We start from the raw sequence: 55,771 nt of genomic DNA, 5'->3' as shown, positions 1-55,771 counted from the left end.
CCAGACCGGAACGAGGCAAGGAAGCACCGGACCGCAACCTGGCCATGGAACTGGTGCGCGTCACCGAAGCGGCGGCGATGGCAGCCGGCCGCTGGGTCGGCAAGGGAGACAAGAACGGCGGTGACGGCGCCGCCGTCGACGCCATGCGCCAGCTCATCTCGACCGTTTCGATGCGTGGCGTGGTCGTCATCGGCGAGGGCGAGAAGGACGAAGCGCCGATGCTCTTCAACGGCGAGGAGGTCGGCAACGGCGACGGTCCCGACTGCGATGTCGCGGTGGACCCGATCGACGGCACCACGCTGATGGCGAAGGGCATGCCGAACGCGCTGGCGGTGCTCGCGGTCGCGGAGCGTGGCGCGATGTTCGACCCGTCCGCGGTGTTCTACATGGAAAAGCTCGCGGTCGGGCCGGAAGCGGCGGGCTCGGTCGACCTCTCGGCCCCGATCGCCGAGAACATCCGCCGTGTGGCCAAGGCTAAGAGCAGCGGTGTTTCCGACGTGACCGTCTGCATTCTCGACCGGCCGCGCCACGAGCAGATCGTCAAGGAGGTCCGCGAGGCGGGCGCCCGGATCCGGTTCATCTCCGACGGTGACGTCGCCGGCGCGATCGCCGCCGCGCGGCCCACCACCGGGGTGGACCTGTTGCTCGGCATCGGTGGCACGCCGGAGGGCATCATCGCGGCGTGCGCGATGAAGTGCCTGGGTGGCGAACTGCAGGGCCGGTTGTGGCCGAAGGACGACGAGGAGCGCGCGCGGGCCATCGAGGCCGGGCACGACCTCGACCGCGTGCTCACCACCGACGATCTCGTCCGTGGTGACAACGTGTTCTTCTGTGCCACCGGGGTCACCGACGGTGACCTGCTGCGCGGGGTGCACTACCGGGCCGGCGGCGCCACGACGCAGTCGATCGTGATGCGCTCCAAGTCCGGCACGGTACGGCTGATCGACGGCTACCACCGGCTGACCAAGCTGCGGGCGTATTCGTCGATCGACTTCGAAGGCCAGTTGGACGAAGACGCCCCGGCTCCGCCGTTGCCCTAGCCGCTGGAGTGGCCCGGGAAGAGATGGGCTTCGGGGTTCAGCGCGACGGCGATGTTGTTGATCGCCGTCGCGGCCTCGCCGAAGCCGGTGGCGATCAGCTTGACCTTTCCGGGATAGGCGGCGACGTCTCCCGCGGCGTAGACCCGTTCACGGGCGGTGGCCATGGTGGAGTCGACGGCGATGGACCGGTGGTCGATCTTCAGGCCCCAGTTCTCGATCGGGCCGAGGTCGGCGGTGAACCCGAGCGCCGCCACCACCGCCTGTGCCGGCAACGCGATCGCCTCACCGCCCTTGGGGGTCACGACGACCTCAGCCAGCGCCGGCTCGCCCCGCAGTTCGGTGACCTCGGCGTCGGTGATGATGCGCACACCCAGTTCGCGCGCTTCCCGCACGATGGACTCCGCGGCCCGGAACCTGGCCCGCCGGTGCACGAGCGTCACGCTCGCGGCCACCGGGTGCAGCGCGAGCACCCAGTCGAAGGCCGAGTCCCCGCCGCCGACGACCACCACGTCCTGCCCGGCGTGTACGTCCAGCGAGGGCACGAAGTGGACCATGCCGCGCCCCAGCCAGCCGTCGCCCGCGGGTAACGGGCGCGGGGTGAACTCGCCGATCCCGGCCGTGATCAGGACCGCTCCGGCGTGCACCACGTCCCCGCCGTCGAGCGTCACGTCCAGCCCGGACTCCCGTGTTTCCAGCGCTTCGGCCTTACGCCCCAGCAGGTAGACGGGGTTCCACGGGGCGACCTGCTCGGTCAGGCCCTTGATCAGGTCACGGCCCCGGACGGCGGCGAACCCGCCCACGTCGTAGATCATCTTTTCCGGGTACATCGCGGTGACCTGGCCACCGACTTCGGGCAGCGAGTCCACGATCGCCATCTTCAGGCCACGGAAACCCGCGTAGTAGCCGGCGAACAGGCCCGTCGGACCGGCGCCGACGATCAGCACATCGACCGACAGTTCTCCAGGTTCGCCCATGTCGCGATCTAACCACCTCCAGTGGCCGAACACACGAAACTGTGTCTTCGTGGCGCGCGATCGGATTTGCGTAGACGGGCCGTGGCTCTCTTGCTGCCGTCACCTTCACGGGCAGGCGGCCCGCGTCCGAAAATCCGAAGCATTCGACCCCCGCGCGCGGCCTCCCGTCGAGCGGAAACATGGGCTTTGACACGTGTCCCAGCGAGAGACGGTGTGCTGCGGGAAACTGGCGTCATGGCGGAACAGGAATACCGGATCGAACACGACACGATGGGTGAGGTGAAGGTTCCCGCCGACGCCCTTTACCGGGCCCAGACGCAGCGTGCGGTGGAGAACTTCCCGATTTCCGGCCGCGGCCTGGAGCGGGCCCAGATCCGCGCGCTCGGTCTGCTCAAAGCCGCCTCGGCCAGGGTCAACGCGCGGCTGGGGGTGCTCGACGCCGACATCGCGCAAGCGATCGCCGAAGCGGCGGACGAAGTGGCCGAGGGCCGCTACGACGAGCACTTCCCGATCGACGTGTTCCAGACCGGTTCGGGCACGTCGTCGAACATGAACGCCAACGAGGTGATCGCCACCCTGGCCACCCGCGCGCTCGGGATCGAAGTGCACCCGAACGACCACGTCAACGCCTCGCAGTCGTCGAACGACACCTTTCCCACCACGATTCACGTCGCCGCCACCGAAGCGGTGCTCACCGAGGTCATCCCGGCGCTGGAGCACCTCGCCGAGGTGATCTCCTCCCGTGCGGACGAGTGGCGCGACGTGGTGAAATCCGGGCGTACCCACCTGATGGACGCCGTACCGGTCACGCTCGGCCAAGAGGCGGGCGCGTGGGCCGCACAGCTGAAGTTCGGCGTCGAGCGGCTCCGCTCCGGGCTGTCCCGGCTGGGTGAGCTGCCGATCGGCGGCACCGCGGTGGGCACCGGGCTGAACGCGCCCGCGGGCTTCGGTGCGGCCGTGGCCGAGGAGCTCGCCAACGTGACCGGCCTGCCGCTCACCGAGGCGCGCAACCACTTCGAGGCCCAGGCGACGCAGGACAGCGTGGTGGAGACCTCGGCCCATCTGCGCACGGTGGCCGTGTCCCTCAACAAGATCGCCAACGACCTGCGCTGGCTGGGTTCGGGGCCGCGCGCGGGGCTCGCCGAACTGACGCTGCCCGATCTCCAGCCGGGGTCCTCGATCATGCCGGGCAAGGTCAACCCGGTGATCCCGGAGGCGACCCTGCAGGTGGTGGCCCAGGTGATCGGCAACGACGCCGCCGTCGCCTTCGCCGGGGCGCAGGGCGCGTTCCAGCTCAACGTCAACCTCCCGGTGATCGCCCGCAACGTGCTCGAATCCGCACGGCTGCTCGCGGCGGTCTCGCGGTTGCTGGCCGACAAGGTGTTCGCGGGCGTGACGGCGAACGTCGAACGGATGAAGGCCTACGCGGAGGGCTCCCCCTCGATCGTGACGCCGCTCAACGCCTACATCGGGTACGAGGAGGCGGCGGCCGTCGCCAAGCAGGCTCTCAAGGAACTCAAACCGATCCGCGATGTCGTCATCGAGCGCGGGCATGTGGCCAACGGCAAGCTCACCGAGGCCCAACTCGACGAGGCGCTCGACGTGCTCCGCATGGCTCGCGGCGGAAAGTAGGCGCGAGAGGCGTTCAGGCGGCGTCGCGGCGGGCAGCGGGAGGACGGTGTTCCCTGGACGCCGTTTCGGAGGCGACCGCTTCGGCCGAGGCCCCCGCGAGACGCGCATGCCGCAGCCGATCGAGGGAGGCACGGTTTCCCGGCCACGGCCGACGGCTGCCACGTCCGCCGATCAGCGCCGTGCAGAGCACGCCGATCAACAGCGGCACGTGGCTTGCCAGCCGGTACCAGCCGACCTGCCCGCCAGCGAGGTCCACAAAGGACAGTGCGACGAGTGGCACGGTGAAGCTCAGCAGCATGGGCAACTGGGTACGGGCGTGCCCCGGCCGCGCGGCGCCCCACAGCAACGCGACGCCGACGGCGAAGTTGAACGCGACCGTCTCGTGCTCCAGGTGCGAGGTGGGGGCGACGGTCATCCCGGCGGTCATCGGCTGGGGCAGGAACAACTGGGAGACCACGATGGAGAACTGGGAGATCGCCGAGAACACCAGCGCCCAGCGTGGCCAGTCCACCGGCCGCCGCCGGGCCGCCGCCGGAAGGCCGGCGAAGACATCGGCCCTGACGTCCGGCGCCTCGGACGCGGAACCGAGCCGCGCAAGCCTGGTGACCGCCGCGGCTTCGTCCCGCCACGCCGTGCACCCTGGGCACTCCTGGAGGTGCGAGTCCAGCGCGGCCACCTCGACCCCGGGCTCCTCGTCGTCCAGGGTGGCCGAGATCGCCTCACGCGCGGTCGCGCAATCCATGACCATGACCCCATTGTCGTCCGCCGAAGACAAATAGTTCCCTTCACGGCTTCGGTCACGCCTGCCCGGCCCGATTTCACCGGCGTGTCATGTCCCGGTGATCCCGCCACGCCTCCCGTCCGTACAGTCTGGTGAACGGTCATCAGACGGTCACGGAGGGCAGCGCCGTGGAGGACGACGAAATAACCCGCTCGGCCTTCGATGCCGCCTGTGGAGACCTCAGGGCGGCCGAGCGGTTCGTCGAGGCCACCCGGCGGCAGGTGCACCGGTTGCTGACCTACCTGTCGAGTCCCGGTGTCGCCGAGGACCTGACGCAGGAAACGTATCTGCGCGCCTTCTCCGCGCTGCCCTCCTACGAGGGCCGTGCCCCGGCGCGGATGTGGCTGTTGTCGATCGCCAAGCGGGTCGCCGCCGACCATCTGCGGTCGCTCCGGCGCACGCCTCCGGCCGGACAGGCCGGTGACTGGTCCACCATCGCGGAACGGGACGGTGAGCACACCCCCGATCACGGCAGGGTGGTGGTGCTCCGGCAACTGATCGCCGAACTGGAACCGGAGCGCCGCGACGCGTTCGTGCTCACGCAGGTGATCGGCTTGTCCTACGCCGACGCGGCCGCGGTGTGCGACTGCGCGGTGGGCACCATCCGCTCGCGGGTGTTCCGCGCCCGTGAAGACCTCGCGCTCGCCATGCGCGCCGACGGCGGCCAGGCGTCCTACGGCTGAGGCGGACTCGCTCCCCCGGAAATTGTCGGTGGGCGGAGGCATGATGTGGGCATGCTTCTCGCCGACGTCGTCTCCGCCTCCGCGGCGCTCGCCGCCACGCGCTCGCGCAAGGCGAAGATCGCGACGCTGGCCGGGGTGCTGAAGCGAGCGGACGCCGGGGAACTGCCCGCCCTCGTCGCGTTCCTCACCGGAGGGCCCGCCCAGGGCCGGATCGGCGCCGGGTGGCGGACCCTCGCCGAACTCGGCGCCGCCTCCTGGACAGGGCCACCCACGCTCACCGTCACCGAGGTCGATGCCGCGCTGGGTGAGGTCGCGGCCGCGTCCGGTGACGGATCGGCCGGGCGCCGCGCCGGCACCCTGCGCGCCCTGTTCTCCCGCGCCACCGAGGAGGAACAGCGGTTCTTGTTCCGGCTGCTCACCGGCGAGTTACGGCAGGGAGCGCTGGAGGGGCTGATGGTCGACGCGATCGCCTCGGCCTCCGGAGTTCCGGTCGAGGCGGTCCGCAGGGCGTTCATGCTCTCCGGCCGGCTGCCGGTCACCGCGGTCGCCGCGGTGACGGGAGGAGAACGCTCGCTCGGCGAGTTCCGGCTCGAGCTCGGCAGGCCGCTTCGCCCGATGCTGGCTTCGCCGGCGGAGTCGCTGGAAGACGCACTGAGCCAGCACGAAGCCGCGATCGTCGAGTACAAAATGGACGGTGCCAGGATCCAGGTGCATCGCCAGGGCGACGACGTCCACGTCTACACGCGCACCCTGCGCGAGATCACCGCCCACGTGGGCGAACTGGTCGAACTGGTGCGCGGGTTGCCGTGCCGGTCCGTCGTCCTCGACGGCGAGACGCTCGCGCTCGACGACGCCGGGCGGCCGAAGCCGTTCCAGGAGACCATGAGCCGGTTCAGCAGGCAGCTGGGCCTCCGGGCCGCCCCGAGCACGCACGAAGAGCAGGTACGCGAGTTGCTGTTGCGGCCCTACTTCTTCGACTGTCTGCACCTCGACGGGGTCGACCTGCTCGACGCGCCGCTCCGCGAACGCAACGCGGCACTGCGCACGGTCGCCGGTGACCACCTGATCCCCGGCGAGATCGAGCCCGCTGACGCGGCGGCCGTGCTCGAAGCGGCGCTGGAGGCCGGCCACGAGGGCGTGATGGTGAAGGCGCTGGATTCCCCCTACGCCGCGGGCCGCCGAGGCCGCGCGTGGCTCAAGGTCAAACCGGTCCAGACACTCGACCTCGTGGTACTCGCCGCCGAATGGGGTCACGGCCGGCGCACCGGCTACCTGTCCAACCTGCACCTCGGCGCCCGTGACCCGGACGGCGGGCCACCGATCATGGTCGGCAAGACGTTCAAGGGCCTCACGGACGAGTTGCTGGCGTGGCAGACGAGGACCTTCCAAGAGATCGAGACCAGCAGAGACCAATGGACGGTGCACGTCCGTCCGGAACTGGTGGTCGAGATCGAACTGGACGGCGCCCAGGTCAGCCCGCGCTATCCGGGTGGCGTGGCGCTGCGGTTCGCGCGGGTGGTCCGGTACCGCCCGGACAAACAGGCCGCGGACGCCGACACGATCGACGCCGTGCGAGCGACCCTTCGCGGAGGTTGACCGGGCTCGAGAAAGCGCTGTCAGACCACCTTGACCAGGAAGAACAGGGCGTGTTGCCGGGGCGGCACGGTATGCCCCTGACCGTCGACCATCGTCCAGCGCACGCGGCACCAGCCCGGAATCGAAGGCGCCCGGACGGCCACGCTGATCCGTACGTGCTGTCCGGGATCCGTCGGGGGAATCGGCACGCGGTCGACCGAGGAACAGGAACCGGTGGTCTCCGAGTTCGGCGAGCCCATCGTAGTCGACGGGGCCGCCGACATGGCCGCACCGGCCATCCTGTCGGTCCCGTCCTGCCTGTCCACGCTGTCGGTGCCGGCCGAAGGATCGTCGCGCCGCAGGTAGCGATCGGTCCACCGGACGCTTCCCCCGTTGCGGATCTCCCAGGTCTTGACGAACACTTCGCCGCGCCGGACCGGAGTGCCGTCCGGAACGGTCACGTCGTCGACGAAAGCCGAGTCGTCGCCGGGAACCGCCGGTGTCACGTCCCGCGACTGCGCCTGAAGGCTCGGCGCCGATCCTGGCCGCGACGACAACTGCGGCCAGATCACCACCAGCCCCAGGACCAGCAGCACCGTGGCCGCGGCCGAGCCGATGACCGCCAACCGGCGCCGCGGGCGCGGGCGAGGCAGTTCGGCGATCTCTTCCGGCGCCTTGATCGTGGCCGGTTCGGGAGCGTCGATCGGCTCGGTGCGGTCGTCGGACATCGCCGCGGCGTTTTCCCACTGCTGACGCCATCGGCGTCGCACACCGTCGACGTCCGCGCCGAGGACCCCCACCTCGAGCGACCGCACGAACTCCCAGGTGGTTTCCCACGACGGCAACCGGTGCCCGCGAGCCGCCGCGGACAGCGCCGATTTCGACGCCAGCGCACCGAATTCGGTGCGCATCCGGTCGTAGGACGGATCACCGGCCGTCTTCTTCAACTCCCAGAGCCGGTACGCGAACTCGCCGACCGGACCGGTTCGGACCTCTGGACCTGTGCTGACCCTGCCACGCCGTCTGGGGCTCCCCGCGTCCTGCACGCTGGGCACCGCTCACTCTCCCTCATGCTCGCGGACCCCATCCCGTCCTCGCGGAGTCCACCAACCCCCAGTACTGACTCACCCTGAGTCGACACGCATGGGAAATCAACCTCGCCGGCGCCGCCGTGCGGGCAGCGGGCCCTATGACGCCACGAGAGGTTGATTCAGCGCGACGACCGGAAACACAACCGAGGGCCCCGCCGGGAAAGGGGGACGCCACCGCGGTTCGGCCGGAGGTTCGGGGAGCGGTACACCAGAATTCGCACCCCACCGATTATCTCAGATGTGCGCGCGGATCGCCGGTAATCGGGCGAAAGCCCCGCCCTCCCTAGGGGTGGCCAAAGAAAATCGGGTTGGTGAGCGCGGCCATCGCGCCGAAATTGAAGCCAGGCGACAACGCCGGGGCACCGGCGGATCCATCGGCTGACGGATGCCGCACCTCGGCGCGGGCATAGGCCGACACGTCCGGAGTGGTCAGCCAGGTCACCGTGCCCGTACCACTCGCGGGCAGACTCGTCTGGAGGATCTGGCCTTCGTCGGTGATCAACCGGACCGTTCCGCCGGGCACCCCGGCGACCTCCAGCCGGACGGCCACCTTGTCGCCGTTGTCGACCGCGAGGCGCTCCCCGATGCCCGCGGACTGACCCCGCGGTCCGGTCGCCACGAAGGACAGAACCACCTCCGAGGACTCGGCGATCCAGCTCCGGCCGGCCTTGAGGCCGCGGAGAATCGCGTCCCGGCTCAGGTTGTCGGCGAACACGACGTTCTGCGGCAGGCCGATGACGTTGCCCGGGTTGTGCGCGTCGCTGTTGCCCATCGCCGGCAACCAGCGGCTCTCACCGCGGGCCGCCGCGGCCAGCATCCCGTCCCACTCCGCCACCGTGGCCTCGTCGTCCCAGGTCCATGGCCCGTTCCACACCTCGACCGCGTCGAAGTCCCGGTAGCCGAACTTGAAGTTGCAGGCCACCCACGGGCAGTACGGGTGCGCCGCGACGCACAGGCCGCCCGCGCCGTGCACCTCACGCTGGTAGCGGGGCAGTGCGTCGTCCCGCGAGCGGTACCGCCAGTCGACGAACTGTCCCGGCCGCACCCCGAGGGCGAGCCAGTGCCCGTTGCGCGTGGTGACCTCCTCGCCGAGCATGATCAACAGGTCGTCGCCGGCGAAGTCGCCCCACACCCCGTGGGAAGACGACGTGTTGTGGTCGGTGGAGGTGATGAAGTCCAGCTTCGCCTCTCGCGCACCGGCCGCCACCTCGGCGGGCAAACGCTTTCCGTCGGAATAAACCGTGTGCAGGTGGCAGTCGCCGCGATACCAGTCGCGCCCACGGCCCCGGGCCTTCTCCGGCGGATAGTGCGGCCGGTATCCGGCACCCGGCGGGCCGTAGGTCAGCGTCACTTCGACGCGGTAATCCATGCCTTCGGGGGCGATCGTGTAGGGGCCGAGCACGATGTGCCAGGTGCCCGGCATGACCTCGCCCGGCAGATAACCGGGGGTGGCCTCGGTCCGGCTGATCTCGAACCGGTCCCGGAACCCTCCCGACCAGCCGCGGAAGCCGGCGCCCCCGAGGCCGGTGCCCCGAGCGTCGAAAACGCCGATGTCACAGGAGTTCCCGGGGGTTCCGGGCGGCACGTCGGGTTTCGCGTAGCCGTACACGGCGGAAAACCGCGCGACGCCCGGTGGAACCTCGACCGGCAGGTAGACGAAATCCGGTGTGCCGGGCTCGAAGTGCCCGGTGATGACCTGGGTGCGGCTCTGCCCCTCGTCCGCGCTCGCGAACCGCACCGGGCCGAGAAGGCTCGCACCCACGGCCGTGGCCGCGGTGAGGAAACCACGCCGGGAGAAATCCGGCCTTCCGCATTCGGACCCGACACACATAAAAGAAACTTTGTCAGAAATTCATGACCATCAAGTGTCTTTCGCCTGAACGGGCGGCCGGGTCGCGGACGCGAAAGCGCCGGCGCCCTACGTTCCGCGCGCACGCGCGATGACGCATAGGCTCTGCACCATGGCGACTGTGCGGAACGTGGTGACCTCCGGGGTCTTCGAACTCGACGGCGGCAAATGGGACGTGGACAACAACGTGTGGCTGGTCGGCGACGAGTCCGAGGTGATCGTCATCGACGCGGCGCACGACGCCTCCGCCATCGCGCGCGCGGTGGGCGACGCGGAGGTCCGGGCGATCGTGTGCACCCACGCGCACAACGATCACGTCAACGCCGCACCGGAACTGGCCGAGCGGACCGGCGCGCCGATCCTGCTGCACCCTGACGACCGTGTGCTCTGGGACCTCACGCATCCGGAACGCGCGCCCGACGCCGGCCTCTCCGACGGCCAGGTCCTGACCGTCGCCGGCACCGAGCTGACGGTGCTGCACACTCCCGGCCACGCACCCGGCGCGGTCTGCCTCCACGCGGCGGACCTCGGCGTTGTGTTCACCGGGGACACCCTCTTCCACGGCGGCCCCGGCGCCACCGGACGGTCCTATTCGGACTATCCGACGATCGTCCGCTCGATCCGGGAACGACTGTTCGCCCTGCCGGACGCCACGGTCGTCCACACCGGCCACGGTGAGTCCACCACTATCGGTGAGGAGAAGGCCGGCTCCGCAGATTGGGAGGCGTGAGCGCGCCAGAGCCGCGCTGTGCACGGGCCCAGCGAACCAGACCGCTGACGTCGAGCCCATAGGGCGCGGTGTCCGCGTAGGGCTCGATGGCTTCGGCCGCACGGTCGAGCAGCGTCAGCGCGCCCTTCTCGTTGCCCCTGGCCGCGTGCGTGACGCCGACGGCCAGTTGCGCCAAGCCTTTCCACAACGCCCGCTCGGGACCGGCCGACGACTTCCAGGCGTCCTCGAAGACCTCGTGCGCGTGGAACGGTCTGCCCTCGTCAAGCAGCCGCTGCGCCTCGGTGAGGGTCTCTTCCGGAGTACGCGCTATGCCCTCGGGCTGACGCTCCACCCCTGACGAGCCGTACGGCAACGGCCGCCCCAGCCCGTCTCGCGGCCGGGCGTTGCGCGGGCGGCCCCGTTCATCTCGATCCCGATCGGCCACGGTGAGAATTGTGCCAGGTAGCCTGGGTACTCGTGCGTTTTCTCGAGGGCCACGGGCCCGCCCACGACCTGACCTACGACGACGTGTTCCTCGTCCCGAACCGTTCGGACGTGGAATCCCGCTTCGACGTGGATCTCGCCACCGAGGACGGTACCGGCGCGACGATCCCGATCGTGGTGGCGAACATGACCGCGGTCGCCGGCCGCCGCATGGCCGAAACGGTGGCGCGGCGCGGTGGGCTGGTCGTGCTCCCCCAGGACGTCGACGCGGCGGCGGTGGCGGGCATCGTTTCCTGGGTCAAGAGCAGGCACACCGTGTGGGACACGCCGCTGGTTCTTACCGCTGGTGACGCCGTGGCCGACGCGCTCAACCTGGTGGGCAAGCGCGCGCACGGCGCCGTCGTGGTGGTCGACCGGGACGGGCGCCCGGAAGGCATCGTGGACGAGGCCGCCTGCGCCGGTGTGGACCAGTTCACGCGGCTCTCCGAGGTCGTCGTGCCCGCGTCCGTGACGTGCACGCTGGATACCTCGGCTCGTGAGGTCTACGAACGCCTGCACGCGGCGAGCGCTCCCCTCGCGGTCGGCGTGGACGACGAAGGCAGGCTCGTCGGCGTGCTGACGGCCACCGCGGCCCTGCGGACCGACATCTACGCCCCCGCCGTGGACGCCGAAGGCAGGCTCCGGGTCGCCGCGGCCATCGGCGTCAATGGTGACGTGGCGACGAAGGCGGAAGCCGTGCTCGCCGCCGGTGTCGACGTGCTCGTCGTGGACACCGCGCACGGGCATCAGGAAAAGATGATCACGGCGCTGAAGTCGGTCCGTTCGCTCGCGCCGGGAGTGCCGGTGGTGGCGGGCAACGTGGTCACCGCGCAGGGGACCCGTGATCTCATCGAGGCCGGCGCCGACGTGGTCAAGGTCGGTGTCGGGCCCGGCGCGATGTGCACGACGCGGATGATGACCGGGGTGGGACGCCCGCAGTTCTCGGCCGTGGCCGAGTGCGCCGCGGCCGCCCGCGCGCTGGGCAGGCACGTGTGGGCCGACGGAGGCGTGCGGCACCCCCGCGACATCGCGCTCGCCCTGGCCGCCGGCGCGTCCGCGTCGATGATCGGCTCGTGGTTCGCCGGCACACACGAATCACCCGGAGACCTGCGGTACGACGAGAAGGGCCGTGCCTACAAGGAATCCTTCGGCATGGCGTCCAAACGCGCGGTGGCCGGGCGCACCCGCACCGACAGCGCGTTCGACCGCGCGCGGAAGGGCCTGTTCGAGGAGGGCATCTCGTCGTCGAAGATGCTGCTCGATCCGCTCCGGCCCGGCGTGGAGGACCTGCTCGACTCGATCTGCTCGGGCGTGCGATCGGCGTTCACCTACGCCGGCGCGCGCACCACCCGGGAATTCGCCGAGCGTGCCGTGGTGGGCGTGCAGTCCGCCGCCGGTTTCGCCGAAGGCCGCCCTCTCCCCGCCGGCTGGTAGGGCCCCGGGGGGTTCGAGAGGAAGGAGCGTTTACTACGGATGATTCGTAGTAAACGCTCCTTGCTCCCCTAAGCGGCTAGAAAACGGCGCTGGTGTCAGCCGTGGTCCTCCAGCATTTCGGTGACGAGAGCCGCGATCGGGGACCGTTCCGACCGGGTCAGCGTCACGTGGGCGAACAGCGGGTGCCCCTTCAGCTTCTCGATGACCGCGGACACGCCGTCATGACGGCCGACGCGGAGGTTGTCGCGCTGCGCGACGTCGTGCGTCAGCACCACTCGCGACGCCGTGCCCAACCGCGACAGCACCGTCAACAGCACGTTGCGCTCCAGCGACTGCGCCTCGTCGACGATGACGAACGAGTCGTGCAGCGAGCGCCCGCGGATGTGCGTGAGCGGGAGCACCTCGAGCATGCCCCGGTCGAAGACCTCCTCCAGGACCTCTTCGCTGACCAGCGCGCCGAGGGTGTCGAACACCGCCTGCGCCCACGGCTGCATCTTCTCGCTCTCCGAGCCCGGCAGGTAACCGAGATCCTGCCCGCCGACCGCGTAGACCGGCCGGAACACCACGACCTTGCGGTGTTCGCGCCGCTCCATCACCGACTCCAGCCCCGCGCACAGCGCCAGTGCCGACTTACCGGTGCCCGCGCGGCCACCCAGCGAGACGATGCCGATCGACGGGTCGAGCAACAGATCCAGCGCGACCCGCTGTTCGGCGGACCGGCCGTGCAGGCCGAACGCCTCGCGGTCGCCACGCACCAGCCGGACCCGCTTGTCCGCGGTGATCCGCCCCAGGGCGGCCGAAGTGCCCGACAGCAGACGAAGGCCGGTGTTGCAGGGCAGCTCGCCGACCTCCGGCAGCCCGAAGTCGCTCATGTCCACTGGGCTGTCGGCGAACAACGCGTCGATCGCCTCTCCCGGCACGTCGATGTCGGCCATCCCGGTCCAGCCGGACGGCGTGACCTCCTGCGCGCGGTACTCGTCGGCTTCCAGGCCCACGGAACCGGCCTTGACCCGCAGCGGAATATCTTTCGTGATCAATGTCACACCGGGCTGCTCGGCGGCGAGATTCAGCGCGCACGCCAGGATGCGGTGGTCGTTGGAATCCGTGCGGAACCCCACCGGCAGCACCGTGGGGTCGGTGTGGTTGAGCTCGACGTGCAGGGTTCCGCCGTGCTCCCCGATCGGGACCGGGGCATCCAGCCGTCCGTGCGTCCGCCGCAGGTCGTCGAGCAGACGCAGCGCTTCACGCGCGAACCAGCCGAGTTCAGGGTGATGCCGTTTCGCCTCCAGTTCGCTGATGACGACCAGCGGCAGCACCACGGCGTGCTCGGCGAACCTGGACACGGCCCAGGGGTCGGAGAGCAGAACCGAGGTGTCGAGCACATAAGTGTGCCGCTGGGATTCGGAAGATCGCGGGCCCGGGTCTTCGGCGCTTGACGCACTGCCGGCAACCGGTCGGGGCGAACGCTGCGCACTCACGGCATCTCCCTCGTGGGCGTGGCACCACGCCCGCACTAGCTGGGCCGGGCACTGCCCTGGCTGACCGTGTTCTCTGACGCCGGAGCGTCAGCGGCCACGACCTCGAGGGCCGGGTGCCGGCCCCCTCGTGCGTTGCGTGAACGGCTGCGCGGCTGTCGCCACCGCCGTTCCGTCAACTACCGCCACGACCAGGGCCTCCCGTGATGTTCCGCAAGGTCACGGACCATCACTTCGCAAGTTACCTGCGTTCTGTCGCAGTTGCAGGCAGCCAGCCAGGTGATTCACGAGGTTGTCATCTCACGATCAGTACAGGGTTGTGTGCCCTACCGTGTCGTCAAGTACCGAATCGGCGGTGCCGCCAGGCGTAATCACGCAGCGCACGCAGGAAGTCGACCCTCCGGAAGGCCGGCCAGTAAGCCTCGGTGAACCAGAATTCGGAATGTGCGGACTGCCATAACAGGAACCCGGACAGTCGCTGCTCGCCGGAGGTCCTGATGATGAGGTCGGGGTCGGGCTGGCCAGACGTGTAGAGATGCTCGGAGATGTGATCGACGTCAAGGATCTTCGCCAGTTCGCGGATCGACGTGCCCTCGTCGGCGTGCTGGAGGAGAAGCTTCTTGACGGCGTCGGCGATCTCCTGACGGCCGCCGTAACCGACCGCGATGTTGACCTCCATGCCCTTGCGGTCCTCCGTGCGCGCCGCCGCGGACTTGAGGCTGCGGGCCATGTCGGCAGGCAGCAACTCCAGCGCCCCCACCATCCGCAGCCGCCACGGCGTGCCGGGCGCGGCCAGTTCGTCGACGACGTCCACGATGATCTTGAGGAGCGCCTCGACCTCCTCCTGGGCACGCTCGAGATTGTCCGTGGACAGCAGCCACAACGTCACCACTTCGACGTCGGCTTCGCGGCACCAGGACAGGAAATCCGCGATCTTGCGCGCGCCGACCCGGTGCCCGTCCGAGACGTCGGTGAACCCGGCTTCCCGGGCCCAGCGCCGGTTTCCGTCGAGCATGATCGCGACATGCCGCGGGTGACGCCCGGCGGCCTGCTGCACCAGCCGCTTGCCGTATGCGCCGTAGAGGACCCTGGAGACGAACGACCGAAGACTCACGTCGGACCAGCGTACGCACGCTCCCTGAGAGGGTGGTTCCGGCCACTGTTTGGCCGGGGAGAAACGGTCACTCCCTTAGCCTGGGGAAGTGACAGTCGCTCCGCTGCCCAGCCCAGTGGTCCGTCCCCGACTGCGGGGGCACATCCATTTCTGGTCCTTCTTCGGCGCGGCGGTCGGCGCTGTGACGCTGGTCGTTTTCGCGGCGCTGACGGTCTCTGCGACGGCCACGCTGGCCACCACCGTCTACGGCCTGACCGTGCTCGGCGTCTTCGGGGTGAGCGCGCTGTACCACCGTCGCATCTGGACGCCACGCGGCTACCAGTGGATGAAGCGCGCCGACCATTCCATGATCTTCCTGTTCATCGCGGGCACCTACACACCGTTCACGCTCCTGTCGATGTCGAAGCCGACGGGCTACGTGATTCTCGGCGTGGTGTGGGGCGGCGCGATCGCCGGTGTCGCCCTCAAGATGCTCTGGCCGACCGCCCCCCGCTGGCTCGGCGTCCCGATCTACATCGCGCTCGGGTGGGTCGCGATCTTCGTGCTTCCGGAACTCGCCCACCACGCCGGGGTCGCCGCGCTGGTGTTGCTGCTGGCCGGCGGTGTCTTCTACACCCTCGGAGCCGTCTTCTACGCCATCCGCTGGCCGAACCACTGGCCCGACATTTTCGGCTATCACGAGTACTTCCACGCGTGCACGGTCCTCGCGGCGATTTCCCACTACATCGCGATCTGGCTCGCCATGTACGCCTAGGGATACCGCGGCAGGGTGCGATGTCGGTTGGCCCGGATCTCCTTGTCGGCGGCCATGTCCTCGACGGCGCCACTACGCGGCTTCATCCGGGGCCGGTGCCCCCGTCGCGCGTCGCGGTCAATCGCCGGATAAAGGTCTTCAGCAACAACCCGTCCCGGGAGCGGATAGCCGAACTGACCGCGACGGCCGAGGCCGGAAGCATTCGCCCCGTGATCGACACCGTCTTCGGGCTGACCGACATCGCCGAGGTCCACCGACGCCTCGAAGCAGGCGGCGTCCGGGGGAAGTACGTGATCGACATGCAGCGTGGCAGAGCTTGAAGACCGGCCGGAGCCGCAACTTCGGCCAAAAGGCCGGGCAGCGTCGCGGAATGATCCCGTCACCGCCCAGCGGACAGCAGTGCCCGAACGCCATCGCGACGCAGGTCTATCCCAGCTCCTTCGGGCCGTAGTGGGCCGCCGCGGCTCCCGTCGCGAGCGCCCAGTAGCGGTCTCCGTAGGACCAGTGCCACCACTCCGTCGGATAGTTCACCAGCCCGGCCGACGTCAGAGCGTCGATCAACGTCCGGCGATTCGCACGCGCCGCTGATCCGATGTGGTCAGCCGCGGTGTAGCAGGCACCGTCGCTTTCCTCCGGCGTGGCGTTGACCCTGGTGCCCATGTCGATCTCGCGCCCATCGACCGAGACGAGGGTCAGATCGACCGCAGCGCCCGCGCTGTGCGGCGCGATCTCCGGCGGCGACACGAAACGGCTCGCGGCGTCGCGCAACTCCTTCGAATTCCACCCCGGATGCTCGGTCCTGAGGCGGTCCGCATAGTGGTCGAAGTACAGGCGTTGTAACGCAGGAGGGCGGTACCCCTCGACGTACAGCAGCCGCAGCCCCTGCGGCAACGCCTCTTGCGCTCGACGAAGCCGGTCGAAGACTCCTTGACGCAGGTAGACGAACGCGCCCACGGAATCCTCTCGTTTCCGCTCGTCGATCACGAAGCAATCGTGGCCGCTCACGTCCACCAAGGACTCACCGCACTCCTCGACAGGCACAGCGGCGACCTTCGGATCGGACATCAACACGACATCGCTCATGGCTACCGATAGTCGGTTAGGTCCCAACACCGGCGGAACTCGACCTCGCCCATGCGAGTGTTCCCGATCCTCCGACTCGTTCGTGCGACTCAGATGCCGGTGGCCTCGCTGATGGCCGCGTAGAGCAACGAGTCTCGCCAGGTGCCCCGAAGGAACTGCGCAGCGTGCCTTTGTACCGCATACCGATCTTCACCAGTACGCGCGCGGACGCGACGTTTTCCGGACGGCAGGTCGCCGAGATACGCCGAAGTCTCAGCGACTCGAAGCCGAACCGTAGTAGCAGCCGGCCGGCCTCGGTCGCGTATCCGCGAGACCAGACCTCGCGGTGGAAGACGTACCCCAACTCGCCGCGAGCGTGCTCACGACTCGTCACCTGCAGCGCGGCGGACCCGACCAGCCGCCCCGAATCCCGCTCGACCGCGGCGAGATTGAACTCGGCCCGCTCCGCATTCCGCGATTGCGCCAACACGGCGTGCATGAACGCTCGGGTGTCCGACGGCAGCTACGAGGCGGCTTCCAGCGGTAGGTCGTTGCCGCGCCATGCGGCTGCCAGCTCCTGAACCGGCAGGTCGAGCGCCTCGCCGAGGCGGACGACGGTGCCGAATCCGGGCGAGGGCAGTCGTCCGGTCTCGATCTTGCGCAGGGTCTCCGGCGAGATGCCGGCCGCGTAGGCGACTTCCACAAGGTCGCGTCCCGCTCGCGCCTCGCGCAGCAGTGCGCCGAGACGCCTGCCGGCTTCGATCTGCTCAGGGGTGAGCGGTTGGCGAACCATGCCCCCAGGATATGGCTGGTATTACTATACCGGCAAGTGTTAAGGTGCCGGTATAGTAATACCAATTCCGGTGGTAAGAGGTACCCGTGATTGAACTGAAGTCGCCTGCGGAGATCCACCGCATGCACGTGACCGGGCGTTTTGTCGCCGAGGTGCTCTCCGAGGTCGGCCGGCTCGCCGACGTGGGCGTCAACCTCCTGGACCTGGAGCACCACGCGCGGGGCATGATCAAACGGCGCGGGGCCGAGTCCTGCTACTGGGACTACGCTCCCTCCTTCGGCAAGGGCCCGTTCCGCAACGTCATCTGCCTGGCGGTCAATGACGCCGTCCTGCACGGATTGCCCCACGACTACACACTCCGCGACGGAGACGTGCTCACCGCGGACCTGGCGGTCAGCATCGACGGCTGGGCAGCCGACTCGGCGCACACGGTCATCGTCGGTACCGCCGCGGAGGAGGACCTGCGGCTCATCCGTGCCACCGAGGAAGCGTTGGAGGCGGCGATCGAGGTGGCACGGCCGGGCAACCGCCTGGGTGACATCTCGGCGGCGATCCATGCGGTGGCCTCCGGCTACGGCTATCCGGTCAACACCGAATTCGGTGGTCACGGCATCGGCCGCACCATGCACGAGGGGCCCCACGTGCCCAACAAAGGCCGGGCCGGCCGAGGCCTGAAACTCAGGCCGGGACTGACCCTCGCGCTCGAACCCTGGCTCGCCCGCACGACCGACCAGATCATCTATGACCCCGACGGCTGGACCATCCGGTCGGCCGATGGTTCGCGGACTGCCCACTCCGAGCACACGGTCGCCATCACCGAGGACGCTCCCTTGGTCCTCACCCGGCGCGAATCGGAGAACCCCGTGACGAGGGGCGCTTCCGCCGGTCGCCCCGCCACGAAAAACGCCTAGTGCTTTTCTTGCTGGAGGAGCGAAAGGGCTCGCTTTGCGCGACGGTGAACAGACCGGTGGTGATGCCCGGCTCGCCGACACGGGGGACTGCCCAGCAAACAGTGTTGATCACATGTTGATCTTTCGTTCGGGGACGGCACGCAAAGCGCGACCAGAGCCGCACCCCCAGTGCGGCTCTGGTCGCCGGCCCGGTCCGGGCGTCAGACGAACAACTTGGCCAAACGGACGAGCGTGTCCTTGGGCACGGGCGGTTCGTTTTTCGTGTTGTTGAGGTAGCCGCCGGTGTCACCATCCATGCTCCAGTTGCCGCACAGGACGTCCACCGCGGTGCCGTTCGGACGCACCAACTCCACAATCCACTGGACGGCCGTGCCATCGGGCGCGTATCGGAACGCGGTGATCCGGCTGCCGTCGGGAAGAACCTCGGTACTGCACACCCGCGGATCCGGCTTGCCGACACAGTTGGTGCCGGTCTGCTGGTTCAGCAGGTGGACACTCAGGTGACCTTGACCATGCGAGTCAGTGAGCGTCGCATAGGCGTAGTAGCTGTTCGCGTTCTGGCCGATGGGCAGCTTGTAGAAGACGAGCGGATCGCCGCCGTAATACTTGCCCGTGCTCGCGGTCACGCCTGGCGGAAGGGCGTGCGCGTCGGCGAGCTTCGCGGTCAGGTCTTTGGAGCGTGCGTCGATGACGAGCGGGCCCTCGACGCCGTAGACGGTGGTTTCGGTCGGCGGGCTGGGTGCCGTGCTCGTGGCCGTCGGACCGCCGTTCGCGGGCGTCCGTGGTTCGGGTGAGCTGCCGTGGCCGAGCAGCACCGCGGTCGCCACCAGTGCCGCGACGGTCAACGTGCCGGTCAGCGCGGCCCGTCGCCAGGCGAGATCACGGCGTGCCTTGGCCAGTACGTCCTCGGCCCGGAAGCCCAGTTCGGGTTCGGGCCCGACGGCCCGGGACAGCAGAGTGTTGGCCCAACCGTGCTCGGCGTCGTCGTCGATGTTCACTGATACCCCTCCAGGAGCCGATCCGAGCCGAGCATGGTGCGCAACGCGGTGAGCGCCTTGGCGGACTGGCTCTTGACCGTCCCCTCGGTACACCGCAGCAATTTGGCGACTTCGTGGACCGGAAGGTCCTCCCAATGCCGCAGGACCAACGTGGCCCGCTGCCGCACCGGCAACGCGGCCAAGGCGCGTCTCAGATCGATGGACGCCTCGGTCTCGACGACCGGGCTCGCGCGCTCCGGTATTTCACCGGACGATCGTTCCCGGTGCCAGAACCGGCGGGACTCGTCAATGGCCGTGCGCATCAGGACCTGCCGCGCATAGGCCTCCCGCTGTTCCATCCCGCGCACCCTCGACCACGCCCGGAACAGCTTCGTCAGCGTGGTCTGCACCAGGTCTTCGGCGCGATGCCAGTCCCCGCACATCAGGAAAGCCGTCCGGCGCAACGGCACCGAGGACCGCCGCACGAACTCGACGAACTCGTCGTCCCGAACTCCCACATCCGCTCCTTTGCCCTCACCGGAAGAAACGAGGCGGGAAACGAATGCGGTTGCCCGCACACGGAATCCGGAATCGCCGCATCAGGCGGCGAGGTGATCAGCCGAGTCGGCGAGTCATGATGTAGCCGGCATGAGCGCCTTGGCAAGCTCGTTCACGCGCTCGGTGATCACGGCGCTCGACTCGTCGAGCGTGACGGACAACTGTGGGACCCCGCCGAAGGAGGAATGCCGGTGGGGCAGGTTCTTCAACGGCCCGCCGAGCAACGCCTCTGCCTCGGCCTTGTGGTGGGAAGCGTCGTGAACCCATTGCAGACTCAACAGGAGCCGGTAGCCGTGGCGAAGGTAGAACCCGACGGCTTCGTCGGCTCCGAGGGAAACGTGAGCCGCCCCCAGCGCGCCCGCCGCACGTTCGAAGGCACGCAAAAGCGCTCCGCCGAGACCACGGCCGCGTCGATCCGGTACCAGCGCGATCGCCCGCAGCGTCGCGTTCGACGGGTCCGTGAGGAACCCGAACGCGCCGCCGATCGGTGTTCCTTCCTCCTCGGCGACAAGGATCAGGAGAGTGTGCCCGCCGAGCGGCAGAGAGCGCGTTCCTTTTTTTCCTGCGCATCACGGCGCCCCGCGAGGCCGGACTGCCTCGCGGGGAAGCCTGGTGTCGACGAGGGTGCGAGTGTGGGGGCGGAGACACTCGCACGGCCCGTTCACCGCGACCGCCACCGTTTCAGCACGGGGTGAGGTGAGGCGGCCGTGCCCGAGGACCGAGCCAGATCCTCGTCGACATGACAAACACGTGGAGACCACGAACCAGGTTCAGGCGATTTTCCGGGAATTGTCGCGGCGACCGCGGCCCACGTCCGAATGGACCAGGGAGCACGACCGATCCGCGTAGGCCGGACCTTCAGCCTCAGTCCAGGTCCGGCCCTTTCGCCCGTAGATCGTCCACTGTGGACATAGCGGTGCGCAGCTCGCTCAGCCAGCTTTCCGCGTGCTTGCCCACCAGCCGCACCGCCCAGGCCAGTGCCTCCGACCGGGAGCGTGCGACGCCGGCGTCGACCAGCGTGTCCAGCACCAGCCGTTCCGGCTGCCGGAGCCGGGTCATCACCGGCACGGACAGCGTGGTGAAGAGTTCGCGCGTGCCCCCGACGCGCGCACCCCAGGCGACCTTCCGTCCATACCGGTGCTCGGCTTGGCGCGCGATCTCGATGCGCTGGTCCCGGGTGTCCTCCCGGAACCGGCTGATCCGGCCCGACTCGGCCGCCGCCCGCGCCGCGTCGTCGTCGAACTCCTCGGCCAGTGGCGGCAACTCGCCGACCACCAGGATCTCTTCACGGTCGATGGTGATTTCGGGTGCCGAGGTGAACCACTCGTCCGGCAGCCGTCCGGCGAACCAGGCGGGCGCGTCCTCCGCGGACGGCACGTCCGCCTGCTGCCAGCCGCCGCGTCCCTTCCAGCCCCGATGTCCGTGTGTGCGCATGACCGCCTCCGCGATTACTTGATTACATCACTACAGACGTTACGCCTCTTGGCTTTGACCTGGGCGGATGTTCACCGCCAGCGAAAGGGCCTCGATGCTGGTGACCGGCCGATCGCACACGTAACCGCGACAGACGTAAGCCGCTGCGGCGCCGTCGACGAGCGGGCGGTCCTCCAGCAACGGCGCACTGCCGGGCCGCCCCGCGAGCACCACCGAACCGCCGGGCACCGCCCGCACGGCGGCCGCGCGGAGCCCGGCCCACGCCGTGTCGTCCTCGCCGACGACCGCGACCTGGATCGGTCCCGTCAGCAGCGCCTCCGCCACGGCCAGCCAGTGTCCGGCGAACCGGGGCATCTTGACGGCGAGTTGCCCGGTCCGATTGACGGCCCGCTCGGCCGCGTCGCGGTAACCGGCCGCCCGGTCGGGGCCGGCCAGGACCGAAGCCGTGACCAGCGCACCCGCGAGCGCGGAGGCGCCGGACGGGCTCGCGTTGTCCCCTGGGTCGGACGGGCGGTGCACGAGAGTTTCGGCGTCGTCGGCGGTGTCGTGATACGCGCCCGGCGTACCGTCGACGGCGAACCGGTCCAGCGCGATGTCCAGCAAGTCCGTGGCTTCGTCGAGCCAGCGACGCTCGGCCGTGGCCTGGTAGAGCGCGAGCAACCCGTCGGCGAGGCACCCGTAGTCCTCCAGCACCCCGGCGGCGTCTCCGGCGCGCCCGCCCCGCGAGCCGCGCAACAACCTCCCACCGGCACGATGAATGTCCACAATGGATCGTGCGGCGCGCTCGGCGGCGGTGATCCACCGAGGCTTCTCCAGCGCCATGCCCGCCTCACACAACGCGCCGATCGCGAGTCCGTTCCACGCGGCGATCACCTTGTCGTCACGGGCCGGTTGCGGCCGCTCGTCCCGCGCGGCCAGCAAGGTGCGGCGAACGCGTTCATAGCGTTCGGCATCGTCGGGATCCCGCCGCAACTGCAGGACCGACCTGCCGCGCTCGAACGTCCCCGCGGCGGTCACACCGAACAGTTCTGCTGCCCAAGCACCGTCCTTGGGGCCGAGCGTCTGCTCGAGTTCGGCCGGAGTCCAGACATAGGTCAGCCCCTCCTCGCCGAGGGTGTCGGCATCGAGCGACGCCGCGAAGCCACCTTCCGGCGTGCCCAGCCGGTCCAGTAGGAAATCACCGGTCAGCACGGCGACTTCCCGCGCCCGGGAAGACCCGGTGAGCCGGGCGAGATGGGCGTAGACCCGGAGCAGCAAAGCGTTGTCGTACAACATCTTCTCGAAGTGCGGCACGACCCACGCCGCGTCGACGGAGTACCGGGCGAAGCCACCGGCGAGGTGGTCGTGCATCCCGCCGCGCGACATCGCGTCAGCACACGACTCCACCAGCGCCAGAGCTTCGGCGGAGCCCGTTCGCTCGTAATGCCGGAGCAGGAACTCCAGCACCATGGACGGGGGGAATTTCGGCGCGCGGCCGAACCCGCCGTGCACGCGATCCTCGTCGCCGGTGAGCCGCTCCACCGCACCGGCCAGCACCTCTTCGTCCACTGTGGACACGGGGAGGGGGCTGGTCTGCTCGGCCAGATGCCGCACGATCTGACTGGCGCCCTCGCGCAGCTCGTCGCGGCGCTCGCGCCACGCCTCGGCCACCGCGATCAGCAGATGCTGGAAGGAAGGCATGCCGGGCCGTGGCTCGGGCGGGTAGTAGGTGCCACAGTGAAACGGCTCACCGGCCGGCGTGAGGAAACAGGTCATCGGCCAGCCGCCCTGGCCGGTCATCGCCTGTGTCGCCGTCATGTAGACCGAGTCGATGTCGGGGCGTTCCTCGCGGTCGACCTTGATGCTGACGAAGTTCTCGTTCATCAGCCGCGCGGTTTCCTCGTCCTCGAAGGACTCGTGGGCCATCACGTGACACCAGTGGCAGGCCGCGTACCCGACCGACAAGAGGATCGGCACGTCGCGCCGCTCGGCTTCCGCCAGTGCCTCGGTGCCCCACGGCCACCAGTCGACCGGGTTCCCGGCGTGCTGGAGCAGGTAGGGGCTGGTCGCGGAGGCGAGTCGATTGGCCATAGGTCCAGGGTGTCATGGCGAAATCGGCCCTGCCGTACGGCCGGGGCTGCCGACTCACCCGGCACCGCACTCGACGAGCGCGCTTCGAGCGACAGCCACTAGCTGGAGCGTTCGCTCTTTTCCGCTTCGCTGGGCTCGGCTTCCGGCTTGGCGGTGGACTCCGGTGTCTCCGGCGCCTCGGCGGAGTCGTCACGAGCGGACTTGCCGGAGCCGGACCCTTCCTCCGTGTCGAAGCTGGCCGGGATGCGCTTGAGGTGCTTGGTCATCGAGCGCACCAGGAACGCGACGGCGATCAGGAAGATCAACAGCAGCAGGAAACCCACCGGCGAGGACTTGCCGAAGTCCTCGCCCTGACCGCCGTTGTCGCTGCCCGGTTGCTGGGAGAGCACCAACGCGGCGTTGGTGAGGGGCACCGTGAGCACCGTGCTCATCGTCGGCTCCCCTGTGGTCCGTATCGCAACAGCCTCTCCAATCGGCGGGTGGCCTCCTTCCGAGTCTAGGCCCCCGCTGTCGGGGAACGCGCGACCGGCACCGCGCCTGACGTCACCAGAGGCAATAAGCGCGGTTCAAGCCCGCCGGCGTGTGAGGCAAAGGCAGAGTGGTCAGGTGGTCGGCCGGATGCCTGCGAACAGGTCCGCTTCGGGCAAAGTGCTGTCGACCAGCGAGCGGACCAGCTCGTACTCCTCCGTGGGCCACAGCTCACGCTGCATGTCCAGCGGGACCGCGAACCACCGGCTGTTCGGATCGATCTGGGTGGCGTGCGCCTTCAGCGCCTCGTCGCGGACCTCGAAGTACTCACCGCAGTCGACACGCGTGGTCACTCGCTCCATCACGTCGGCCCGGTCGGGATCCCAGCGGCTGAGCCATTCGGCGTACGGCGAATCGAGGCCGGCCGCGGTCAGCGCTTCGTGGAACGCCTGCATCCGCGCCCGCGAAAAGCCGTGCATGTAGTACAGCTTCGACGGCTGCCACGGATCGCCGAGCTCCGGGAATCGCTCGGCGTCGGCCACCGTGTCGAAGGCCGCCATCGACACCTCGTGGGTGCGGATGTGATCGGGGTGCGGGTAGCCGCCGTTTTCGTCATAAGTGAGGACGACGTGCGGACGGAACTCGCGCATCACCTCGACCAGCGCACGGATCGGCTCCTCGATCGGAACCACCCCGAAGGACCCCTCGGGCAGCGGCGGCAGCGGCTCCCCCTCCGGCAGCCCCGAGTCGACGAATCCGAGCCAGTGGTGACGCACGCCCAGGATCTTGGCCGCGCGGGCCATCTCCTCGCGGCGGATCTCGTGGATGTTCTCCCGTACCTCGGGCCGGTCCATCGCCGGGTTGAGGACGCTGCCGGCCTCTCCGCCGGTGCACGTCACGACCATGACGTCCACGCCCTCGGCCACGTACTTGGCCATCGTCGCGGCGCCCTTGCTCGACTCGTCGTCCGGGTGCGCGTGCACCGCCATCATGCGCAGCGGGCCTTCGCCCGCACTCGATCCCACCGCCGGTGTTCCCCCGGCCACCTGCTCGTCAGCTCGCACCATCCGTGCAACGCCCCCTTCTGAGACCGGTATTCCCCTGCTGACGGATAATCGAAGGCCTATTGTTCCCGACGGGTACGACAATCGCGGAGAGGAGGCCCGTGTGACCGACGATGGCGGGGCTCCGGCCACACGGACCGACCCGGTGCCGGTGCCCCGGGGAACCCAGGAGGCCCGCGTGAGTCCTCGCGCCCTGCCCGAAGGCCGTTACGGCCCGGCACGCCGTCGCACTTCGCCGCTCCGGTGGCGCTGGATCTTCACGGCGATGGGCCTGGTGGCCGGTGGCGTGGTGGCCTGGGTCGCCTACGTCAACCTCGGGCCGGTACCGATCTCGGCCGACCGGGTCTCCTTCGCGGAGCTGCCCGCGAACGCCATGTCGGTCACGATCAACGTGAGCCGGGACGATCCGTCGCGGGCGGGCGTGTGCATCGTCCGGGTCCGGGACGTCTCGGGCGCGGAGAGTGGCCGCAAGGAGGTCTTCGTGCCACCCGGAGACGGGCACGGACTGCAGACGACGGTGATCCACAGCACCGACCGTCCGGTCACGGCCGAAGTCTTCGGGTGCTCTTACGAGGTACCAACGTATTTGTCAAGAAGCTAGCGGCCAACGGGGTGAATTCCTCGGCCAATGCCCGGCGAGTGGGATAACGGGCGGCGCTGACCTTCTCTTTCATGCTATTCTGTCCTACCGGCACGGCCCGAGGGGCCGTGTTTTTCCTTTATCTCAGCCGCACCGGACAGCCCGTCCGGCGGGGCTGGCCGGCTTGTATACCCATGCCCGGCAGGCACGACGAGGAGATGGTGACCGTGAGCGACACCAAGGTGACCTGGCTAACTCAGGAAGCCTACGACAGGCTCAAGCACGAGCTCGACGAACTGATCGAGAATCGTCCGGTCATCGCCGCGAAGATCAACGACAGCCGGGAAGAGGGCGACCTCAAGGAGAACGGGGGCTACCACGCCGCCCGTGAGGAGCAGGGCCAGGCCGAAGCACGAATCCGCCAGCTCCAGGAGCTGTTACGGGCGGCGAAGGTCGGCGAAGCACCCCCGAACGACGGCATCGCGGAGCCGGGCAAGGTCCTGACCGTGCGGTACGACGGCGACGACGAGGACGAGCGGTTCCTGCTGGCCACCCGCGAAGAGGGCGCCGAGGGCGAACTCGACGTGTACTCCCCGGAGTCTCCCCTGGGCAAGGCCCTGCTGGGCGCCAAGGAAGGCGAGACGCGCGAGTACGACCTGCCCAACGGCAGGAGCCAGAAGGTCAAACTGGTCAAGGCGGTGCCCTACACGGGCTGAGTTCACCGACGCCGTGCGACGGCCCGTTCACCATCCCGGTCGAACGGGCCGTTTTCACGACCGCCCGTATCCGCTGCCGGAAATCAGCGCTCATGTCGATCAATATCCGGCCAATAGTCGGCGCCGCGAGGGAACCCGTCCTACTGTGATCCGGTGAGTTCGAAACCGATTTGCCTCACCTGCGGAATGCAGTACGCCGTTTCGCGACCCGATTGCCCGATTTGCGAGGACGAGCGCCAATGGGTGCCCGCCGCGGGCCAGCAGTGGACCGACCTGGACACGCTGCGTGCGGGCCCGTACGCGGCGAGGCTCGACGAAGAAGGGCCAGGTGTGCTCGGGATCGGCAGCGCCCCGAGCGTCGGCATAGGTCAGCGTGCGCTGCTGATCACGACCGGCACGGGGAACTTCCTCTGGGACTGCACGGCCTACTTCGACGACGAGATCGCCACGCGCATCACCGAACTCGGCGGGCTCACCGGAATCGCGATCAGTCACCCGCACTACTACACGACGATGGTCGAGTGGGCCCATGCCTTCGACGTGCCGGTCTACCTCCACGAGAAGGACAGGCAGTGGATCGGCCGTCCGGACACCTCGCTCGAGTTGTGGAGCGGCGAAACCCTGCGGCCGGGCGGCGACCTGACCTTGATCAACCTCGGGGTGCACTTCCCGGGCGGTACGGTGCTGCACTGGCCCGGCGGCGAACGAGGCCGCGGCGCGCTGCTCGCCGGTGACATCGTGGCGGTCAACCCCGACCTCAAGTCGGTGAGCTTCATGTACAGCTACCCCAACCACATCCCGGAGCGCCCCGCCCTGGTCAAGCGGGCGGTGGCGATCCTGCGGGACTACTCGTTCGACGCGATCTACGGCGCGTTCTGGGAGCGTGTGATCCAGCGCGACGCCGCCCGCGTCGTGCACCGGTCGGCCGAGCGATACCTGGCGTTCGTTTCCTGAAAGACCGTCTTCAAAACGGAGGGCAGGGCTCCGTGCAGCGAAACAGGCGCAAAGCACTGCAGGAGAGCCCTGGCCACGAGATCGGCGATAACGAGCAGGGCGAAGCGCTTCCGTTGAGGGTGGTGGTGGGGTGACGGGTGGGCGGGTTCTGACTAGCCGTGAGCGATCCGCTCCAGCAAGGGGCGCACTCGTGGCGGGATCGGAGTGGACAGCGCCAGAGAAGTCGAGGTACGCAGCACGTCGGGCACGCTGACCACGTCGTCGATCACTCTTTGGAGGTCGTCGTGGTCGCGGGCGACCATGCGCACGAACAGGTCACCCTGGCCGGTCGTGGCGTGTACCTCGCAGACCTGTTCGATGCCCGCCAGCGCCTCGATCACCGGGCCTCGGCGCCCCTGCGCGATCTCCAGTACGGCGAACGCGGTGAGCCCGTATCCCATCGCGCCCAGGTCGAGCCGCGGCGGGAAACCGTCGAGGACACCCCGCGCGGTCAGGCGGTCGAGTCGGGCCTGCACGGTGCCACGCGCGACGCCCAACCGGCGCGCGCATTCCAGGACGCCGAGCCTGGGCACGTCGGTGAGCAGGAGGAGTAACCGGGCGTCGAGAGCATCCACGTTGTCCACCTTCGGGCATCGATCGCGGTGACGCACTGGGCAGACTGCCCAGTGAATTTCTTCTCGATTGCTCATCTTGTCCGCCATGCCGATCCTTTGTCCATGACGAACAGCCTGGATGATGTGAGCTACGACCAGTTGCGCCAACTCGTCGGCCTGGTGGACCACGACGCCACGGCCGATCCGTTCCCGGTCCGGGCCATGGACGCCGTCGTGTTCGCCGTCGGCAACGCCACCCAGACTGCGTGGTTCTACCGGTACGCCTTCGGCATGCGGCTGGTCGCCTATGCCGGCCCGGAGACCGGTCAGGCCGGCCACAAGTCCTACGTGCTGAAGTCCGGGTCGGCCCGGTTCGTGATCAACGGTGGGGTGCGGCCGGACTCCCCGTTGCTCGACCATCACCGGCGACACGGTGACGGGGTCACCGACCTCGCCCTCGAAGTGTCCGATGTGGACAAATGCGTGGCGCACGCGGCGGCACAGGGAGCGACGATTCTCGAAGCGCCGCACGACGTTTCCGACGAGTACGGCACGGTCCGGATGGCCGCGATCGCCACCTACGGCGAGACACGGCACTCGCTGGTGGACCGCTCCCGGTACTCCGGCCCCTATCTGCCGGGTTACCAGGCGATGCAGGACAGCCCGCGCAAACGGCTCTTCCAGGCGGTCGACCACTGTGTCGGCAACGTCGAACTGGGCAAGATGGACCACTGGGTCGACTGGTACCACCGGGTGATGGGCTTCGTGAACATGGCGGAGTTCATCGGTGACGACATCGCCACCGAGTACTCGGCCCTGATGAGCAAGGTCGTCTCCAACGGCAACCACCGGGTGAAGTTCCCGCTCAACGAACCGGCGATCGGGAAGAAGAAGTCGCAGATCGACGAGTACCTGGAGTTCTACGACGGGGCGGGATGCCAGCACATCGCGCTGGCCACCAACGACATCGTGGGGACGGTGGCGGCGATGCGTGAGGCGGGCGTGGAGTTCCTCGACACGCCGGACTCCTACTACGACGACCCGGAACTGCGTGGCCGTATCGGCCAGGTGCGGGTGCCGCTGGAGACGTTGAAGAAGCACCGCATCCTGGTCGACCGCGACGAGGACGGCTACCTGCTGCAGATCTTCACCAAGCCGGTCGGCGACCGTCCCACGGTGTTCTACGAACTCATCGAGCGCCACGGCTCGCTGGGCTTCGGCAAGGGCAATTTCAAGGCGCTGTTCGAGGCCATCGAGCGGGAGCAGGCCCTCCGCGGCAACCTCTGAGACCTCAGGTCAGGACGGTGAAACCGGCGCGCTGGAGTTCGGCCGTGACCTCCTCGCAGTGGTGCGGGCCGCGGGTCTCCAGGCTCAGCGAGACCTCGACCTCGCCGAGCTCCAGCGCACCGGAAATGCGCCGGTGTTCCACGTCGAGCACGTTCGCGCCGAGTTCGCTGACGCGCGTCAGAATGGCCGCGAGCAGACCGGGCCGGTCCGGCACGCGCAGTCGCAACGCGAGGTAGCGGCCACCGGCGGTCATGCCGTGGCGAATGATCTGCAACAGCAGCAAGGGGTCCACGTTGCCACCGGAGAGGACCCCCACCACTGGGGTCCGGAACGCGTCCGGGTGCTCCAGCAGCGCGGCGACCGCGGCCGCGCCGGCCGGCTCGACCACGAGTTTGCGCCGTTCCAGGCACAGCAGCAGCGCCCGGGAGAGGGACTCTTCGCTGACCGTCACCACGTCGTCGACCAGCGCGGACACGTGCGCGAGCGTGAGTTCCCCGGGCTGGCCGACCGCGATCCCGTCCGCCATCGTGTGCGGGTGTGGCACGCGCACGGGCCTGCCCGCCGCCAGCGACGGCGGGAACCCGGCCGCGCCCTCGGCCTGCACGGCCACCACGCGCGCGTCCGGGCGAAGCGCCTTCACCGCGACCGCTATTCCGGAAACCAGTCCACCGCCGCCGGTGGGCACCAGTACCGTCGCCGCCTCCGGCACCTGCTCGAGGATCTCCAACCCCGCCGTGCCCTGTCCGACGATGACGTCCTCGTGGTCGAACGGGTGGATGAACACCGCTCCGGTGCTCTCGGCGAAGGCGATCGCCTGGGCGAGGGTGTCGTCGAAAACATCGCCGTGCAGCGTGACGTCCGCGCCATAACCCTGGGTAGCGGCCAGCTTGGGGAGCGGAGCGTGGACGGGCATGAACACGGTCGCCTTCGCGCCGAGCAGGGACGCCGCGAGCGCCACCCCCTGCGCGTGGTTGCCCGCGCTCGCCGCGACCACCCCGCGGCCCCGCTCGTCTTCGGTCAGACCGTGGATACGCGTGTACGCGCCGCGGATTTTGAACGAACCGGTGCGTTGAAGATTTTCACACTTGAGGTAAACCGGGCCACCATGAACCCGCTCGAGGTCCCGTGCGTGTTCCATCGGGGTGATACGGACGACCCCTTCGAGAAGACGACGCGCCTCGGTGATCCGGTCCAGGCTCACCAGTCGCATAACACGGGATCATGCCATCCGTGAGTAACCAGGGTCCGGGTACTCTGGACGCGGTCGGCATCGGGAATCAGGAGTAACCATGCGAAGGCGGGACGAAACGGGCGGCGGCGAACGCCGGCGCGCCAGTCGTTCGGCCGGGGTGCTGCCTCTGGTGGCAGCCGTCACCTCGGCGCTGGCCCTTACCGGAGCCGCGTTCTACACGGTCCAGTCGGCGAACACCTGCGGCCAGCCCGGCCAGTACGTCCGCCACGACAACCAGGTCGAACTGGTGGGTGGCTGCGTCGACAACACCGACCTGGCCGGACTCCCCTCCGCCCCGGCGCACTCCGCCGGCGACACGGACGGCTACCACAACTACCGCCCCTGAGCTTTAAGCCAGGGCCTCGTGCAGGTCGGCGATCAGATCGCGCGGGTCTTCGATGCCCACCGAGAGCCGGAGCAGATCGTCCGGCACCTGCAGCAGCGAACCGCTCACGCTGGCGTGCGTCATCCGGCCCGGGTGTTCGATCAGCGACTCGATCCCGCCCAGCGACTCGGCCAGCACGAACAGCGAAGTCCGGGCGGAGACCGCCAGCGCGGCCGCTTCACCGTCCGCGTGCCGGAACGAGATCATGCCGCCGAACCGGCGCATCTGCTTGGCCGCGACCTCATGACCCGGATGTTCGGGCAAGCCCGGGTAGTACACCTTGGAGACCTTCGGGTGCGCCAGCAACGCTCGCGCGATCTCCTCGGCGTTGTCGCAGTGACGTTCCATGCGGACCGCCAGCGTCTTGATGCCCCGCAGGGTCAGCCAGGCGTCGAAGGCTCCCGGTACGGCGCCCGCCGAGTTGCGCAGGAAGAACAGCTGTTCGCGGAGTTCGTCCTCGTTGGTCAGCACGGCTCCACCGACGACGTCGGAGTGGCCGCCGAGGTACTTGGTGGTCGAGTGGACGACCACGTCGGCGCCCAGCGCGAGCGGGGTCTGCAGGTACGGGGTGGCGAACGTGTTGTCCACCACCAGCCGCGCACCCGCTTCGTGCGCGACTCCGGCCAGCGCCGGGATGTCGGCGATGCCCAGCAACGGGTTCGACGGCGTCTCGCACCAGATAACCTTGGTCGCGGGCCGGACCGCCGCCCGCACGGAGTCCACAGTGGACAGATCGGCGACGTCGTAGGTCACGCCCCAGGTCGTGAGGACCTTGTCGATCAGGCGGAACGTGCCGCCGTAGGCGTCGTTGCCGAGCACGAGATGATCGCCCGGCCGCAACACGGTCCGCAGCACCGCGTCGGAAGCGGCCATGCCCGAGGCGAAGGCCAGTCCGTGCCGCGCGCCCTCCAGCGAGGCCAGTTGCTCCTCCAGCGCGGTCCGGGTGGGGTTGGCCGTGCGCGAGTACTCGTAGTCACCGTCACGGGTGCCGCCGACACCGTCCTGCGCGTACGTCGACGTCTGGTAGATCGGCACGATGACCGCGCCCGTACGAGGATCGGGCTCCTGACCTGCGTGGATGGCACGGGTCTCGAAACCGAGATTTTCCATACCTGTCAATCTAGGTGGTGGCACCCACCGCGACCGCCGAGGGGGTCGAATAGGGATGGTCCGTCAGGACCAGCCGTTCGTCACCCACCGTGCGGTGGGGGGAGCACTGGCCAACACCAATGTCGTAACGGCCGGCACGCACAGGACTGCGGTGTAGCCCAGCGGCAGCGTGCTGCCGGTCAGGCCGAGGAAGTACACCCCGAGCGCGCCGAGCAGAAGAACAGCGACGTACAACAACAGTGCCGCCGCGGCCCCGACGATCGTGACCGTCTGGCCGAACGGCTTCGCGAGCACCAGGCCGACCCCGCCGATGATCAGCAGTCCGGCCACGCTCAGGTGCAGCACGAAGGTCAGCAACCCCCGGCCGAGATCGCTGTCACCGGCGACCATCACCGCGCCCCCGGCCACGCCGATGAGATGGAAAAGACCGCCGAGGAGGGCGAGCACCGCCGCGGGAATGCCGGTGGCACCACCCCGCGGCACTTCCTTGGTCACGGCCATGTGCTTACCAGCCCCGGGGCGGATAGCCGGGCGGGGGTCCGTAACCGATCTCGGGCGGCCTGTCCCGCAGATAGCGGAAAGTCGACGGCAGCACGGCGAGCAGGAACACCAACGGCCCTCCGACGGTGGCGGCGACGCGCACGAAGGCGTCGTCGGGAATGAACTGGAACATCGCCCGGAAAAACTCGGTGAACCGGCCGGGCTGGAGCAACGTCGACTCGGCCACGACGGCGGCCATCGCCACCAGTGCCCCGATCAACAGCAGGATTCCGCCTGCCAGCACCCGGAAGAAGGTCACCACCGCGCCGAGCAGCAGCAACAGCGCGGCACCGAGGTACAGTCCGAGCACGATCAGCGTCCGGTCCGGCTGGTCACTGATGCCGTAATAGATGAACTGCGTGACCGGCAGATAACCCAGTATCCCGGCGAGCGCGAGGCCGACGAGTCCGGCGAGAATCGCCGTGGCACCGTTGGGTGTTCGCTCGATGCCGGCCGGTTTTCGGCCGCGCTCCACGGGATAGCCGAACGGGTTCGTCACCTACGCCCCCCAACGCCGGGTGCGGCCCACGGGCCACATCGCGAAATCCGGCCGGGCGTGCGTGGTGCCGGAGCCACCGGCCGGGAAGGAAAGATGCCGGGGCTTGGCCGCACATCCGCCCGGAGAACACAGCCTCGCTCACCTTAGCGGCCGGATCCCGTTTCCGGGCCGTGTTCGCCGGAGAGCCTGTCTTCAAATCGCGAGGTGCCTGGTCAAGGTGAGTGGTCGAACCCGCCCCCGAAGGTACCCGATCTCGGGGGCAGGGCTCCCATCGGCGAAACGAGCCGTACCCACCAAAGGCGAGCCCTGGCCACGGGATCGGGTGGGCGGGTTTCAAGGCAAGCACTGAGACCCGCCGCCGGATTCGCCCGCGGATTTCCGGGCGTGGGCCGCGAAAGCGAAAGCCGGCCCCGGCGGACGCCGGGACCGGCTTCGATGTCCTCACCTCACCACTGGTGAGGTGGCTGACCGGGCTGCTGACCCGGCGACCCGTACGGACTGGGCTGCTGCGGCGGCTGCCCGAAACCGCCTGGCTGTCCGAAGGGACCGGGCTGCTGCGGCTGACCCGGCTGCGGGAAGCCACCGCTGGACGGGTTCGGCCCGCCCGGCTGCCCGAACCCACCCGGCTGACCGGGGAAACCACCTTGCTGGCCCGGGAAACCGCCCTGCTGACCGGGGAATCCGCCCGGCGGCGGCCCGTAGGGACCGGGCTGCTGCGGCGGCTGCCCGAAACCGCCGGGGTGACCGGGGAATCCCCCGGTCGGCGGGCCGAAGCCGGGAGGACCACCAGGAGTGGGGCCGCCACCCATACCGATGAACTGCGCGGTCTGCGGGAAGAAGCCCAGCAAGCCGATGGCCAGCACGACGATGCCGAAGATCAGGTCGGTCACGATGCGACCGACCGAGAAGGTGTACTGCGCGCCGAAGATGATCGCGAACAGCAGCAGCAGGAAACCGCCGCCCACCGCGAGGAAATGCGCGAACTTCTGCTTGAGGATGATCACGACCCCGGCGCCCGCGGTGACCACGCCGCCGACGATCAACATGATGAAGTAGAAGATCGCCGCGCCCGGAATGGACGACTTCGACGACGCGTCGGCCATCTCCCGCCGGCACGCGTCGGCGATCGGGCCCGAGTACTGGTCACAGAGGGACGAAGCGTTCGACGACGAAGACCCCGCGTCGGCCCAGAGGGTGATGGTGAGGATCGCGGAGAGCAGGCCGAGCACGATCAGCACACCGGCGGCGATCCAGCCGAACATCTGGGTGTTCATGCCGGCTCCGCCGCCGGGAGCGCCGTAGCCGCCGGGAGGACCGTAGCCCGGAGGCGGGCCGTAACCGCCGGGCTGTCCCGGCATGCCGAAGCCCTGGGGCGGCTGGCCGTAGGGTCCCGGCTGTTGCGACGGGAATCCGCCCGGTTGCTGACCGAAACCCTGCTGTCCCTGCTGGGGTTGACCGAAGGCCTGCTGCGCCACGACGGTCGGGTTGTCCGCTGCGCTCGGCGGAGGCGCGTACGGGATCGCGGGCGGCTGCGCGCCCGGCGGCACCAACTGCGTCGACTCGCCCTGCGCCGAATCGCCACCGCCTTCCCCCTCGGACGACTGGCCGGGCTGCACCACTTGCGTCGGCTCGGCGGTTTCGCCGAAACCGCCGCTCGGCGACGGTGTCTGACCGGGCTGAACCACCTGGGTCGGCTCCGACGAAGCGAACGGGTTGTCCTGTTGTGGCTGGGGACCACTCGGCGGGCCCTGCTGTGGCTGGCCGCCACCCCAGGGCTGGTTCGGTGGCTGCGGAGCACTCATGTGGGTCTTGAACCCCCTTGACGAAACTGCGGAGACAGGTCTTCTCTGGCGGAACACGCTATCGGATACCGTACGCCCTTGCTGGTAACGGCCTGGGCATATCGGGCGATGTAGTGGCCCCTTTTCAGCTCTTGCGCCCGGCCAGGAAACTCAGAAGATCGTGCCGCGTTACCACGCCTGCCGGTTTCCCGTCAACCAGTACCAGCGCCCCATCGGCGCCGGAAAGGGCTTTGAGTGCCGCGCCCACCGGCTCGCTCGCGCCGATGGTGGGCAGCGGATCGGACATGTGCCGCTCCAGCCGGTCGGCGAGCGCGGCCTTGCCGGTGAACAGGGCGTCCATCAGATCACGCTCGTTGACCGCGCCCACCACCTCGGCCGCCATCACCGGCGGCTCCGCGCTGACCACCGGCATCTGGCTCACCCCGAACTCCGACAGGATCGAGATGGCTTCGGCCACCGTCTCATTGGGATGCGTGTGCACCAGGTCGGGCAGCGAGCCGGTCTTGACCCTGAGTACCTCGCCCACCGTCGCTCCCGACGAATCGGGCGACAGGAAGCCGTAGGCGGACATCCACTGGTCGTTGAACACCTTGCCGAGGTAGCCCCGGCCACCGTCCGGCAGCAGCACGACGACCACGTCGTCCGGGCCGAGCCGCTTCGCCAGCCGCAGGGCCGCCGCGGCCGCCATCCCACAGGACCCACCGACCAGCAGTGCCTCTTCGAGCGCGAGCTTCCGGGTGACCGCGAACGACTCGGCGTCGGAGACCGCGATGATTTCGTCGGCGATCGCGGTGTCGTAGGTTCCCGGCCAGAAGTCCTCGCCGACGCCTTCGACCAGATAGGGACGCCCGGAGCCGCCCGAATACACCGAGCCTTCGGGGTCGGCCCCGATGACCTTGACGCGCCCCTGGGAGACCTCCTTGAGGTACTTCCCGGTTCCCGAGATCGTGCCGCCAGTACCCACGCCGGCGACGAAGTGAGTGATCCGCCCGCCGGTCTGCTGCCAGATCTCGGGCCCGGTCGAGTGGTAGTGGCTGGCCGGGTTCTCCGGGTTGGCGTACTGGTTGGGCTTCCAGGCGTTTTCGATCTCCCCGACCAGCCGGTCGGAGACCGAGTAATAGGAGTCAGGATGGTCCGGCGGCACCGCGGTCGGACAGACCACGACGCGGGCGCCGTAGGCCTTGAGGACGTTCTGTTTGTCCTCACTGACCTTGTCCGGGCAGACGAAGACGCAGTGGTAGCCCTTGCGCTGGGCGACCATGGCCAGGCCGACACCGGTGTTACCCGAGGTCGGCTCGACGATGGTGCCGCCGGGGCGCAGTTCTCCGGATGCTTCGGCGGCCTCCACCATGCGCAGCGCGATCCGGTCCTTCACGCTGCCACCGGGGTTGAGGTACTCGACCTTCGCCAGCACCAGGGGCTGTAGCCCCTCGGTCAGCGAATTGAGCTTGACCAGCGGGGTGTTGCCCACGAGGTCGACGACATGCTCGGCATATTCCACGCCGTTGAGACTACTGTCGCGCGACGCGCGTCCGTTGAGGGTGGTGGTGGGAGACGGGTGGGGTTTCTTTACGCGGTGTGCCGCAGCACACTCCGGATGAGGCAAGGGAGAACTAGACTCCCACTAAGCACGCGCTTACCGACTCGAAGGAGCGTCCGCCATGCCCGAAGCCGTCATTGTCGCCGCCACCCGCTCCCCGATCGGCCGGGCCAACAAGGGGTCACTGGTCAGCATGCGCCCCGACGACCTGGCGGTCCAGATGGTGAGGGCCGCGCTGGACAAGGTCCCCCAGCTCGACCCCACCGACATCGACGACCTGATGCTCGGCTGTGGGCTTCCCGGTGGTGAGGCCGGATTCAACATGGGCCGGGTGGTCGCGGTCGGGCTCGGCTACGACCACCTGCCGGGCTGCACGATCACCCGCTACTGCTCGTCCAGCCTCCAGACCACGCGGATGGCACTGCACGCCATCAAGGCCGGCGAGGGCGATGTGTTCATCTCCGCCGGTGTCGAGACGGTCTCGCGGTTCGGCAACGGCAGCTCCGACACCTGGCCCGACACGCACAACCCGTTGTTCGCCGATGCCGAGGCGCGTACCGCACGGGTCGCCGCCGAGGGCGCGGACAGCTGGACCGACCCGCGCACCGAGGGCGAGGTACCCGACGTCTACATCGCGATGGGCCAGACCGCGGAAAACCTGGCCCGGCTGAAGAACGTCTCCCGTGAGGAGATGGACGAGTTCGGCGTACGTTCGCAGAACCTGGCGGAAAAGGCGATCGCGGACGGGTTCTGGGCGAAGGAGATCACCCCGGTCACGCTGCCCGACGGCACCGTGGTGACCAAGGACGACGGCCCCCGTCCCGGGGTCACGGTGGAGAAGGTGTCCCAGCTCAAGCCGGTCTTCCGGCCGGACGGCCGGATCACCGCGGGCAACTGCTGCCCGCTCAACGACGGGGCCGCGGCACTGGTCGTCATGTCCGACACCAAGGCGGCCGAACTGGGGGTGACCCCGCTGGCCAGGATCGTGTCCACGGCGGTGTCCGGCCTGTCCCCGGAGATCATGGGCTACGGGCCGGTCGAAGCCTCGCAACGGGCGCTCGCCCGCGCCGGTATGTCCATTTCGGACATCGACCTGGTGGAGATCAACGAGGCGTTCGCGGCGCAGGTCATCCCGTCCTACCGCGACCTCGGCATCGAGCTCGACCGGTTGAACGTCAACGGCGGCGCGATCGCGGTCGGGCACCCGTACGGCATGACCGGCGCCCGCATCACCACCACGCTGATCAACTCCCTCCAGCACCACGACAAGCAGTTCGGGCTGGAGACCATGTGCGTCGGTGGCGGACAGGGCATGGCCATGGTCATCGAACGCCTCAGCTGACCGCCGCGTTGGGGAGGAAGGTGGCTTTACTACGGATCATCCGTGCTCGATCGGCGGCCGGACGAAAAGCGTGTCCGGCCGCGTGCAGCGGCCTCCGGTGGGCAGCCGACGCAGGTAGTCGCCCACCGTTGCCGCCTCCGGCCGAGCAAAGCCACCTTCCTCCGTTTCAGATCGAGGTCTGGCTGAGCTCCAGGTAGCAGTAGGTGCTCTTGGGCTGGGAGTAGCTCCGGTACGACGTGGCGTCGGTGCCTTCGCAGCCCGACTCGTCGGCGACGCCTTGTGCCACCTTGACCACCTTCACCTCGGCCTTGCCGTCGGCACAGTCGACGTGCAGGTAGCCCTGGGTGGTGGTGCTGCTGAAGTTCGCCAGGCAGTCCCCTTCCCTGTCATTGGGGATCAGGCACAGCTTGTACGAACCACTGACGGAGTATTCGTCGTAGTCGCCGTCGGGACACCTGGCCGCGCCGTCGTCGAGTTTGACCGCGACCTTGACGTTCGCCGAGGGGTCGGCGCAGCCGACCCGGTCGGGTTCGTTGCCGCGCTTGAACTCCTTGACGTTGAGACAGTCGCCGACAGCCGCGTTGCCGGGCGAACTGGTGGCCCAGAAGATGCCGCTGGCGACGACCACCGCGGCGAGGACGATCGTGAACACGATCCTCACCGCGACGCGGTTCTTACGCGGCTTGACCGGGCTTCCTGGCGGCGAGACGAACAGCTGACCCGGCGGGCCGAACGCCTGCCCCGGCGGTCCGAATGCCCCGGGTTGTCCGTACGGGGGCGGACCGTAGGGCACTGGCGAAGGAGGCTGGCCACCCGGCGGGGGCCCGTAGGGCGGCCCTTGCTGCGGGGGAAGGCTCACACGAACCTCACAGTGGTGAAAAGCGGATCAGGATGTCCGCATCCAACACCGAGTGGTCGTCCCGCACAGCCAGAACGCGCCAACAGATGAACTTCACCGCGCCACCTCTGACCGAAAGTAGTCAGTGCGGTGCCCGGAGTATCACCCCCATCGCGTGAAAGCTCCCCTCGCGTGGTCCGGACCACGAAAAAGGCCTCCGGGCGGACGCCGCTCCGGAGGCCTTCTGTCGTGCCCGGCTAATCGTTCTGGAGATACGACAGCAGCCGCAGGATCTCCAGGTACAGCCAGACCAGCGTGACCATCAGGCCGAACGCGGCGAACCACGCCCACCTGGAGGGCATGCCTTCGCGGATCATCCGGTCGGCCATGTCGAAGTCCAGCAGGAAGTTGAACGCCGCGACCCCGATCACCACCAGGCTGAACAGGATCGCCAGCGGCCCGCCGCTGCGCAGACCGAGGTCCACGTTGAACAGGCCGAGCAGGAGATCGACGAAGATCATGACGATCACGCCACCGGTCGCGCCGATGATCCACTTCGTCAGCCGGGGGGTCACCTTGACCGCGCCGGTCTTGTAGACCACCAGCATCGCGGCGAACACACCCGCGGTGCCGATGATCGCCTTCAGCACGATGCCGGGGTAGATCATCTCGAACAGACCACTGATGGCGCCGAGGAAAACGCCTTCGACCGCCGAGTACAGCAGTGTCATGACACCGCTCGGCTTGCGGCGGAAGATGATCACCATCGAGAGCACGAAGCCGACCAGCATCGCCGCGAACATCAAGCCGACGACGGCGCCCAGCGCGCGGGACTCCGCCTGGCCGATCGCCCAGATGCCCGACAGGACACCGGTGACCAGCGCGGTGGCCAGGGAGAGACCCGTCTTGATGACGACGTCGTCGACGGTCATCGGCCGGTCGGCGGCCCCCGACGGCGCTTGAGGCCCACCGTAAGCGGGCCCGCCCCCGAGCGGTTGGTTGAAACCTACATTCGGTCCGTACTGGCCCGCGCTGCCGACCGGCAGCTTGCGGAACGCCGGGTTACTCGTGGAACGCACCTGATCCTCCTGGATCCTTTGGCACCTGCATGAGGTCTAACGGCATCGGACGCCGGCCGGTTCCCTCCGGAAGTAAAGCCGACTTTACCAATGCGGACGAAGATACTTAATTCGGGCGATTGCCGGTGACGCCCCATGAGACGACTCTTCACAGAGGGTGTCCATCCGGTCACTCCAACCTATCGAGGGGTCTTCGCCATGCCCGTGTACCCGCGATCAAACCTCAGGTCGCACAGAGCCACGCTGCCGCGCGTTTTCAGCGTGCTGGCGGCGTTCGCGCTGGGCGCGTTCGCCCTGGGTGCCCTCGCGCCCCCGGCGAACGCCGAGTACCAGGAGGACACCGGCCGTCCGGTCACGCCCGGCCAGCCCTTCGGGGGCAAGAGCCAGCCCGGCGACTGGCTTGGTTCATACCTGGTCGGCGGCAAGCCGGTGTTCTGCGTCGCGTTCGAACTCAAGGCGCCCGACACCGGCGAGAAGTACCAGCCCGGCGACGAGCTCAGGACCAAGTGGGGTGACCCGCTGCCCGCGGCCACCGCCGCGAACATCTCCTATCTCCTGCTGCGCTACGGCGACACGAAGGACCCCGACCAGGCCGCCGCGCTCGCCCACCTGCTCCACTCGTGGACAGCGGCGCCCCGGGCCGGCCATGACGACCTGAACCCGGCCAACGACTTCCGCCACATCGGCTACGACGCGCCGTATCACCTCGCCAAGCTGCCGGCCGAGGCGCGGGAGGACGTGCGTGAACTCACCGCCGACGCCGAGGCCAACCGGGGGCCGTGGACGGCCGCGGTCGACGCCCCCCGGGAGGACAAGGTAGGCGACGCCGGGGACTGGACCATCACCGTCCGCAACGCCAAGGGCAAGGGCGTGGCGAAGGTCCCGGTGACGGTCGAACTCGCCGACGCGAAGCTGCCCGACGGTTCCGCCAAGACCACGGTCACCACCGGCGACGACGGGAGGGCGAAGATCCGCGCGACCCCCGCGGGCCCGGACCCGCGGCTGGTGGCCGGGTTGTCCGCGCCCGCGGACAAGCCCTACGTGCGCTTTCCCGTGAGCGTGGACACCCAGCGGGTGGTGTCCACCGGCGGCGAGAAACACCTCAGGGTCGAGAAGGCCGCGAAGGGGAAGAACAAGCCGGGACAGCACGGGCCAGGAGAGAACGGGCCAGGAGAGAACGGGCCGGGCGGCAACGGGCCGGGCGGCAACGGGCCCGGGCACCACCCGGCCCACGAGGCCAACCAGGTGCCGACGGTGATCCCGGCGGGCGCGCCGCCGTCGGTGGTCCTGCGCGCGGGGACCACGACGAGCGGCTCCGCGACCGGCTTCGCCGTCACCGGCGGACTGGCCCTGGCGGGCTCGGCACTGGTCGGCTTCGTCGCCCGCCGCAGGACGAAGGGATAGCGATGTATTCGCGGCGCGGGAGGCGGAGGCTGATCCGGGCGTATCTCCTGGGTCTGGCGAGTGTGCTGCTGATCGAAGGGCTCGTCGCCGGGGTGGCGCTGTGGCCGCCCACGAGCACGGCCACCGGAAACGCACACATCGCGCCGTCACCGGAGGCGGCCGCCGGGCTCCCGGGGCCGGACCCGGGCGCGCCGGCTCCGCCTCCCGCGCAAGCGCCGGGCACCGTCCGGTTGCCCGGCGGCGGCACCGCCTTCCTGATCCGGCAGTACGTCGTGGACGGCGTACTGCCGATACCGGATCGCCTCGACCAGGCCGCCTGGTGGGGCGCGGACCTCGAGGCGGCGCGCGGTGCCAGCGTGTTCGCCGGTCACGTCAACTGGGGCGGCCGCCCCGGCCCGTTCGCCGAGTTGTGGACCGAGCGGATCGGGCAGGAGGTGATCGTCGTGGACGGGACGGGCAAGCCGTCGTCGTATCGGATCTCCCAGCTGTTCAGTCTCGGCAAGGACGAGCTGCCGCAGCGCGCGCCGGACCTCTTCGCACAGACCGGGCAGCACCGGCTCGTCCTGGTCACCTGCGGTGGCGAGTGGGTCGGCGGGGCCCAGGGTTACGCCCAGAACCGGGTGGTGATCGCCGACCCCGCCTGACCCTCACCTCGACCGCGGCCGTCGAGGTGACAACGCTTCGCCTTTTCCCGCGCGCGATCTCACGGAGAAAGCGGCCGCGCGGTGGTCCCGGCCGGGTCACTGCAGCACAATGTGGACATGGCCGGCTACCTCGTCACGGGCGCGACCGGATTCATCGGGCGCCAGTTCACCCAGCTCCTGCTCCAGCGCGACGACGCGGAGCGGGTGTATCTCCTGGTCCGCGCCTCGTCCCAGGACAAACTCGCCAACCTGGTCAGCGGCTGGCCGAATCCCGGCCGGGTCACGCTGGTACGCGGTGATCTCTCCGCCGACCGGCTCGGTGTCCGCGACGAGGTCCGCGACGAGTTGCGGGGCAAGATCGACCACGTCGTGCACCTGGCCGCGCTCTACGACATCACCGCGGACGACGAGACCAGTTTCCTGTCCAATGTGGACGGTACGCGCAAGGTGATCGAGCTGGCCGCGGATCTGCGGGCGAGTTGTCTGCACCACGTGTCCTCGGTCGCGGTGGCCGGGGATCACGAAGGCGTGTTCACCGAGGACATGTTCGATGCCGGCCAGCGACTGCCCACGGCCTACCACCGCACCAAGTTCGAGGCCGAGCGCCTGGTCCGCGAGCAGCACGAGGTGCCGTGGCGGGTGTACCGGCCCGCCATCGTGGTCGGGCACTCCCAGACCGGTGAGATGGACAAGATCGACGGCCCGTACTACCTCTTCCCCGCGATCGACAAACTCAAGGCCCTGCCCAATGTTCCCCTGGCCGGACCGGACCTGGGCGCCACGAACATCGTGCCGGTCGACTACGTGGCCAAGGCACTGGCCGAACTGGTCGGCAAACCCGGACTGGACGGCTGCGCGTTCCACCTGGTGAGCCCGGAACCGCAGCCGGTGGTCTCCGTCTACAACGCCTTCGCCAAGGCCGCCGGCGCACCCACCATCAACGTCGAACTCGACCAGCGCCTGTCCAAGGGAATCCTCAGGCTGGTCAAGCTCTCCGAAAACCTCCCCGGGGTCACGCTCGTCCGTAATTCCTTTTTGGAGCGTCTCGGGATTCCGCCGGTGCTGCTGGAAAACATCGGCTTCCCTTCGGTGTTCGCCTCGGCCGCGACCCGGAAGGTCCTCGCGAGCAGCGGGATCGACGTGCCGAGGATCGAGGACTACGCCGCCGTGTTGTGGCGATACTGGCGTGAGCACCTCGACCCGTTTCGCGCGCGCGTGCCCGGACCGCGCGGTGAACTCGACGGACGTCGCGTGATCATCACCGGGGCTTCGTCCGGGATCGGGCGGGCGACCGCGATCAAGGTGGCCGCCGAGGGCGGTGTCCCGCTGTTGATCGCCCGGCGGCAGCCCGAACTCGAAGAGCTGCGCGACGAGATCATCGCCGCCGGAGGCTCGGCGTCGGTGTATCCGACGGATCTGACCGACGAAGAGGCGGTCGCCAAGACGGTCAAGCAGATCCTCTCCGAGCACGGCCGGATCGACATGCTGGTCAACAACGCGGGCCGCTCGATCCGGCGCTCGATCAAGCTGTCCTTCGACCGGTTCCACGACTACGAACGCGCGATGGCGATCAACTACTTCGGCTCCGTCCGGCTGATTCTCGCCGTGCTGCCGCACATGATCGAACGCAAGTACGGGCACATCGTGAACGTTTCGTCGATCGGCGTGCAAGGCATCGCACCGCGGTTTTCCGCCTACGTCGCGTCGAAAGCGGCGCTGGACTACTTCAGCAAGATCGCGGCGACGGAGACGCACGGCGACGGAATCACCTTCACCACCGTCCACATGCCGCTGGTCAGGACGCCGATGATCCGGCCGACGAAGATCTATGACGCCTTCCCCACCCGGTCACCGAACGAAGCCGCCGCCATGGTCGTCCGCGCGCTCAAGGAGCGGCCGAAGCACATCGGGACGCCGGAGGGTTACCTGATCCAGGCGGCATACACCTTCCTGCCCGGTCTGGTCGACATGCTGGCCTACGAGGCCTACCGGATCTTCCCGGACTCCACCGCGGCAGGAGGCTCGGGAGAAGTCAAGCTGGGCAAGGGAGATCGCTACCTGTCGAAGGCCGCGACCAGTCTGGTCAAACTGACCCGCGGCTTCCACTGGTAGCGCCGGAACTGCCGGGTCGGAGAGCCTGACACCCATGACGCCGGGTACGCGGGTACCGTTTTCGGCATGGTTCCCGAGCGAGACGCGGCAATGGAGAGAGCCCTGCTTCCGCTGAAGCGTGACTACAACCAGGCATGGCACGGTTTCGACCGTGGTCAGGTGCTGCAATATCTCGATCACGTCGAAACGAATCTCCGTCGCATCATGGCCGATCGCGACGGAACCGCCGCGAGAGCGGCCAAGCTGGCCCGGGAACTGGAGAGCGCCAACGCCGAAATCCTGCGGCTGCGCACCAGGGTCGAGGAACTCAAGCGCCCGCCGGAGCGGCTCGAGGACCTCGACGAGCGCATGATGCGAACAGTCGAACTGGCCAACGCCCGCGCCGAAGAGGTCACCGAACGTGCCCGCGTCGCCGCCGAAGAACACTGGACCGCCACGACCGAGCTGTCGGCGAAGCTGCGCGAGCGGTACCGCAAGCTGCTCAACGAACTGGAGTCGCACGCCGGAGCGCTGCGGACCGAACAGGACAACGCGCTCAAGGCGACCAAGGCCGAAGTGCTGAAGCTGACGACCGAGGCGGCACGGCGGCGCACTCAGCTCGACATCGAGGCCGAACGCAAGCGGCGCACCATGGAGCACGAGTTCGAGCAGACGCTGGCCGCGGAAAAGGCCGCACTGGAAAAGCACATCGCCGACCAGAAGACGGCGAGCAAGAGCCAGGCCGAACGCCGGATCGCGGAGGCGACGGCGGAGGCAACCCGGCTGCTCGACGAGGCCAGGACCAAGGCGCGGAAGATGCTCGCGGATGCGACGGCCGCCGCGGAACGCCGTGAGAACGACGCCAACCGGCGCGTGGAGGTGCTGAACTCGCTCAGCGGGCAGGCCTACGCGAGGCTGCGCAAGGCGGACGAGGTGCTGGCCCGCAACCAGGCCGCGCTGGACCCGCTGCCGGCCGAGTCCGCCGTGGAACTTTCCTCCTCGCCGCAAATTCCTTCCACCGCGCAACCGGCCGCCGGACCGGCCAAGACGGTTCCCGTCAAGCCGGCCGCGGCCAGGCCGGCGATTCCCGCCGTTCCGGCAAAGCAGGCGACTCGCGCCACCCCGGCGAAACCGGCGACTCGCGCGACTCCCGCACAACCGGGAACTCGCGCGACTCCCGCGCAACCGGGAGTTCCCATGACCCCGGCGAAACCGGCCGCCCGCAACACTTCCGCGGGACCCGGGGCTTCGCCCGCGCCGACGAAGCAGGCCATGCCCGCGAAGGCGAACACGCCGACCAAACAGGCCATGCCCGCGAAACCGTTGGACAAGACCAAACCCGCGATTCCGCCCTCGTCGCCGGCCCCGGCCGAGCAGTCCGCGGAGCGGAAATCCGGGCCGGACAGTGCCGCGGATTCCGCCGCGGCGTCCGCGCCTACCCTGCCGGCCGCGCCCATCGTCGCGCCCAAGGACGCCGAGAAGTCCACCTCGGACTCCGCGAAGCGATCCTGATCACGGGGTACGCGGCCAGGGGTTGAGGCGTTCGAGTCGCGCGGCGAGCGCGAGGAGCCGGGATTCACCGCCGGCCGGGGCGACCAACTGCACGCCGATCGGCAGTCCCGACGGGTGGCGCGCGGCCGGTACGGACATCGCCGGATAGCCCGCGAGGTTCCACAGCCCGGTGAACGGCGCGACGCGGCCGGAGGGAAGCATGTTGGCCAGAAACGATCGTTCGTGCCATCGTTCCGCCTTCGGTGGCAAGGCCCCCAGCGTCGGCGTCAGGAGAACGTCGTACCTGGTGAAGAACTCCTCGGTCCTGGCAAGCCAGCGCCGCCGGGTGCCCGGCTGGATCAGCCCGGCCGCCTGCATGGCGCGACCGATCCGCGTCAGGGTCCGGGTCCGGGGCTGGAGCAGGTTCGCGTCCAGCGTGGCGGCCTGCTCGGCAGGCCCCGCGAACCACCGGCCCACCAGTCCCAGTGCGGCTTCGAGCGAATACCTCGGGGTCGCGCGTTCGACCCGGTGACCGTCCTCGGCGAGCAGCCCGGCGACCCGGTCGACGGCGGAACGCAGGGGCTTCGGCACCGGAAAGTGCGTGAGCGGAGTGACCGTGGAGACCGCGACACGCAACTCGCCGGGCTCGCCGATCTCGGCGAAGTCGGGCCGTCCGGCCAGGACCGACAGCATCAGGGCGGCATCGGAAACCGTCGTGGCGTGGCTGCCGTGCGCGGAAAGGCCGAACCAGCCCTCCTCTGTGTCTGTTGATGAACGCGCCGAGCCGATCTCGTGGCCAGGGCTCTCCCCCGTGCCTGACTCTCGTTTTGGCTGATCGGAGCCCTGCCCCCGAGATAGGCTACCTTCGGATGGCGCGTTCGGCCGATCATTTTCACCGGGCCACTGCCGATTTGCAAACAGTCCCTCGGAAAGGATGTCGGCGCCCGGTTTGATGCCGACGATCCCGCACATCGCCGACGGCAGCCGGACCGAGCCCAGCCCGTCGGTGCCGTGCGCGACGGGCACGAACCCGGCGGCGACCGCGGCCGCGCTGCCGCCCGACGAACCGCCCGCGGTGTAGGCGGGCTGCCAGGGATTGCGGGTGATCGCGCCGGGCACGTCGCTCATCGGCCACACGCACAGTTCCGGCACCCGCGTGAGCCCGACGATCACCGCGCCCGCGGCCCGCAGGCGTCGCACCAGTTCGTGGTCCTCGGTGGCGGAAGTCGGGGGGTAGGCGACCGATCCCCAGGCGGCGTACTCGCCCTTGACCTCCACGACATCCTTGACCGCCACCGGAACCCCGGCCAACGGCAACTCGGCCAAATCCGCCCGCTCCGCGACCGCCCCGGCCTCTTCGAGCGCCTCTTCCGTGCGTACGACGCGGAAGGCGTTGACAACGCGGTCGCCCGCCTCGATCCCGGCCAGCGCCCGTTCGGTCACCCGGACCGGATCCAGCGTCCCGGCCCGTACCGCGCTCGCGATTTCCACCGCCGTCGCCACCACGATGGCCCCTTCCGTCGGGCTGTGTTCAAGGCGCGCGATCGGATTTGCGTAGACGGGCCGTGGCTCTCAAGCCACCGCAGTTTTGTGCATGCAGGCGGCCCGCCTCCGAAAATCCGAAGCCTTCGGCGCCCGCGCGCACCCGCTCACCTCGGTCAGCAACGCGGACTTTGAGACACGTACCAGTACACACTACTGGCGCGCCGGGCTCTCGGGAGAAAACTCGGCGCGCACACCGAGCAGGCGTACCGGACGGTCGTCGGTGAACCAGGACAGCACTTCCAGCGCGGCTCGCTCGATCGTCGCGGCGTCGTAGGTCGGTTCCGGCAACGACAAGCTTCGGGTATGGGTCACGAACGGCGCGAACCGCACCTTCACCGCGACTCGTGCCGCCGGGCGTCCTTCCGCGATCACGTCCTCCGTGACCCGGCGCGCCAACGCGGCGACCTGTTCGGCGATCTCCACCGGATCGGTCAGATTGTGCTGGAAGGTGGTCTCACGGCTCCGCGACTTCGGTACATAAGGGGTGGCGGTGACTTCGGTGTCGCCGACGCCGAGCGCGAGGAGCCGGTACCACGGCCCCATCGTCGGACCGAACCGAGCGGCCAGTCCCGCGGGATCGGCCGCGGCCAGTTCCCCCACCGAGGTCACGCCGAGATCGGCCAGCTTCCGGACCGTCTTGCGGCCGATGCCCCACAACGCGTCCGGCGGCCGCGAATTCATCACCTCGGCCCAGTTCCGCTTCGTCAGCCGGTAGACGCCGGCGGGCTTCGCGAAACCGGTCGCGATCTTGGCACGGAGTTTGTTGTCACCGATGCCCACCGACGAAGACAAACCCGTCTCCTCGGTCACCGCGTCGCGGATCCGCCCTGCCAGGGCCTCCGGATCGGCGGTGTGCGCGCCGAGGAACGCCTCGTCCCAGCCGAGCACTTCGACGACGACGGGCAACGTCCGCAAGGTCGCCATGACCCGCTCGGAGACCTCCTCGTAGGCGGGCGGGTCCGAGGGCAGGAAGACCGCGTCCGGGCAGCGTTTGGCCGCCGTCCGCAGCGGCATCCCGGACTGGACGCCGAACTCCCTGGCCTCGTACGAGGCGGTGGCGACGACCGCGCGCTGCGTCGGATCGCCGGCCCCGCCGACCACCACCGGGCGGCCCCGCAGTTCCGGATGCCGGGCCAGTTCGACCGCGGCGATGAACTGGTCGAGGTCGACGTGCAGGATCCAGTGGTTCGCGGACTCTTCGGTCACTGTTCCAGTATGCGCAGGTCAGACCTTCGTGACCGGGCCATTCTGCCGTAAGTACCGGACCAGGTTCTCCGGCGAGTAGTCCGGCGACTGTTCGTGTCGCTGGTAGGCGGTGGACGCGAGGACCTGAAGCGGGTCGCCGTTGTCGAGATGCCGCGTGTACGGGCTGAGCAGGCGATAGAAGAAGGTGAGCGAATCGTGCAGCTGCCCGAACGGGTCCGGGGCGACCGCTTCGGCGTCGATGGCGAGACCGCAGGACCGCGCCCGGTCCACCATCCACTTCATCGCGATGTCGGCGAGGTGCCGTTCCGGGTAGCCGCCGCCGACATCGGAGTGGACGCCGGTGAACCACACCTGCTCGACCTGTTGGTCTTCCGCGCGCGGATGCTTCGTCCAGATCGCGGGCCGGAACGGACGGCGCCGCTCGTCGATCGCCAGTGCCTGGAAGGCCGCGTCGATGAACCTGCTCAGTTCGGTGTCGTGGAACTGCCAGCGACGGTTGATCAGATTGATCAGCCGCAGTCCGCTGAGCGGGATGCCGAGCGCGCCCACGGTGTCCCAGACTCCGATGAACCGGATTCTGGCCTCGTGTGAATAGGCCTTGCGGAAGCTGGTGGCCTCGGCCTCCTCGGGACGGGTGTGATCGCGGCGGTCGCGATAGAGCGTGTAGGCCTCGTCGATCTTGTCCACGTACTGCGGCCGCAGGATGCCGCAATTTCGGACGAAACCGGCCGTGCTGCGCGCGGTATAAGCGCCGCGGCTGAACCCCAGCAGGTAGATGTCGTCGCCGGGCTTGAAATTCTGAACGAGGTCCCGGTAGGCGTCGCGCACGTTCCGGGAAAGCCCGAACCCGAACACCCCGCCAAGAAAGCGGTCCCAGCCGTGGGTGCCGACGCCCTGGTGGTAGAACTTCCGCTGCTCGACGCCGTCGGGGCCGGTGGGCCGGACGGCGTCGAAGATCCGTACCACGTTCGTCGGCGCCTTCTGGTCCGGCGTGTTCCAGGTGCCGTCACAGCAGATCACGATTTTCTTCGCCATGGCTCCTCCCCGCGCGGCCATCCTGGACCGGAGTCGAGGCCGGCGGCAAGGGCGTTACCGATCCGACCGAAAGAAGGCGGACGACTCCACCGCAGCCGACCTGCTCGTAGCCATCCGTTTCCGCCGTGGCTGCCGTCGGATTGGTAACGAAGGACACAGGGCGTGTGGCCTCAACGTCAGGGAGAGCCCGCACGAGCGCGCGAACCGGAAACGGGGCGCCTGAACAAAGATCAACGGCTTCTGGCAGCGTTGTCGGCGAACGCCCACGGGTCGCGGATCCGCGATGTCTGTCACGCGGATGAACGGCCTATCACATATGTCTGCCGAACGGCTGTGTTCTGCTTAACCAAAGCAGTCGGTATCGAGTATCTTCATGCGGCAACTGAACGTGAGGACTTGACCAATGTCAGCACGAGTACCCGCTCACCCTCCGGGGGCGCAGCCGGCGAGCAACAGCGCGCTGTTCCTCGCGCTCGCCGTGGTGGTCGTCGCCGGGGGGTTGTGGTCCCTCGCGGTCTTCGCCATTCCCGCCATTCTTCCCGCGATGTGCGGCATCGCCATCGCGCTGCTGGCCGCCGCCATCGCCTTCGCGTGCTACTACCGGCAGAAGGAACGTCATCTGAAGCGCTGGTCCGAGACCACGCACGCGGAACTCGTCCGGCTCGCCACCGACACCCTGCCAACGGCGGTGCGGAAACTCCGTTCGGGCAAGCCGGCCGAGGTCACTCTCGCGGAAACGCCCCAGCCCACCAGCGAGATCCATCGCGGGATCCTGCAGATGCTGGCGTTCGAGATCGGCATCGGGGAGCGGCAGCGGGCCGCGGCCATGGCGGCCTGCGCGAACGCCGCCGGACGGGTGCAGGCGATGGCGACCAGCATGCTCGCCGATCTCCGCGAGATGGAGGACCGGCATTCCGAGGAGACGCTGGGCGACCTGCTCAAACTCGACCACAACACCGCCCAGGTCGGCAGGCTCGCCGACAGCATCGCCGTGCTCGCCGGCGCGCGCTCCGGCCGGCGCTGGACCAAACCGATCGTGATGCAGAGCATCCTCCGCGGCGCCATGGGACGGATCGGTGCGTACCAGCGTGTGCGCGTGCATTCGACCAGCACCGCGGCGATCGCGGGTTACGCCGCCGAAGACATCATGCACGCGCTCGCCGAACTGATGGACAACGCGACCAAGTTCTCCGCGCCGTCCGAAGAGGTGCACGTCTACGTCGAAGAGGTCCACTCCGGCATCGTGATCACCATCGAAGACGCGGGGCTCGGCATGAAGCCGCGGGCGCTCGAGCGGGCGCGGGTGGCGGTGTCCTCGTCCGAGCCACTGGACCTGACCAAGCTCTCCGGCACCCGGCTCGGCCTGGCCGTGGTGGGCAGCCTGGCCCGTAAGCACCGGCTGGAGGTCTTCTTCCGGCCGTCCTCCCGAGGTGGGATCGGAGCCGTCCTGCGCATTCCCGGTCAGCTCATCACGCAGAGCCGCGACGAGCCCCCGGCGGCCGCGACCCAGCCGGCCATAGCGCTGCCGGTCGCCGCCGCGAAGGCCGGCGCGGCTCAACCGGAAGTGACCGCGACGGCCGTCCTCGACGGGGAAAAGCTGCCGAAACGCCGAAAGGGTGAGACCCTGGCGGCGACGCAGGCCGCGAACGCCGGGAAGCCCAAGCAGCAGCCCCGGCCCCGGACCGACGCCGGCGCGCGCTTCGGTGCCTTCCGGCAGGCGACCCGGCCCACGCCGGCGAAGGAAACCGAGAAGGGGGAGGAAACCTGATGAGAACCGGCAATCCCGCTCTCGAATGGCTACTGGAGAACCTGGTGGCCCATACACCAGGTGCCGAGCACGCGCTCGTGTTGTCCAGAGACGGTTTGAAACTCTGCCACAGCAGGGGGCTCGGTATCGACAAGGCCGACCAGCTCGCGGCCATCGCGGCAGGTGTGCAAGCGCTTTCCCACAGCGCTTCGATGGAATTCGGCGACGGCAGCGGTGGCATCAGGCAGTCGATGACCGAGTTCCACGGCGGGTTGCTGTTCATCGTCGAAGCCGGTGAAGGCGCGCACCTCGCGGTACTGGCCAGAGACGACGCCGACGCCGGTCTCGTGGGCCACCGGATGGACGAGTTGGTCGAGCAGATCGGCGAGTTCCTGACCGCGCCCCCGCGCAATCCCCAGCTGACATGACACCCCGGGGGAGACGACCATGAGCGGGCGGGCGCTCGACGACGAAGATCCAGACCGCCTCTACACGGTCACGGGTGGTCGCAGCCACGCCGAGGACGGGCACCTCGACCTGGTCACGCTGATTGTGACCAGGGGCGCGGCCGATCCCGGTGCCCAGTCGGAGTATGCCGAGATCCTGCGGATCTGCCGCGCCCCCACGTCGGTCGTGGAGATCTCGGCCGAGCTGCGGCTCCCGGTCAGCGTGGTGCGGATCCTGGTGTCCGACCTGATCCGGGCCGGGAAGGTCACCGCCCGGCATCCGTCGTCCGGCCGCGCTCGCACCAGCCCCGATCCCGCGTTCTTGAAGAAGGTACTCGTTGGTCTCCACAATCTCTGAGCGTCCCCGCCCCGCGTTGCCGGGCACGGCGGTGGACGCGGTGAAGATCGTGATCGTCGGTGGACTCGGAGTCGGCAAGACCACGATGGTGTCCTCGGTCAGTGAAATCCCGCCACTGTCCACAGAGGAAACGATGACGCGGGCCGGGATCGGTATCGACTACACCGGCCCGGTCGCGGGCAAGGCCACCACCACCGTCGCCTTCGACTTCGGACGGATCACCCTGAGCCCCGATCTGGTGCTCTATCTGTTCGGCGCGCCCGGCCAGGAACGGTTCTGGTTCATGTGGGACCAGTTGTTCCGCGGCGCCCTGGGCGCGGTCGTGCTCGTGGACACCCGGCGAGTGGCCGACTCGTGGTACGCGATCGACCGTCTCGAACACCACGGCACACCGTTCGTCGTGGCACGCAACAACTTTCCCGGCATCCGGCACGGACTCGGCGCCCTGCGTGAGGCACTCGCGTTGTCCGACGGTATCCCGCTCGTCGACTGTGACGCACGGGCACGGGGATCGTCGAAGCAGGTTCTGATCGCGCTCCTCAACCACCTCCAGTCCGCCCAGGAGAACGCGTCATGACCGATCTCGCGCCCTCGCACCTGAACGCGATACGGCTGTACGGGGACGAATACGACAAGGATCCGGCCGCCGTGTACGAAAGGATCCGGCGCGAGCACGGTCCGGTCGCGCCGATTCTGCTCAACGGCGAGATTCCCGCGTGGTTCATCGGCGGTTACCGCGAACTCCACCAGGTCTGCAGTGACGCGAAACTCTTCGCCAAGGACACCGGCCGCTGGAACGGGTGGGACACCGTGCCGGAGGACTGGCCGGGGAGAAGGTTCATCGCCCCCACCAACGCCGTCCTGTACAAGGAAGGGGACGAACACCGTCGGCGGGCAGGCGCGATCAGCGACGCACTGGCCGATGTCGATCAGTTCGCACTGCGGTCGCAATGCGAGCGTTTCGCCGACGAGTTGATCGACACCTTCGCGGGCAGCGGCGAGGCAGATCTGATCAAGCAGTTCGCGACGCGGTTGCCTCTGCTGGCCCTCATCGACATCTACGGATTGTCCGAGCCGGAGACGTCGAGCCTGGAGAGCGACATTCTGGACTCGCTGAACACCTACACCGACGCCACCGAAGCGCACGAGCGGGTGGCGGCCACGATGCGACGGCTGCTCGAATCGAAACACCGGATGGCAGGCCCGGATTTCCCTTCCCGCCTGCTCGACCATCCGGCGGAACTCACCGACGAAGAGATCGCGCTCGACCTGGTCGCCACCATCGACGTGGCACTCCAGCCGACCGCGGCCTGGATCGGCAACACGATCCGGCTGATGCTCGTCGACGACCGGTTCGCCACCACCGTGATCGGTGGCCGGGCGAGCGTCGGCGAGGCCCTCAACGAGGTGCTGTGGCTCGACGCGCCCATGCAGAACATCATCGGACGCTTCCCCACGCGCGACACGCGGATCGGCGGGCAACAGGTCCGCGAAGGCGACATGCTGGTTCTCGGTTTCGCCTCCGCGAACGCGGACCCGGTCATCCATCAGGACGACGAAGCGATGGGCAACCGCGCCCAGATGTCGTTCAGCCATGGGGAACACGCCTGTCCGTGGCCCGCGCCGGAACTGGCCGAAGTGATCACCCGAACGGCCATCGAGGTCCTCCTCGACCGGCTCCCCGACCTCTCCCTCGCGGTGCCGGCCGACGAACTGGAATGGCTGCCGTCGTCGGCCATGCGAGGACTGGCGAAACTGCCCGTCAGGTTCACCCCGGTCTACGTGCCTTCGGACTGACCCCGAACGTCCGCGGCCGATTCGACTCCGGCCGACGACTCGAAGTCAATCCTCGGGGCGGCCGCTAATCCGAAAAACCAAGGACGAAATCACCACCGAACGCGCGCCGGTCAACGATAGCGAGACGAAGGCCGGAGACAGCGTATGACTCAGGAGTCAGCCCTAGGGCGTTCTTCCCCGAACGCGTGCTTCACGGCTTCTTTCAGACGGCTCGCGACTTCGTTGTTCCCGCAGAGGGCAAGGCGGGCCATGGCGAGCTCATAACATTCACCGTCCACTCGGCTTGCGATGACCCACACCACGACCACCGTGCCGTCGGCTTCGACACGGAACACGATACGAAACCGACGGTTGCCCACCCCCAACTTCCGGAAGGTGGTGAGGTCTGAACCAAGGGGGACTCCACGCTTCCCGGGTTCGGTTGTCAGTTCCTTGAGCGCCTTGAATACCAGCTTTCGCTCGGCGCCGTCGAGATCATCGAGGTCGTCGAGCACCTCTGGCAGAAGTCGCACACGAGCCATTCCGCCGCATCAACCTTCGCCGGCATCGTCGTCGAGGTCATCAAGATCGATGCCGAAGCGATCAGCGGCCTCTTCGAGACTGACTGTGCGACCCGTGCCCGTCGCCGACCTCACCACCGCCATGGCCAGCAACTTCAGACCCTCCTCGCGTTCCTCGAGTTGCTGAAGTCGCTCCAACTTGTCGATGCCGATGAGCACAGCGGCAGGCTTGTTGTTCTTGATGAGCACGAACTGGCGCCCCTCGCCGGCTTCAGCGACCAGCTTTGACACACCCTTGCTGTTGGCGTCCGTGACGCTGATCAGGTCGTTCGTGTCGATCCTCACTGCGCGCCTCCCGTGTCCACCCTCAACTATACACAGGATTCTGGGCAGAATTCGATATGCGTTAGACGACCGGGCCGGCACTCGCGCAAGAGCGAGTGTCCCTGCTCCGAAGTCTCCCTTTCATGATGCCGGGACCCCCGGCTTCCGGTGCGGGTTCTCGATCACCGTCGGCGCGATCCACACGCCATCGGGAAACCCGACCGCACCGCACCGCTCCCGCGCCTCGGCCAGCGTTGCCGAGGCCTCGTAGACCCGGGCCGAGTCGGCGCTGGCCATGTCCATCACCACCACGACCGTGTGCGGCTCGTCGACCGCCTGATACGTCCCGGTGACGACCAGGCCATGCTCCCGCCGTGCCGCGTCCAGCTTCGGATCCCAGAACCAACGCGCCCACCGATCGACATCCACCACCCGCTGCTTGACCAGCATGACACCCACGACAACCTCCACAAATCGAGCGTTCGTTCGTTTTGTAAACGATAGCAGTCTCACCAGCCTCACACAACGAGCGAACGTTCGTTTTAGACTCTGGGGTATGCCTCGACTGACCCCGCAGCGTTGGGCCTCGCGGCGCCGACAGATTCTCGACGGCGCCCGCGGATGCTTCCTGCGCAACGGCTTCCACGCCACCTCGATGAAGGAGGTGGTCGAGGCGGCCCAGATGTCACCCGGCGCGGTCTACAACCACTTCGCGTCGAAAGACGACCTGGTCGCGGCGATCTGCGAGCAGGCACTCGCCGAGGTCACCGACACCTTCGAGCAGCTATCCGGCGAACCGGTGCTGCCGCCGCTCGACGAAGCCGTCACCGCCGTGTTCGGTCACACCGCACCGCTTGACTCCCAACGGGATTCGGCCCGTCTACTGGTCCAGATCTGGGCCGAAGCGATCCGCTCCCCCACATTGGCAGCCAGAGTCGAACCGATCTTCCGTACCGTCCGCGGCGTGCTCGCCACCCTCGTTACCCGATATCAAGACCACAGCCTGTTCCCCAGCACGGCCCCGGCCGAGGAGATCGCCGACGTCCTGCTCGCCACCCTGCAAGGCACGATCCTGCGCCACGCCGTGCTCGGCGACGTCGACCTCGCCGCATTACAGCGCGGCGTTCGCGCACTTTGGCCCGCCGCGACTCCGCCGGAAACCACCACCGCGGAGCAAGCCCCGCCACCGACACGATCGGCCGGCTGATGAGCCGCGCGACCCCTCAACGCTGATCAGCCATCGTCCGACCCAGCCGAGATGGTCGCCGGAGGAGCGACTCAGCCGCGCGGTGGGTGCCCCAGACGGGACTCGAACCCGCACTTGATCGATTTTAAGTCGACTGCCTCTGCCGATTGGGCTACTGGGGCACCTGCCAGCCTACTGGGGTGCCCCGCCGCGCCCTACCGTGCGGGTCCGGTCGGTCACGACCGGGACGCGCGGGCGAACTCTTCCTTGGGGTTGTTGATCTGGCCGAGCGAGACGACCTCGCGCCGGAACAGCCCGCCGAGCATCCAGTCGAGGAAGATGCGGACCTTGCGGTTGAAGGTCGGCATCGCCTTGAGGTGGTAGCCGCGGTGGAACACCCAGGCCGGGAAGCCCTTGATCTTCAGGTTCAGCGCGTCGGCCACACCCTTGTGCAGGCCCAGGCCGGCGACCGCGCCGAGGTTCTTGTGGAAGTAGTCCTTCGGCCTGCCGCCACGGAGCACGCGGACGATGTTCTTGGCCAGCAACCGCGCCTGGCGCACGGCGTGCTGC

Annotated in this window: 58 protein-coding genes and 1 tRNA gene (2 of these 59 only partly in view); 25 read left to right on the top strand and 34 right to left on the bottom strand. The window is 68.6% G+C overall.

Annotation, left to right across the window (positions count from 1 at the left end):
• A protein-coding gene (gene glpX / locus ACFSXZ_RS22920; RefSeq protein ID WP_378267196.1) for a class II fructose-bisphosphatase crosses the window boundary here: on the top strand, positions 1–1,040 show its 3' portion. Its footprint begins 13 nt before the window's first position; the window shows 1,040 of its 1,053 coding nt (coding positions 14–1,053); its start codon lies off the left edge, out of view; its stop codon occupies positions 1,038–1,040.
• On the opposite strand, the gene ACFSXZ_RS22915 is transcribed toward glpX, so the two are convergent.
• Complete coding sequence (locus tag ACFSXZ_RS22915; RefSeq protein WP_378267195.1) at positions 1,037–2,014, bottom strand: NAD(P)/FAD-dependent oxidoreductase; 978 nt, start codon at positions 2,012–2,014, stop codon at positions 1,037–1,039. The genes glpX and ACFSXZ_RS22915 overlap by 4 nt on opposite strands.
• Positions 2,015–2,248: 234 nt before the next feature.
• Here ACFSXZ_RS22915 and ACFSXZ_RS22910 point away from each other — a divergent pair, with 234 nt between their 5' ends.
• On the top strand, positions 2,249–3,646 hold the full coding sequence (locus ACFSXZ_RS22910; protein ID WP_378267194.1) for a class II fumarate hydratase: 1,398 nt from the start codon (positions 2,249–2,251) through the stop codon (positions 3,644–3,646).
• Between the two features lie 13 nt (positions 3,647–3,659).
• Here ACFSXZ_RS22910 and ACFSXZ_RS22905 read toward each other — a convergent pair whose 3' ends face one another.
• On the bottom strand, positions 3,660–4,394 hold the full coding sequence (locus ACFSXZ_RS22905; protein WP_378267193.1) for a zf-HC2 domain-containing protein: 735 nt from the start codon (positions 4,392–4,394) through the stop codon (positions 3,660–3,662).
• 161 nt (positions 4,395–4,555) lie between these two features.
• On the opposite strand from ACFSXZ_RS22905, the gene ACFSXZ_RS22900 reads away from it, so the two are divergent.
• Both ACFSXZ_RS22900 and ACFSXZ_RS22895 read left to right on the top strand, forming a co-directional pair.
• Positions 4,556–5,110: a sigma-70 family RNA polymerase sigma factor gene (locus ACFSXZ_RS22900; RefSeq protein ID WP_378267578.1), complete on the top strand. Its 555-nt coding sequence runs from the start codon at positions 4,556–4,558 to the stop codon at positions 5,108–5,110.
• A 51-nt stretch (positions 5,111–5,161) separates the two neighbouring features.
• Positions 5,162–6,706, top strand: a complete 1,545-nt coding sequence (locus ACFSXZ_RS22895) for an ATP-dependent DNA ligase (RefSeq protein ID WP_378267192.1) — start codon at positions 5,162–5,164, stop codon at positions 6,704–6,706.
• Positions 6,707–6,726: 20 nt separating this feature from the next.
• On the opposite strand, the gene ACFSXZ_RS22890 is transcribed toward ACFSXZ_RS22895, so the two are convergent.
• On the bottom strand, positions 6,727–7,740 hold the full coding sequence (locus ACFSXZ_RS22890; RefSeq protein ID WP_378267191.1) for an NBR1-Ig-like domain-containing protein: 1,014 nt from the start codon (positions 7,738–7,740) through the stop codon (positions 6,727–6,729).
• 319 nt (positions 7,741–8,059) lie between these two features.
• Positions 8,060–9,607, bottom strand: a complete 1,548-nt coding sequence (locus ACFSXZ_RS22885) for a CehA/McbA family metallohydrolase (protein ID WP_378267190.1) — start codon at positions 9,605–9,607, stop codon at positions 8,060–8,062.
• A gap of 130 nt (positions 9,608–9,737) precedes the next feature.
• On the opposite strand from ACFSXZ_RS22885, the gene ACFSXZ_RS22880 reads away from it, so the two are divergent.
• Positions 9,738–10,355: an MBL fold metallo-hydrolase gene (locus tag ACFSXZ_RS22880; protein WP_378267189.1), complete on the top strand. Its 618-nt coding sequence runs from the start codon at positions 9,738–9,740 to the stop codon at positions 10,353–10,355.
• Here ACFSXZ_RS22880 and ACFSXZ_RS22875 read toward each other — a convergent pair.
• On the bottom strand, positions 10,312–10,779 hold the full coding sequence (locus tag ACFSXZ_RS22875) for a DUF309 domain-containing protein (protein ID WP_378267188.1): 468 nt from the start codon (positions 10,777–10,779) through the stop codon (positions 10,312–10,314). The two genes, ACFSXZ_RS22880 and ACFSXZ_RS22875, sit on opposite strands and share 44 nt — an antisense overlap.
• 32 nt (positions 10,780–10,811) lie before the next feature.
• Between ACFSXZ_RS22875 and guaB1 the strand changes: the two genes are divergently transcribed.
• The gene (guaB1, locus tag ACFSXZ_RS22870) at positions 10,812–12,251 is read left to right on the top strand and encodes a GMP reductase (protein ID WP_378267187.1); all 1,440 of its coding nucleotides are present in this window, start codon (positions 10,812–10,814) and stop codon (positions 12,249–12,251) included.
• 95 nt (positions 12,252–12,346) lie between these two features.
• Here guaB1 and ACFSXZ_RS22865 read toward each other — a convergent pair whose 3' ends face one another.
• Complete coding sequence (locus tag ACFSXZ_RS22865; protein ID WP_378267577.1) at positions 12,347–13,633, bottom strand: PhoH family protein; 1,287 nt, start codon at positions 13,631–13,633, stop codon at positions 12,347–12,349.
• A 430-nt stretch (positions 13,634–14,063) separates the two neighbouring features.
• Positions 14,064–14,840, bottom strand: a complete 777-nt coding sequence (locus tag ACFSXZ_RS22860) for an isoprenyl transferase (RefSeq protein ID WP_378267186.1) — start codon at positions 14,838–14,840, stop codon at positions 14,064–14,066.
• Between the two features lie 88 nt (positions 14,841–14,928).
• Here ACFSXZ_RS22860 and trhA point away from each other — a divergent pair, with 88 nt between their 5' ends.
• Both trhA and ACFSXZ_RS22850 read left to right on the top strand, forming a co-directional pair.
• Positions 14,929–15,594 (top strand): PAQR family membrane homeostasis protein TrhA, encoded by a 666-nt coding sequence (trhA, locus tag ACFSXZ_RS22855; RefSeq protein WP_378267185.1) that lies wholly within the window; start codon positions 14,929–14,931, stop codon positions 15,592–15,594.
• Between the two features lie 20 nt (positions 15,595–15,614).
• Complete coding sequence (locus tag ACFSXZ_RS22850) at positions 15,615–15,914, top strand: zinc-binding dehydrogenase (protein WP_378267184.1); 300 nt, start codon at positions 15,615–15,617, stop codon at positions 15,912–15,914.
• A 106-nt stretch (positions 15,915–16,020) separates the two neighbouring features.
• Here ACFSXZ_RS22850 and ACFSXZ_RS22845 read toward each other — a convergent pair whose 3' ends face one another.
• The 3 genes from ACFSXZ_RS22845 to ACFSXZ_RS22835 are packed head-to-tail and all read right to left on the bottom strand — an operon-like array spanning position 16,021 to position 17,449.
• Positions 16,021–16,677: a M15 family metallopeptidase gene (locus tag ACFSXZ_RS22845; protein WP_378267183.1), complete on the bottom strand. Its 657-nt coding sequence runs from the start codon at positions 16,675–16,677 to the stop codon at positions 16,021–16,023.
• A gap of 16 nt (positions 16,678–16,693) precedes the next feature.
• Positions 16,694–17,179, bottom strand: a complete 486-nt coding sequence (locus ACFSXZ_RS22840) for a GNAT family N-acetyltransferase (protein WP_378267576.1) — start codon at positions 17,177–17,179, stop codon at positions 16,694–16,696.
• Positions 17,180–17,449 carry a helix-turn-helix transcriptional regulator gene (locus ACFSXZ_RS22835; protein ID WP_378267182.1) on the bottom strand — a complete coding sequence of 90 codons (270 nt, stop codon included), beginning with the start codon at positions 17,447–17,449 and terminating at the stop codon, positions 17,180–17,182. It lies immediately after the preceding gene.
• 86 nt (positions 17,450–17,535) lie between these two features.
• Between ACFSXZ_RS22835 and map the strand changes: the two genes are divergently transcribed.
• Entirely contained in the window at positions 17,536–18,360 is an 825-nt protein-coding gene (gene map, locus ACFSXZ_RS22830) for a type I methionyl aminopeptidase (protein ID WP_378267181.1), read from the top strand.
• Positions 18,361–18,560: 200 nt separating this feature from the next.
• Here the strand turns inward: map and ACFSXZ_RS22825 are convergent, their stop codons facing one another.
• From ACFSXZ_RS22825 to mca, 7 genes are all read right to left on the bottom strand, one after another.
• Positions 18,561–19,358 carry a hypothetical protein gene (locus ACFSXZ_RS22825; protein ID WP_378267180.1) on the bottom strand — a complete coding sequence of 266 codons (798 nt, stop codon included), beginning with the start codon at positions 19,356–19,358 and terminating at the stop codon, positions 18,561–18,563.
• On the bottom strand, positions 19,355–19,855 hold the full coding sequence (locus tag ACFSXZ_RS22820; RefSeq protein ID WP_378267179.1) for a SigE family RNA polymerase sigma factor: 501 nt from the start codon (positions 19,853–19,855) through the stop codon (positions 19,355–19,357). The genes ACFSXZ_RS22825 and ACFSXZ_RS22820 overlap by 4 nt, the downstream gene beginning before the upstream one ends.
• A 114-nt stretch (positions 19,856–19,969) precedes the next feature.
• Positions 19,970–20,410: a GNAT family N-acetyltransferase gene (locus ACFSXZ_RS22815; protein ID WP_378267575.1), complete on the bottom strand. Its 441-nt coding sequence runs from the start codon at positions 20,408–20,410 to the stop codon at positions 19,970–19,972.
• A gap of 349 nt (positions 20,411–20,759) precedes the next feature.
• Positions 20,760–21,329, bottom strand: a complete 570-nt coding sequence (locus ACFSXZ_RS22810; protein WP_378267178.1) for a hypothetical protein — start codon at positions 21,327–21,329, stop codon at positions 20,760–20,762.
• A gap of 39 nt (positions 21,330–21,368) precedes the next feature.
• Positions 21,369–23,399 carry a thioredoxin domain-containing protein gene (locus ACFSXZ_RS22805; protein WP_378267177.1) on the bottom strand — a complete coding sequence of 677 codons (2,031 nt, stop codon included), beginning with the start codon at positions 23,397–23,399 and terminating at the stop codon, positions 21,369–21,371.
• A gap of 98 nt (positions 23,400–23,497) precedes the next feature.
• The gene (locus ACFSXZ_RS22800) at positions 23,498–23,830 is read right to left on the bottom strand and encodes a hypothetical protein (RefSeq protein ID WP_378267176.1); all 333 of its coding nucleotides are present in this window, start codon (positions 23,828–23,830) and stop codon (positions 23,498–23,500) included.
• Positions 23,831–24,001: 171 nt separating this feature from the next.
• Complete coding sequence (mca, locus tag ACFSXZ_RS22795) at positions 24,002–24,934, bottom strand: mycothiol conjugate amidase Mca (RefSeq protein ID WP_378267175.1); 933 nt, start codon at positions 24,932–24,934, stop codon at positions 24,002–24,004.
• Positions 24,935–25,082: 148 nt separating this feature from the next.
• Between mca and ACFSXZ_RS22790 the strand changes: the two genes are divergently transcribed.
• The 3 genes from ACFSXZ_RS22790 (at position 25,083) to ACFSXZ_RS22780 (ending at position 27,181) form a co-directional block, all read left to right on the top strand.
• The gene (locus ACFSXZ_RS22790) at positions 25,083–25,532 is read left to right on the top strand and encodes a DUF4307 domain-containing protein (protein WP_378267574.1); all 450 of its coding nucleotides are present in this window, start codon (positions 25,083–25,085) and stop codon (positions 25,530–25,532) included.
• A 197-nt stretch (positions 25,533–25,729) separates the two neighbouring features.
• A complete protein-coding gene (gene greA, locus ACFSXZ_RS22785) occupies positions 25,730–26,227 on the top strand; it encodes a transcription elongation factor GreA (protein ID WP_378267573.1) in 498 nt (165 codons plus the stop codon).
• 153 nt (positions 26,228–26,380) lie between these two features.
• On the top strand, positions 26,381–27,181 hold the full coding sequence (locus tag ACFSXZ_RS22780) for an MBL fold metallo-hydrolase (protein WP_378267174.1): 801 nt from the start codon (positions 26,381–26,383) through the stop codon (positions 27,179–27,181).
• A 152-nt stretch (positions 27,182–27,333) separates the two neighbouring features.
• Here the strand turns inward: ACFSXZ_RS22780 and ACFSXZ_RS22775 are convergent, their stop codons facing one another.
• Positions 27,334–27,795, bottom strand: coding sequence for an Lrp/AsnC family transcriptional regulator (locus ACFSXZ_RS22775; RefSeq protein ID WP_378267173.1), 462 nt, complete (start codon positions 27,793–27,795; stop codon positions 27,334–27,336).
• 102 nt (positions 27,796–27,897) lie between these two features.
• Between ACFSXZ_RS22775 and hppD the strand changes: the two genes are divergently transcribed.
• Positions 27,898–29,061, top strand: coding sequence for a 4-hydroxyphenylpyruvate dioxygenase (gene hppD, locus ACFSXZ_RS22770; RefSeq protein ID WP_378267172.1), 1,164 nt, complete (start codon positions 27,898–27,900; stop codon positions 29,059–29,061).
• Positions 29,062–29,065: 4 nt separating this feature from the next.
• Here hppD and ilvA read toward each other — a convergent pair whose 3' ends face one another.
• The gene (ilvA, locus tag ACFSXZ_RS22765; protein ID WP_378267171.1) at positions 29,066–30,271 is read right to left on the bottom strand and encodes a threonine ammonia-lyase; all 1,206 of its coding nucleotides are present in this window, start codon (positions 30,269–30,271) and stop codon (positions 29,066–29,068) included.
• Between the two features lie 79 nt (positions 30,272–30,350).
• On the opposite strand from ilvA, the gene ACFSXZ_RS22760 reads away from it, so the two are divergent.
• A complete protein-coding gene (locus ACFSXZ_RS22760; RefSeq protein WP_378267170.1) occupies positions 30,351–30,638 on the top strand; it encodes a hypothetical protein in 288 nt (95 codons plus the stop codon).
• Positions 30,639–30,641: 3 nt separating this feature from the next.
• Here the strand turns inward: ACFSXZ_RS22760 and ACFSXZ_RS22755 are convergent, their stop codons facing one another.
• From ACFSXZ_RS22755 to ACFSXZ_RS22735, 5 genes are all read right to left on the bottom strand, one after another.
• Entirely contained in the window at positions 30,642–31,787 is a 1,146-nt protein-coding gene (locus ACFSXZ_RS22755) for a cystathionine gamma-synthase (RefSeq protein ID WP_378267169.1), read from the bottom strand.
• Positions 31,788–31,850: 63 nt separating this feature from the next.
• Positions 31,851–32,282: a hypothetical protein gene (locus tag ACFSXZ_RS22750; RefSeq protein ID WP_378267168.1), complete on the bottom strand. Its 432-nt coding sequence runs from the start codon at positions 32,280–32,282 to the stop codon at positions 31,851–31,853.
• 10 nt (positions 32,283–32,292) lie between these two features.
• Positions 32,293–32,826: a hypothetical protein gene (locus tag ACFSXZ_RS22745; protein ID WP_378267167.1), complete on the bottom strand. Its 534-nt coding sequence runs from the start codon at positions 32,824–32,826 to the stop codon at positions 32,293–32,295.
• 446 nt (positions 32,827–33,272) lie between these two features.
• Entirely contained in the window at positions 33,273–34,628 is a 1,356-nt protein-coding gene (locus ACFSXZ_RS22740; protein WP_378267166.1) for a hypothetical protein, read from the bottom strand.
• A gap of 124 nt (positions 34,629–34,752) precedes the next feature.
• Complete coding sequence (locus ACFSXZ_RS22735) at positions 34,753–36,129, bottom strand: cystathionine beta-synthase (RefSeq protein ID WP_378267165.1); 1,377 nt, start codon at positions 36,127–36,129, stop codon at positions 34,753–34,755.
• Positions 36,130–36,289: 160 nt separating this feature from the next.
• Here ACFSXZ_RS22735 and ACFSXZ_RS22730 point away from each other — a divergent pair, with 160 nt between their 5' ends.
• Entirely contained in the window at positions 36,290–37,510 is a 1,221-nt protein-coding gene (locus ACFSXZ_RS22730; protein WP_378267164.1) for an acetyl-CoA C-acetyltransferase, read from the top strand.
• A gap of 166 nt (positions 37,511–37,676) precedes the next feature.
• Here the strand turns inward: ACFSXZ_RS22730 and ACFSXZ_RS22725 are convergent, their stop codons facing one another.
• Together ACFSXZ_RS22725 and ACFSXZ_RS22720 are read right to left on the bottom strand one after the other, a co-directional pair.
• Positions 37,677–38,162, bottom strand: a complete 486-nt coding sequence (locus ACFSXZ_RS22725; RefSeq protein ID WP_378267163.1) for an LppU/SCO3897 family protein — start codon at positions 38,160–38,162, stop codon at positions 37,677–37,679.
• Positions 38,163–38,605: 443 nt separating this feature from the next.
• A complete protein-coding gene (locus ACFSXZ_RS22720) occupies positions 38,606–39,427 on the bottom strand; it encodes a Bax inhibitor-1/YccA family protein (RefSeq protein ID WP_378267162.1) in 822 nt (273 codons plus the stop codon).
• A 261-nt stretch (positions 39,428–39,688) separates the two neighbouring features.
• Between ACFSXZ_RS22720 and ACFSXZ_RS22715 the strand changes: the two genes are divergently transcribed.
• The 4 genes from ACFSXZ_RS22715 (at position 39,689) to ACFSXZ_RS22700 (ending at position 45,078) form a co-directional block, all read left to right on the top strand.
• Complete coding sequence (locus ACFSXZ_RS22715) at positions 39,689–40,831, top strand: hypothetical protein (RefSeq protein ID WP_378267161.1); 1,143 nt, start codon at positions 39,689–39,691, stop codon at positions 40,829–40,831.
• 2 nt (positions 40,832–40,833) lie between these two features.
• A complete protein-coding gene (locus ACFSXZ_RS22710) occupies positions 40,834–41,475 on the top strand; it encodes a class F sortase (protein ID WP_378267160.1) in 642 nt (213 codons plus the stop codon).
• Between the two features lie 117 nt (positions 41,476–41,592).
• Positions 41,593–43,587, top strand: coding sequence for an SDR family oxidoreductase (locus tag ACFSXZ_RS22705; protein WP_378267159.1), 1,995 nt, complete (start codon positions 41,593–41,595; stop codon positions 43,585–43,587).
• 66 nt (positions 43,588–43,653) lie between these two features.
• A complete protein-coding gene (locus tag ACFSXZ_RS22700; protein ID WP_378267158.1) occupies positions 43,654–45,078 on the top strand; it encodes a cell division protein DivIVA in 1,425 nt (474 codons plus the stop codon).
• Here the strand turns inward: ACFSXZ_RS22700 and ACFSXZ_RS22695 are convergent, their stop codons facing one another.
• The 3 genes from ACFSXZ_RS22695 to ACFSXZ_RS22685 all read right to left on the bottom strand — a co-directional run bounded on the left by ACFSXZ_RS22695 (position 45,079) and on the right by ACFSXZ_RS22685 (position 48,843).
• A complete protein-coding gene (locus ACFSXZ_RS22695) occupies positions 45,079–46,563 on the bottom strand; it encodes an amidase (protein WP_378267157.1) in 1,485 nt (494 codons plus the stop codon). It lies immediately after the preceding gene.
• A gap of 189 nt (positions 46,564–46,752) precedes the next feature.
• The gene (locus tag ACFSXZ_RS22690; protein ID WP_378267156.1) at positions 46,753–47,808 is read right to left on the bottom strand and encodes a DNA polymerase IV; all 1,056 of its coding nucleotides are present in this window, start codon (positions 47,806–47,808) and stop codon (positions 46,753–46,755) included.
• Between the two features lie 18 nt (positions 47,809–47,826).
• Positions 47,827–48,843, bottom strand: a complete 1,017-nt coding sequence (locus ACFSXZ_RS22685) for a DUF2235 domain-containing protein (protein ID WP_378267155.1) — start codon at positions 48,841–48,843, stop codon at positions 47,827–47,829.
• Between the two features lie 403 nt (positions 48,844–49,246).
• Here ACFSXZ_RS22685 and ACFSXZ_RS22680 point away from each other — a divergent pair, with 403 nt between their 5' ends.
• The 5 genes from ACFSXZ_RS22680 to ACFSXZ_RS22660 are packed head-to-tail and all read left to right on the top strand — an operon-like array spanning position 49,247 to position 53,191.
• Positions 49,247–50,611: an ATP-binding protein gene (locus ACFSXZ_RS22680; RefSeq protein ID WP_378267154.1), complete on the top strand. Its 1,365-nt coding sequence runs from the start codon at positions 49,247–49,249 to the stop codon at positions 50,609–50,611.
• On the top strand, positions 50,611–51,018 hold the full coding sequence (locus ACFSXZ_RS22675; RefSeq protein WP_378267153.1) for a roadblock/LC7 domain-containing protein: 408 nt from the start codon (positions 50,611–50,613) through the stop codon (positions 51,016–51,018). Before ACFSXZ_RS22680 ends, ACFSXZ_RS22675 begins: the two co-directional genes overlap by 1 nt.
• Before the next feature lie 19 nt (positions 51,019–51,037).
• A complete protein-coding gene (locus tag ACFSXZ_RS22670) occupies positions 51,038–51,394 on the top strand; it encodes a DUF742 domain-containing protein (RefSeq protein WP_378267152.1) in 357 nt (118 codons plus the stop codon).
• Complete coding sequence (locus tag ACFSXZ_RS22665) at positions 51,375–51,971, top strand: GTP-binding protein (protein WP_378267151.1); 597 nt, start codon at positions 51,375–51,377, stop codon at positions 51,969–51,971. The genes ACFSXZ_RS22670 and ACFSXZ_RS22665 overlap by 20 nt, the downstream gene beginning before the upstream one ends.
• Positions 51,968–53,191, top strand: a complete 1,224-nt coding sequence (locus ACFSXZ_RS22660; protein WP_378267150.1) for a cytochrome P450 — start codon at positions 51,968–51,970, stop codon at positions 53,189–53,191. Before ACFSXZ_RS22665 ends, ACFSXZ_RS22660 begins: the two co-directional genes overlap by 4 nt.
• Positions 53,192–53,340: 149 nt before the next feature.
• Here the strand turns inward: ACFSXZ_RS22660 and ACFSXZ_RS22655 are convergent, their stop codons facing one another.
• The 3 genes from ACFSXZ_RS22655 to ACFSXZ_RS22645 all read right to left on the bottom strand — a co-directional run bounded on the left by ACFSXZ_RS22655 (position 53,341) and on the right by ACFSXZ_RS22645 (position 54,474).
• Positions 53,341–53,685, bottom strand: coding sequence for a type II toxin-antitoxin system RelE family toxin (locus ACFSXZ_RS22655; protein ID WP_378267149.1), 345 nt, complete (start codon positions 53,683–53,685; stop codon positions 53,341–53,343).
• Positions 53,686–53,721: 36 nt separating this feature from the next.
• Positions 53,722–54,036: a type II toxin-antitoxin system Phd/YefM family antitoxin gene (locus tag ACFSXZ_RS22650; protein WP_378267148.1), complete on the bottom strand. Its 315-nt coding sequence runs from the start codon at positions 54,034–54,036 to the stop codon at positions 53,722–53,724.
• A gap of 120 nt (positions 54,037–54,156) precedes the next feature.
• The gene (locus ACFSXZ_RS22645) at positions 54,157–54,474 is read right to left on the bottom strand and encodes a hypothetical protein (RefSeq protein WP_378267147.1); all 318 of its coding nucleotides are present in this window, start codon (positions 54,472–54,474) and stop codon (positions 54,157–54,159) included.
• A gap of 97 nt (positions 54,475–54,571) precedes the next feature.
• Here ACFSXZ_RS22645 and ACFSXZ_RS22640 point away from each other — a divergent pair, with 97 nt between their 5' ends.
• Positions 54,572–55,222: a TetR/AcrR family transcriptional regulator gene (locus ACFSXZ_RS22640; protein WP_378267146.1), complete on the top strand. Its 651-nt coding sequence runs from the start codon at positions 54,572–54,574 to the stop codon at positions 55,220–55,222.
• Between the two features lie 87 nt (positions 55,223–55,309).
• On the opposite strand, the gene ACFSXZ_RS22635 is transcribed toward ACFSXZ_RS22640, so the two are convergent.
• Both ACFSXZ_RS22635 and ACFSXZ_RS22630 read right to left on the bottom strand, forming a co-directional pair.
• A tRNA-Leu gene (locus ACFSXZ_RS22635) sits at positions 55,310–55,383 on the bottom strand.
• A gap of 54 nt (positions 55,384–55,437) precedes the next feature.
• On the bottom strand, positions 55,438–55,771 hold the end of the coding sequence (locus ACFSXZ_RS22630; protein WP_378267145.1) for an NAD(P)/FAD-dependent oxidoreductase. 992 nt of this gene lie beyond the right edge of the window; 334 of the gene's 1,326 nt are visible here — the last part of the coding sequence; the start codon falls outside the window, past its right edge — the gene reads right to left on this strand; the stop codon is at positions 55,438–55,440.

This window comes from Amycolatopsis pigmentata (assembly GCF_042684065.1).
Classification (GTDB): Bacteria; Actinomycetota; Actinomycetes; order Mycobacteriales; family Pseudonocardiaceae; genus Amycolatopsis_E; species Amycolatopsis_E pigmentata.
The sequence above is the reverse complement of the archived record's forward strand: the minus strand, read 5'-3'. Positions and strand labels throughout refer to the sequence as shown.

Excerpts from the sequence above, each read along its gene's own strand:
- ACFSXZ_RS22915 (WP_378267195.1), bottom strand. The coding sequence starts at position 2,014 with ATGGGCGAACCTGGAGAACTGTCGGTCGATGTGCTGATCGTCGGCGCC.
- ACFSXZ_RS22910 (WP_378267194.1), top strand. The coding sequence starts at position 2,249 with ATGGCGGAACAGGAATACCGGATCGAACACGACACGATGGGTGAGGTG.
- ACFSXZ_RS22905 (WP_378267193.1), bottom strand. The coding sequence starts at position 4,394 with ATGGTCATGGATTGCGCGACCGCGCGTGAGGCGATCTCGGCCACCCTG.
- ACFSXZ_RS22895 (WP_378267192.1), top strand. The coding sequence starts at position 5,162 with ATGCTTCTCGCCGACGTCGTCTCCGCCTCCGCGGCGCTCGCCGCCACG.
- ACFSXZ_RS22885 (WP_378267190.1), bottom strand. The coding sequence starts at position 9,607 with ATGTGTGTCGGGTCCGAATGCGGAAGGCCGGATTTCTCCCGGCGTGGT.
- ACFSXZ_RS22880 (WP_378267189.1), top strand. The coding sequence starts at position 9,738 with ATGGCGACTGTGCGGAACGTGGTGACCTCCGGGGTCTTCGAACTCGAC.
- ACFSXZ_RS22850 (WP_378267184.1), top strand. The coding sequence starts at position 15,615 with ATGTCGGTTGGCCCGGATCTCCTTGTCGGCGGCCATGTCCTCGACGGC.
- ACFSXZ_RS22845 (WP_378267183.1), bottom strand. The coding sequence starts at position 16,677 with ATGAGCGATGTCGTGTTGATGTCCGATCCGAAGGTCGCCGCTGTGCCT.
- ACFSXZ_RS22835 (WP_378267182.1), bottom strand. The coding sequence starts at position 17,449 with ATGGTTCGCCAACCGCTCACCCCTGAGCAGATCGAAGCCGGCAGGCGT.
- ACFSXZ_RS22810 (WP_378267178.1), bottom strand. The coding sequence starts at position 21,329 with ATGCGCACACACGGACATCGGGGCTGGAAGGGACGCGGCGGCTGGCAG.
- ACFSXZ_RS22805 (WP_378267177.1), bottom strand. The coding sequence starts at position 23,399 with ATGGCCAATCGACTCGCCTCCGCGACCAGCCCCTACCTGCTCCAGCAC.
- ACFSXZ_RS22800 (WP_378267176.1), bottom strand. The coding sequence starts at position 23,830 with ATGAGCACGGTGCTCACGGTGCCCCTCACCAACGCCGCGTTGGTGCTC.
- mca (WP_378267175.1), bottom strand. The coding sequence starts at position 24,934 with ATGGTGCGAGCTGACGAGCAGGTGGCCGGGGGAACACCGGCGGTGGGA.
- greA (WP_378267573.1), top strand. The coding sequence starts at position 25,730 with ATGGTGACCGTGAGCGACACCAAGGTGACCTGGCTAACTCAGGAAGCC.
- hppD (WP_378267172.1), top strand. The coding sequence starts at position 27,898 with ATGACGAACAGCCTGGATGATGTGAGCTACGACCAGTTGCGCCAACTC.
- ilvA (WP_378267171.1), bottom strand. The coding sequence starts at position 30,271 with ATGCGACTGGTGAGCCTGGACCGGATCACCGAGGCGCGTCGTCTTCTC.
- ACFSXZ_RS22760 (WP_378267170.1), top strand. The coding sequence starts at position 30,351 with ATGCGAAGGCGGGACGAAACGGGCGGCGGCGAACGCCGGCGCGCCAGT.
- ACFSXZ_RS22755 (WP_378267169.1), bottom strand. The coding sequence starts at position 31,787 with ATGGAAAATCTCGGTTTCGAGACCCGTGCCATCCACGCAGGTCAGGAG.
- ACFSXZ_RS22740 (WP_378267166.1), bottom strand. The coding sequence starts at position 34,628 with ATGAGTGCTCCGCAGCCACCGAACCAGCCCTGGGGTGGCGGCCAGCCA.
- ACFSXZ_RS22730 (WP_378267164.1), top strand. The coding sequence starts at position 36,290 with ATGCCCGAAGCCGTCATTGTCGCCGCCACCCGCTCCCCGATCGGCCGG.
- ACFSXZ_RS22710 (WP_378267160.1), top strand. The coding sequence starts at position 40,834 with ATGTATTCGCGGCGCGGGAGGCGGAGGCTGATCCGGGCGTATCTCCTG.
- ACFSXZ_RS22705 (WP_378267159.1), top strand. The coding sequence starts at position 41,593 with ATGGCCGGCTACCTCGTCACGGGCGCGACCGGATTCATCGGGCGCCAG.
- ACFSXZ_RS22700 (WP_378267158.1), top strand. The coding sequence starts at position 43,654 with ATGGTTCCCGAGCGAGACGCGGCAATGGAGAGAGCCCTGCTTCCGCTG.
- ACFSXZ_RS22685 (WP_378267155.1), bottom strand. The coding sequence starts at position 48,843 with ATGGCGAAGAAAATCGTGATCTGCTGTGACGGCACCTGGAACACGCCG.
- ACFSXZ_RS22680 (WP_378267154.1), top strand. The coding sequence starts at position 49,247 with ATGTCAGCACGAGTACCCGCTCACCCTCCGGGGGCGCAGCCGGCGAGC.
- ACFSXZ_RS22675 (WP_378267153.1), top strand. The coding sequence starts at position 50,611 with ATGAGAACCGGCAATCCCGCTCTCGAATGGCTACTGGAGAACCTGGTG.
- ACFSXZ_RS22670 (WP_378267152.1), top strand. The coding sequence starts at position 51,038 with ATGAGCGGGCGGGCGCTCGACGACGAAGATCCAGACCGCCTCTACACG.
- ACFSXZ_RS22660 (WP_378267150.1), top strand. The coding sequence starts at position 51,968 with ATGACCGATCTCGCGCCCTCGCACCTGAACGCGATACGGCTGTACGGG.
- ACFSXZ_RS22640 (WP_378267146.1), top strand. The coding sequence starts at position 54,572 with ATGCCTCGACTGACCCCGCAGCGTTGGGCCTCGCGGCGCCGACAGATT.